We start from the raw sequence: 50,869 nt of genomic DNA, 5'->3' as shown, positions 1-50,869 counted from the left end.
TATATTTGGAGCGGGTGATGAGAATCGAACTCACGACATCAGCTTGGAAGGCTGAGGTTTTACCACTAAACTACACCCGCAATATGGCGCGCCCGAGAGGAGTCGAACCCCTAACCTTTTGATCCGTAGTCAAACGCTCTATCCAATTGAGCTACGGGCGCTTCTTATGATGTTTACCACCGTTGTTTTGGCGACTTTATTATAATATCATTTCTATTTTCTTATGTCAACACTTTTTAAAAAGTTTTTTTGGTGCGGCCGAGAGGACTTGAACCTCCACGGGGTCGCCCCCACTAGGCCCTCAACCTAGCGCGTCTGCCATTCCGCCACGACCGCTAAATACATAAAATGAATAAGATGCGGGTGAAGGGACTTGAACCCCCACGTCGTAAAGACACTAGATCCTAAGTCTAGCGCGTCTGCCAATTCCGCCACACCCGCAAGAAATGAAAATGAGCCATGAAGGACTCGAACCTTCGACCCTCTGATTAAAAGTCAGATGCTCTACCAACTGAGCTAATGGCTCTTTATGGCTGGGCTAGCTGGATTCGAACCAACGCATGACGGAATCAAAATCCGTTGCCTTACCGCTTGGCGATAGCCCAATAATTTAAAATGGCGGTCCCGACGGGAATCGAACCCGCGATCTCCTGCGTGACAGGCAGGCATGTTAACCGCTACACCACGGGACCATCCAAAATTATGTATAAAACAGTCAAATGGTGGAGGATGACGGGATCGAACCGCCGACCCCCTGCTTGTAAGGCAGGTGCTCTCCCAGCTGAGCTAATCCTCCACAGAATATGTAAATAAAAATCAATGGTGACCCGTACGGGATTCGAACCCGTGTTACCGCCGTGAAAGGGCGGTGTCTTAACCGCTTGACCAACGGGCCATTATAAAATGGCGGAGAAGGAGGGATTTGAACCCTCGCGCCGCTTACACGACCTACACCCTTAGCAGGGGCGCCTCTTCAGCCACTTGAGTACTTCTCCATATGGCTCCACAGGTAGGACTCGAACCTACGACCGATCGGTTAACAGCCGATAGCTCTACCACTGAGCTACTGTGGAATAATATTTATCAGACTTCTTACATTGTAATCGACATTATATGTAATGTCAATAAGTTTTTGTAATTTCTTTGCCGTTTATTTGAGACGGCTTTATTAATTTATCATAATCTATCTATTTTAGTCAAGCATCTTCTACACTTTTTTTAATTTACCTTTACACTTTCCACAAACATATTTAACCGTGTTCACTTTTCTTTTTCGAACATATTTTTGCTCACACTGCATACATACATATATGTGCTCTTTTTTCTTTCCATCACTTTCTTTTTTCAATGCCTGACAAAACCGGGGGGCGCCTACTTCTTTCATTAGGCTTTTAAAGTCTTGATCTCCATGCTTATACCCTTTCCCCTCAATATGCAAATGATAGTGACAGAGCTCATGTTTAATGATTGCTACTATTTCTTGTGTGCCATATTGTTCAAAGTATTTGTAGTTTACTTCTATATTAGATGTACGTAATAAATACCTTCCACCTGTTGTACGTAAACGAGAATTAAAAGTGGCTTCATGACGAAATGGTTTGTGAAACAGCTTCAATGAAATTTCTTCTACAAGTATTTGTAAATCCTTATCATTCATCTTATATACTCCTCTACTGTATGAAATCACCTGACTAGCTCTTTGGGCATACACTTCATTACATACTCACTATTTACCTTATCATAAATGAAAAGGAGTGATTGTCCTTATGCCAATGTGGCTACAAAAACAAATGAGGCGCGCTTATTCTGAAAAAGACCGTGCACAAATAAAATTGCTCAATCAATGTTGGTTTTTTTATCAAAAAAATAACTCCGCTTCTTAAATCACTTCTTTTTACAAATAAAATTGCCTTTTCAGAAAATCTGAAAAGGCAATTTTATTATTGATGAGGCGGAATCATCGTCAGTGCGACTCTTCCTTTTTTCATATCTACGTCTTCTACCCACACATTCACCAAATCTCCTACTGAAACGACATCGAGGGGGTGCTTAACGTACCGATTTGTTAATTTAGAAATATGGACTAGACCGTCTTGCTTAACTCCTATATCGATGAACGCTCCGAAGTCTACGACGTTTCGCACCGTGCCTTCAAGCTGAATACCTTTGGCAAGATCCTCTAGTTTCAAAATATCCTGACGGAGCAAAGGTTTTGGCAGTTCATCACGAGGATCTCTTTCCGGTCTTACAAGCGCTTCTATAATGTCTTTTAAAGTAAGCTCCCCTATCCTTAGTTCTTCTGATATTTCGGGTAAAGAAATATGTTTTAATGCTTCTTTTACTTTCTCCGTTCCAAGCTCAGTCTCTTTCACTTCAGCTTTCTTTAAAAGCTTTTTAACGTCTCCATATGTTTCAGGATGGATACCCGTTCTGTCTAAAGGTTCTTCACCTTCTATAATACGTAAAAAACCAATACACTGCTCATACGTTTTAGCGCCTAGACGCGGAATTTTCTTCAACTGTTTTCGGTTAGAGAATTTTCCGTTTTCATCCCGATATTTTACAATGTTTTGAGCAACTGTCTTATTTAGACCAGCAACGTATTGTAGAAGCGAAGCAGAAGCCGTGTTTGCATTTACTCCTACCTGATTTACTACTGTCTCCACAATAAAAGTCAGTGAATCATTTAATTGCTTTTGAGACACATCATGCTGATACTGCCCTACTCCTACCGACTTAGGATCGATTTTCACAAGTTCAGCCAGCGGATCTTGCAGCCTTCTGGCAATCGATACAGCGCTTCGCTCTTCTACTTGAAAATCAGGAAATTCCTCTCTAGCCACATCAGAAGCCGAATATACGCTTGCTCCCGCTTCATTCACAATCAAATAATAAACTGGGTTTTCAATCTCTTTAAGAACACCCGCTACAAATTGCTCCGTTTCGCGAGATGCCGTTCCGTTTCCAATGGCTACTACTTCAATAGGGTATTCAGCGAACATTTTCTTTAATTTATTTTGCGCTTCAGCTGCTTTTCTCACAGGAGGATGTGGATAAATAACATCAATTTTTAATACCTTGCCTGTTTCATCTACTACAGCTAATTTGCAGCCTGTTCGAAAAGCTGGATCTACTCCTAATACCACTTTCCCTTTCAATGGAGGTTGGAGAAGAAGTTTCCGTAAGTTTTCAGAAAAGATGTGAATAGCTCTTTCTTCCGCTTTTTCTGATAGCTCTTTACGGATTTCGCGTTCAATAGATGGTTCTATTAAGCGTTTATAAGCATCTTCTATAGCTGAGATGATATAACTTTCAGCTGAAGAATCCCTTTTTTTGATTACTTGTTTATGTAAATATGAAAGAATACGATCTGTAGGCGCATCAATACTCACTTTTAAAATACCGTCTTTTTCTCCTCTATTCATGGCTAAGATACGATGAGGAACGATTCGCTTTACCGCTTCTGTATATTCATAGTACATTTCATAGATATTTTTTTCATCTTTTTCCGGATCTTTGACTGAAGTAACAATTATGCCATCTTTTACAGTAGTCGTACGAATCCATTGACGGTAAGATGCTTCGTCAGAAATTTGTTCCGCTACAATGTCTAGGGCTCCCTGAATAGCTTCTTCAGAAGATTGAACTCCCGCTTCTTCATTTATGTATGTTTTCGCTTCGTTCTTCACGTCAGAACGTGGAAGACTTAGTAGCCACTGTGCTAATGGTTCAAGACCTTTTTCTTTTGCTACAGTTGCTTTTGTACGTCGTTTTTGCTTAAAAGGGCGGTATAAATCTTCTACTTGTTGCAATTTCTTCGCTTGATGAATTTGAGCAGCCAGTTCCTCAGTTAATTTCCCTTGCTCTTCAATTAATCGAAGAACTTCCTCTTTACGCTCTTCTAAATTCATTAAGTAATTCCAGGAATCTAAAATATTCCGGATTTGGACTTCATCCAAAGCACCAGTTTGTTCTTTTCTATATCGAGCAATAAAGGGAACTGTATTACCGTCTTCTACTAAAGCAATTACGTTTTGTACTTGCTTTTGTGAAATCTCCACCTCTTTACTTACACGTTGAACAATTTGATTATCTAATTTCGTTGCAACAGACACAGCTTATCCTCCTAGCTAAATGAAACTTTGTCTTTATTGTAACAAAACTCACATGCAATAACACATGTGAGCTAAAAAGAAAGGCTATGCAGTTGGAAGATGACCAGCGATATACGTAATATCGTCATTATGAGATCGAATTGCTGCCTGTAGCCGTGTCGACAATTGATCTACATTCATCGAGTTAGCAAAAACAGATTTAATCTCTTTTAATTCTAAGCCATCTGTATGAATCAAAAATTTAGAACCGGAGTCATATGGGAAGGTTTGTGTGCGGAACTTTTGAATTTTCCCTGATAAAAAACCTTGAATTGGCAGAGGGTACGTTAATTTCCCCTCCGGAGAATACAGATAAAAGCGGATATTACCTACATTTGTATAATGAAATTCGTTATGTTTTTTATCAATTTTCAAAATAGCTACTGCCGCACCTCTTGTATGTCGAGTAGCTTTGTTACACTTAGAAATGATCTCATCCACATCTAGATGATGATGAGCTTTCGCTACATCCGTAACAGCTACAGAAGCGGCTCTAGCTTGTTCACCGCTTCCTAATCCATCTGCCACTGCACATAGAAAATAGTCATCCGTTTCTTTGACATAGTAACTATCTCCACAACATACGTTCCCTTGCTTTGGCTCTTGGTATATATGAGTTTGAATCAACTTTGTATTAGGGTCTACTGTCATCACGACATATACTCCGAATCGTTAGAATCTGAGCGAGCTGCAGTCCTTAGCTTATCAAGAGCTCTTCTTTGCAGTCGAGATACATGCATTTGAGAAATCCCTAACTTCTCACCGGCATCTTTTTGACTCAGATTTTCAATAAATGTATAGCGAATCACTTCTTTTTCTCTATCGCTTAATACATGAAGAATCTTTTCTAACACTAAGCGCTGATCAGTTTTCTCATAACCCGACTCTTGTTCACCTACTAAATCAAGGATTGTAACAGTACTTCCATCAGAGTCTGCTTCAATGGAATGATCAACAGACAATGCTTGATAACTTTGCCCCATCTCCATCGTTTCTAAAATTTCTTCCTCTGTCACTCCGATATGATCAGCAATTTCTTTCACTTGAGGAGATCGCTGTAAACGGGTTGTTAGCTCTTCGACAGCTGCTTTAATTTTAGGACCTAATTCTTTGATGCGGCGCGGTACGTGAACACTCCACGTTTTATCGCGTAAAAATCGCTTAATCTCTCCAATGATTGTAGGAACAGCAAACGATTCAAAGCTTCTTCCAAATGAAGCATCATACCTTCTAATAGCTCCTAACAGTCCTAGCATCCCTACCTGCACAATATCTTCATGTAAGCTTCTGCCTTTTGAATAGCGACGTGCAATAGATTCAACAAGGTTCTTGTAATGTACTACTAGATCACTTTGTGCTTCTTCATCCTGCGTTTTTTGAAAGCGCTCAATTCGTTCCTGAACCTGTTCTTTAGTTAATTTCATAGGTTGAGACTGTGTTTTCATCACTCTCCACCTGCTCTCTTTGCACATACTTAGTCATCATTAGCGTTACACCTTTTGAATTGACCATTTTCACTTCGTCCATTAGTGTTTCAATTAAATATAAACCAAGTCCACCTTCAGGAAGAAATTCAACTTCTCTTGATGTTTCATAAGGTCCTATATGTTCCTTAAGCTCTTCAAAATTAAAGCTTTCACCTTTATCGACCACCATGATTTCTAAACGGTCATCAAATAAACCAAAACCTACTCTCACTTCACCATTTTCTTCATTCTTGTAAGCATGCTGTACGGCATTTGTACATGCCTCACTCACAGCAATTTTCATATCTTCAATTTCATCATAAGAAAAACCCATCCGGTTCGCTACACCAGACAGCGTCAGTCGAATAATCGCTACGTAGTCTGGCTTAGCAGGAATCTTCATCTCAACAAAGTCATAAGGCTGTTTCATTTTACGCCACCTTCTACTTGTGAATTCACGTTTAAAATGTCTGTGAGGCCCGTAATATCAAATAAGCGCTTGATGCGCTCTGATACACCAACAAATTTCAAAGAGCCGTTATTTTTCTTATTGGCTTTTAACAATGCAATAAATACACCTAGTCCTGTACTATCCATGTATGATACATCGGTTAAATCGACTATAATTTCTGGTTCGGTATGTTCAGTAATTTCCATGAACTTTTCTTTTAGCTTAGGTGCTGTATATGCGTCAATCTCTCCAGCCAGCTTAATACGATATGCTTGACCGTCCTTTTGTATATCTATTTTTAAATTCATCGTATTAGTAGACCCCCTCTAATTTTGTGCTATCTTTTCTGTACCCTTATTTAGAATACTTAAACTAAACTCTTCAAAATAATCAATGTAAAGTCATCCCTCAATTGAAAATGCTGTAATTTTTCCAGCTCTTTATATACAGATTCTACAATTTCTTGAGGAGACAAATGCATGTATTTTCGAATTAATTTTATGATGTCCAATCTTTCAATAAATCCTTCTTCAGTTCTGCATTCTGTTACGCCATCTGTTAACAGAACAATCATATCGCCTTTTGAAAGCTGCTGCTCGTACTGAAGATATTTCACATGGCGATCAACTCCTAGCACGAGTCCTTTTGCTTCCAAATCTTCAAATGAATCAGCTTTGGCATCATAATAAAAACCTGGTTCATGCCCTGCAGATGCATAATCAAATAAGTTTGTCTCGGGATTATAGCTTCCGTAGAACATCGTAATAAACATACTTGGATCTACGTTTCGCTCTACAATATTATTCAAGTTCTCTAATACATAACTTGGATTTTTTCTTGAGTCCGGTAAGCTGTCCATTGCATATTTGATCATAGACATACACATTGCAGCTGGAATTCCTTTGCCGATCACATCGGCAATGGCAATACTTAACCCACCGTGCTCTTCTTCTACAAAGTGAAAATAATCTCCGTTCATCTGTTTAGCCGGTACGCTAATCGCACCAATTTCTAAAGTTGAACTAGCCGGAACCTTTGTCCCCAACAGCGTCTGCTGGACGTTAGCGGCAACTTCAATTTCAGAACGAAGTTCCCGCTGCTTATTTTTTAATGTTTGATGCTCGCGAAGAGCAAGACCGTAGCTAATCATTACCTCAAGTAAAAAGTCCAGAGAATGCAGCACTTTTTCTGGAATATCAGAATAAATTTCTTCAATCACTTCTTTATGAATGCTCACAATATCTTCTGGCGATATTTCATTCTCTAAAGATTTTCTACTTAGTTTTTGTCCTTGATACAAAATTTGTTCATTTTGTGTTTGGATATAGTTCCCCAAAATATCTTTGTATAAATCTCTCATCTCTTTATCAAAAGACATTATCTATTTCCTCCTACCGGAGCCACTTAACTGCTTTAATCTCAGTACCTTCTCCGACATTTGTTTCGATGTCAAACTCATCCATCAATCGTTTTACCCCAGGAAGCCCAGCTCCTAGTCCACCCGATGTTGAGTATCCATCTTCCATTACTTTGCGAACGTCGGGGATACCTGGCCCTTCATCTGTTGCTACGACAAGAAGACCGTTTTTTCCTCCACGATTTAATTTCTCAATATAGATTTGACCCTTACCCGCATATAGGTAAATATTACGAGCTAATTCAGAAATGGCGGTTGTAATACGAGCTTGGTCAACTGTTCCAAACCCTAGCTCTTTCGACACATTTCTACCTAATTGGCGTGCCGCTACGATGTCCCATTCTGTTACGATTTTTACGCTGGATTGGAATTCCATATACTAATCCCCCAATTCCGATTGGAGTTTCTCAAGACCTTTTTCTAAATCGAGTGCAGTAAGAACATCATTTAGGCCAATCCCTAACTCAACAAGTGTAATAGCTACTGCAGGCTGGATACCTGTTAATACTACTCTAGCCCCCATCAAATTAGACATGCTAACCACGTCACCTAAAACTTTTGCGATGAATGAATCGATCATATCAATTGAAGTTAAATCGATTACCACTCCTTTTGCTCCAGTTTGATGAATTTTACTTAGCAAATCTTCTTGGAATTGAATAGCCGTTTGATCATCCAGCTCCCATTGAATGGATACCAATAAATAGTCGTACAATTTCAAAATGGGTATTCTCACGTTTATTCCTCCGATTCTATATCAACTATTTTCCGCTCAGTCATTTCTAACGCAAACTCTACGCCTTTTTTTAATGAGTTTTTCGTAATAATTTCATTTAAGTTAATACCTAAGTTCACAATAGTCTGAGCAATTTCCGGACGAATTCCTACTAACAAACACTTGGCTCCAACCAAACGTACGGCTTCAGCAGCTTGAATCATATGATGGGCCACCATCGTATCCACTACTGGTACTCCGGTAATATCTATTAATACGACCTCTGATCGGTGCTTTACGACACCTTGCAGTAAGTTTTCCATAATTTTCTTTGCGCGATCAGTGTCAATTGTCCCTACAAGCGGCATTACGGTAATTTTATCAAATACCGGTATTAATGGAGCAGACAATTCTTGAAGTGCCACTTTTTGTAACATAACTGTATTTTCCCACGAGTTGGAGTATTGTTCTACTATTTTGTTATAAATAGGGCTTAACCACTTGTCAAACCGATAGAATAATTCAGAATGAGTTTGGTCAGCCTTTACATGTTCACTGTTTACATACCCTTCAACCACTACGTGACCCAAGTTACGTACACCCTGTGTCAAATAAGCAAGAGGCCATCCTAAACTCACAACTCGTCCTACTACTTCCTCTAGTTCCTCTGCAAAATTTTCCTGTTCACGGAATGCTTTTGCCAAAAGTAAATTTACAAAATCAGAGCTTACATTTACGTACACTTGCTCAGATACAATGTTTTTAATCCGCTCTGTTTCCACATCATTCATTAACACTAGCCATCGATCAAAAATTTCTGATTTATGATTTTGTATATAATTGAATAAATCTTGATTCATGAGGTCCTCCTTGTGAGTCAATACACTCATTTATATCTATCTATATATATTATCATTTTTAAAACGTTTCTTATTACAATATACGTTTACTGATTATTCCTAGTCAAATTAAAAAAGTTGCTCATAAAGGAGCAACTTAGCATAAATGGAAGTATAATTCTAAAAGTCGATAAGTCCTACACTGATTTGCAAGGCTTCATCCACTCTGTCCATCATTTCATCATCTAAATGGGTAATCTTGTCTGTTAGCCTCTGTTTATCAATAGTACGAATTTGTTCTAGTAAAATAACTGAATCTCGCTCAAATCCATAGCGCTTTGCATCAATTTCAACATGCGTAGGTAACTTTGCCTTTTGAATTTGAGCAGTGATCGCAGCTACAATAACAGTTGGGCTAAAACGATTGCCTATATCATTTTGAATGACAAGTACAGGGCGAACGCCTCCTTGTTCTGAGCCAACAACAGGAGATAGGTCAGCAAAATAAACGTCGCCACGTTTGACTACCAAGTCATTACCCCCCGCTTACTAAACGATCCACAGTATGATCAGCTTCATACTCTGCTAGAAAAGCCTCGGAAGCAATATTTAAGTTTATCTTTGCCATCTCCATATATCCACGTCTCATTGATTCGCGAATATGGCGTTTTTTTCGCTCACGAAGGTACAATTTTGTTGCTTGGTGAATAAAATCACTTCGGTTGCCATTTTCTTGTTTAACCATAAGATCGAGCTCCGATACTAAATTTTTCGGTAATCTTACTAGGATTTCTGTAGTTGCGCTCGCTTCAGACACAAACATACACCTCCAACATCAATACACACACCAATAGTCTCATCTTTCCTTATCATAACATTGATTAGCTTTAATGGAAAGTTAATTCTGTCAATTTCTACACTATTATCGTCAATTGATACCCTCTTTTATGCATGGAAGTTATTATTTTATTGTCTTTTGTTCGCAGACTTTTTATGTTGACTCAGGAAGATGTATATTCAGCGCAAGATATAATTATTAACATCAATATGCTGCGAATCTCTTGTATAAACCCTCGGAACCCTTGCTGCAACCATGCAAGGGATTTCATAATTAATTGTTTCAAGATGCTTCGCTACTTCATCAATTGTAATTTCAGCACCTTTTTGTTTTCCAATAAATGTTACTTTTGTACCCATTTTATACATTTTAGGTAATTTAATCATCAATTGATCCATGCAGATTCTACCAACAATTGGCACTTTAACTCCATCTACTAATACTTCAAAATTGCTTAATTTACGAATCCAGCCGTCTGCGTATCCTACTGGAATAGTAGCAATCCATTCATCTTCTTTAGCTTCATAAGTAGCTCCGTAACTGATATGACTCCCTTTTTTGACTTTTTTAACATGCACAATACGGCTGTGCAGCGAAAAAGCTTGTTTTAACGGAATTGGCAAGACTTCTTTTAATTCCTCAGAAGGACTCAAACCATACATAGCGATACCTAAGCGTACGCCATTAAAGATATCTTTCGGACGACGAAGCAAGGCTGCGCTATTTGCACAGTGAATCATCGGAGGTGTAAAATTATATTCTTTCACAATTCGAACCATTTCTTCAAAGAATGTGTATTGTTCTTCAAAATAAGACGAGTTTAGCTCGTCTGCTGTTGCAAAGTGTGTAAACACTCCATCCAGCACGAATCCCGAATGAGAAGCGATGATCTTCATCGTTTCGTGTAATTCTTCTTTTGTTCTAACTCCCAAGCGACCCATGCCTGTATCTATTTTTAAATGCATATGCAGCTGACTGTTTTCACCTAGAATGGACGCCGCTTCTTCAATCCAAGCTTTGCTATAAGCAGTGACCGTTACATCCCACTCCAATGCAGTTTGAATGTGTAGGGTAGGCACGGCGCCTAATACTAAAATGGATTCCTTTATTCCTTTTTTCCGAAGAGCAATAGCTTCATCCAAAAAAGCTACAGCTAGCATATCAGCACCAGCTTGAAGCGCAATCTCTGCTACTTCTTTATCTCCATGCCCGTACGCATTCGCCTTCACTACGGCCATTAACGTTTTATGCCCCGGTATTAGTTCTCTTACATGATTCACATTTTGAAAAATGGCTTCTACATCAATTTCTGCCCATGTTTCTCTATAAAATGCATCCATTACTACGACACTTCCTTTTTTCAGAACCATTCTAAACGTACTTTCCTCTGTTAGTATAATACATCTATAGCCAAACTTCATCTCGATCTTTATTCAAATTAAGCAAGAACAAGCCTACATATATGCAGGCTTGTAAGCTTCTCTTATTTTCCCATCTGACTTTGCACAGATCTAGCAACTGTACTCAATTCATCTGGTGTTAGCTGATCAGAAGCCAGCATAAAGTCTACTCCATTATATGTCCAAGATAGACTTTTATCCGTTAAAGCTCCCACAGTAAAACCTAAATCAAATGGCTCTCCGGCAGTAACTGTAGATGTCGTTGTTTTTGCTACTTGCGCTTTTTCTTGTACAAGCGTAAACGGCTTTTCTCCTTTGTACATTAAAACGACTCTTTCGCCATTTTCTGTCTCAATTTTCTTTTCTTTGGACAGCTTTGTACCTTTTGGAACATCCTTAGGATAAAGGACGCTAAATGATTTCTGCTGAGCTAATGTCGGAACGTCAATCTTTGCACTTGTCATATTTCTTTTTGTATCAAAAGCCCCTTTATCAAACTTAGAATCGAATTTGACCTTAGAGAAATCAACTTTTATTAACACTTTATTATCCGTATCCATAATTTTAACCGAAACAGGCGCTAAGTCACTTTTGTTCAGCGTAATTTCTTGTTTAGGAAGCATCGTGCTATTTTGATAGTTGGTTTTTGTTTCAAAAATATAATGCTTATCCGTTGATTTAAAGCTTGCCTTTTCATCCTTCACAATATCTTGGACAAGGGATTCATACAAATAAGCTTGACTGCTATTTTGCGGCCAGTCACTTTGAAAACGAAAGCTTTTATTTAAGGCAGGCGTTAAAACAAAAACCCCTTCATCATTACGCAAAATCATTTGGCTTTGATCTTTCTTTGTATTTTTCAAATTCACTCGATAATACATAGGCTTACTATGCCAAATCTCTACATCATATACTTGAGCATCTTTCCCTGTATTTAATGTCATCTTAGCATCTGATTTATAACCCGCCATTTCTTGTACCTTGGCATCCAATGCATCTGTTACATCCTGCTGACTTTTTTCACCGCATGCTGATAAGGCTAAGAGAAAAAAGGCGCAAACAAATAAGCCAATCCATTTTTTATGCATTTCCCCAACTCCTTTATTTCGTATATTCACAGCTAAACGGAGAAGCAAGAACATATCTTGTCTCCCCTATCCACACTATGAATATATGAACAAGAAATAGTGAATATGCAGACTAGCTTGACAAGCGTTCAATAATTACTTGAGCAATTGCATAGTGCGCACTGTGGGAAATAGATACGTGTACGGACGCGTCCAGTGGTTGTTTTGTAACAATGTGGGGCTTTCCTCTTTCATCATTCACGATTTCGATATCTTGGAAGCTGAAATCTTTTCCTATTCCTGTTCCAAGAGCTTTCGAATATGCTTCCTTCACAGCAAATCTTCCTGCTAAAAATTCGACCTTACGTCGGCTTGATAGCTTTTCATAGCGTTCTTTTTCATTTTTTGTTAAAATCCGAGTAACAAAAGCGCTTTGACGCTGCACCATTTTTTCAATCCGCTCTAACTCTGTAATATCAATTCCAGTTCCTATAATCATTTTCATTTAATCCTCTCTTACAGAATAGTATATAAAAATGCCTTTATAAAAGGGAGTGACAAATATGTTCGTACGCACAGAAAATGCAGCTGAATTTAAACGTTTTTACCCTGTTACCTTCACGCTTCTCTGCATCCACATTGCGCTATGGTTACTTGCCGCTCTTCCCTCAAACCTTGCAGAATCTTTTATACATCAGCTTATTGGTGTGAATAGCTTAATTTCTCAAGGAGACTACTGGCGACTTTTCACACCTATCTTTTTGCATCTAAGCTTTTCACACCTTCTTTTTAACTCATTTTCATTGTTCTTGTTAGGGCCAGGTGCTGAGCGTATTCTTTCTTCTTATAAGTTTCTTCTATTCTACCTTACGTGTGGATTTCTTGGAAATATCGTTACATTTCTAACCCAATCTTCTTTCTACAGCCATGTGGGTGCATCCGGTGCCATTTTCGGGCTGCTCGGGTTTTACCTCTACCTTGTAATAAAACAAAAGCATATGCTTTCTCAAAGTAACCAGCAAATCATTGTCGTCTTCTTAATTATTGGATTACTTTCAGGTCTGCTAACGCCAAGAACCAACAACACAGCTCATTTCGTTGGAGGTATTGCTGGATTTCTTCTCGCTTTTCTCGTGTTCAAACAGAAAAACAAGCCACAGATATGAGGCCTGCTTTAAGATTTAATATAAAAAGTGGATGAGTTAATAAATTCCACATCTTCATAAGACTTCAAGTCTCTTACTAACTGAAAGAGCGCTTCATCTTTTTTCTTAGCTTCAATCATGCAATCAATTTGCGGTATCGTTCCATTTACTTCTTTTAAAAAGCTGTAAAACCCATGAACATCGATATAATCTGCATGGGCTCTAAATTCTTTATCACTTTTAGGACTAGATATATGCATTTTTAGAGGAAGCGTTTCCTGTTCCCACGTTCTAGTGATACGGTCCCAATGCTCTTGCCATGGAGTTTCATCGTTGTTTGCCTGATGATGATGAAGATCAAAAATGATTGGGACATTTAGTTTTTCACATAAATACAAGACGTCCTTTATATGAAAGGTTGTATCGTCGTTTTCTAACATAATCATTTGCTGAAGGGATTGAGGTACAAGCCCCCAATTATGAATAAACTGCTCCAATGCTTTTTCTTTATCATTATAAGCCCCTCCGACATGTAAAACACAGCGATTTTGAAGAGGAATATCCATTCCTTTCAGCAACTTTTGATGCATGCGAAGAGTTTGAATAGAATGCTTAAAAACCTCTTTATCCGTTGAGTTTAAAACAACAAAATGATCCGGGTGAAAATCTACTCGCATTGGATGTTCTTTCAAAAATACAGAAATACGCTGAAGAGCATCCTTTAAAGGAGCTATGTAGTTCCATTCTTTTAGCGCCTCATGGTTAGCTAATGGAATTAACTTAGAACTGAATCGAAAAAACTCAATTTCACTCCACGCATTATGTTTTAATAAACGTAAGCAGTTTTCTAAGTTGGATATTGCAATACGTTCGAGCTTGCGAATGGCCGCTTCATGGTCTTTCACACGCTGAAATTGTGCAAAAGTCATTGTTTGAGAAGGAGAACTATTTTCCAAATGAACGCTCATCGCCACATAACCTAACCGAACAATGGTCGACATCAGTGAACACCCCATTTTATTTTACTCATAGTGTGCACCAATAAAATAGCAATTAACACATAAAAAAACGAGCCTGTTAAGGCTCGTTTTTATTTTACGCTTTGCTGCGAGAATCTTTACGATTACTGCTGCTATTACGATTTCTATTATCACTGCCGTTGCTTCCACCGCGACGCTTGTCACCAAAACGCTTTGAGTTTCCACGACGATTTTGCTGTGAGTAGTTTTTAGAGTTAGAACGTGAACGACCTCCGCCATTTCCACGTTTGTTTTTATCACCTTTTGCAATTACTGGTGGTTCAGCAGTTAATTGAATTGGTGATTCGTTTGGTTCTTTTGTAAATAATTTGATCGCTGCTGCCACTAATGAAACTGAATCGTGCTCTTCAAGTAACTCTTCTGCCAACTGTTTGTAGTAAGATAAGTTGCCTTGTGTCACAGATTCTGTTAATTTGTCAGCTGCAATACGCTGTTGACCTTCCATTGCTTCATCAAGCGTTGGAGGAGTAAGACGCTCCATTTTACGTTTTGTTGTACGCTCAATATTGTGTAACTGTCCAGTTTCTCTTGGCGTTACAAATGTCATAGCAGCACCCATTTTACCAGCACGTCCTGTACGTCCGATACGGTGTACATAGCTCTCTGGATCTTGAGGGATATCAAAGTTGTATACATGAGTAACACCAGAAATATCAAGTCCGCGTGCAGCTACGTCCGTTGCAACTAATACATCAATAGAACCTTCTTTAAATTGACGTAGTACAGATAGACGTTTCGATTGCGTCAAGTCACCATGGATACCTTGTGCAGAATAACCACGCATATTTAATGCTTCTGATAACTCATCTACACGGCGCTTTGTACGACCAAAGATGATAGCTAATTCAGGTGATTGCATATCTAAAAGACGAGTAAGGATATCAAATTTACGCTTTTCTTGTACTTCTAAATAATACTGCGTAATGTTTGGCATCGTTACTTCTTTTGCTTGTACTTTTACCACTTTTGGTTCGTTCATGAATTTTTCAGCAATGCGACGGATTGGAGTAGGCATTGTTGCTGAGAATAAAAGTGTTTGGTGGTTCTCAGGTACGTTTGATAAGATTTTTTCAATGTCTTCGATGAATCCCATGTTTAACATTTCATCTGCTTCATCTAAAATAACTGTATGAACATCTTGTAGACGAAGTGTACGACGATTAATATGATCTAGCATACGCCCTGGTGTCCCTACGATGATATGAGGGTGCTTTTTCAATGCACGAATTTGACGACTGATATCTTGACCACCGTAAATTGATAGCACGCGTACGCGCTTTGTTTGACCAATTTTGTAAAGTTCTTCAGATACCTGTACAGCAAGTTCACGAGTAGGAGCAATAATTAACCCTTGAATTGCATCTACGTTTACATCAACTTTTTCAATAAGAGGAATACCAAATGCCGCTGTTTTCCCTGTTCCTGTTTGTGCTTGTCCGATCAAATCGTGACCTTCTAGTGCTAATGGGATAGTTTCTGATTGAATTGGTGTTGCTTCTTCAAAACCCATTTTACTCACAGCTTTATTAAGCTGTTGACTTAATCCTAAATCTTGAAATAATGCCAAGTTTTTCAAACTCCTTTTATATTTAGACTATCTATATTTTACAAAAAAAAGCATTCTCCGAGGAAACGGAAAATGCTCTAAACGACTACTTCAATAAATTCAACGTTTAGAGTATAAGCGCCTCAAGACACTCAGACTACATCATAACACTATGGCTTTCCGTTTGCAATAGAGCTTACTTATACTCTTTTTAATATCACGGTAATTTATGCATCATTTTTGAGATAACTTCCTCAAGCTTCATCCCTCGAGATGCTTTCACTAAAACCACATCTTCTCTTGTTGTAATCGCTGTTAATTTTTTAACAAGCTCATCTTTCTCCTCAAAGTGCATTACCTTATCTTCTGCAAAATTATTTTTTGCTCCTTGTTCAATTTCAACAGATAAGGGGCCGTATGTTAGAACATAATCAATTTTTTCTGCTTGAATAAACTCTCCCACTTCTTTGTGGAACTCTTTTTCCTGATCGCCTAATTCAAGCATATCCCCGAGAACAAGAATTTTTTGCTTATAGCCTTCTAAATCATGCATCAACGTGATAGCAGCTTTAACGGACGTTGGGCTTGCGTTATATGCGTCATTAATGAAGGTCAGGCCATCTGTTCGTTTCACGAGCTCCATACGCATATTGGTTAGTTTTAATTCTTTTAATCCCTTAGCGATTGTTTCATTGTCTAGTCCAAAATAATGACCTACCGCAATAGCAGAAAGCGCATTGTGAACATTATGTTTACCTAATACCGGAATAAAGAATGGATATGTTGTTTCACGTGAAACAGTGAATGTTGTGCCTAACTCTTCAGCTGAAATAGCACTTGGATACAAATCGTTTTGTTCTGAGCTGCCAAATGTCACCGTTTCAAATACTGGATTAACAACGCGCGACGTTAAAAGTGGCTCATCACCATTATAGACAAGCTGACCTGTTGGCGCTAAGCCGCTTGTAATTTCTAATTTTGCCTCCGCAATTCCATCACGGCTTCCTAAGTCTTGAAGGTGCGATTCTCCGATATTTGTAATAATGGCCACATCAGGCTCCGCTAAATTAGAAAGAAACTCAATTTCCCCTCGGCTGCTCATGCCCATTTCTAAAACTGCAATATCATGAGTTTCATCTAAACGCAAAATAGTAAGCGGCATACCAATATGATTATTAAAGTTTCCATCTGTTTTCAGAACGCGGTAAGTTGTATCGAGCACAGCTTTCACCATGTCTTTTGCTGTTGTTTTTCCGTTACTTCCTGTAATGCCCACTACTTTAATATCTAACTCGTGACGATAGGATTTCGCTAATTGCTGAAGAGCTTCTAGCGTATCATCGACTAAAATAACACTAATGTCTGTCGGTGGATTTTCTTCATCTTTGTTCCACAGTGTAGCGAGCGCTCCGTTTTCAATTGCTTTATGAACAAATGCATGCCCGTTAAAACGTTCCCCTTTAATTGGGATATATAAATTACCTTGCTGAATGGTTCTCGTATCAATTGAGACTCCCTCAATTACAGCTGCTTCGTTTCCACTATGAAATATACTTCCTGGAATCATTGTAGCTAACTGTGTAAGCGTACGTTTAATCATTTTTGGTTTGCTCCTCTCGATATAAAGTTAACTATGGATAACATTAATTGAAACTAAACACAGAAACACTATTCATGATGAATAGTGTTGTGTGAGTTACATTGTGTGTTTAATTTGCTGCTTTTCGGTATGACGTTCAATTGCTAGTGATACAAGTTTTTCGATTAAATCTGGATATTCAACACCTGCGTGTTTCCACAATAACGGGAACATACTGAAAGGTGTAAAACCAGGCATTGTATTCACTTCATTAATAATGAATTTACCTTCTGATGTTAAGAAGAAATCTGCACGTACAAGACCAGATCCATCAATTGCTTTAAATGCTTTGATTGCTAGTGCTGACATTTCTTGATGCTGTTCTTCTGTAATTTCAGCTGGAATAATAAGGCCTGTATCGCCGTCTTCATATTTGGCTTTGTAATCGTAAAACGCTTTTTTAGGTAAGATTTCTCCAACTACTGAACAAGCTGCATCATCATTACCTAACACACCAATTTCAACTTCACGACCAATTGCTGCTGCTTCTACAATGATTTTCCGATCGAATAAGAAAGCTTCAACAAATGCTGCTTCTAACTCGTCGCGGTTATCACATTTGCTAATCCCAACGCTTGAACCTAAATTTGCTGGTTTAACAAAGCAAGGGTATCCAAGTGTTTCTACTTTTTCATAAGCAGCTGTTCGATCTGCTTCCCACTCGCGGCGGATAAATGATACGTACTCTACTTGAGGGAGACCTGCCTGTGCAAACAGCTGCTTCATTACAACTTTATCCATACCAGCTGCTGAAGCTAATACGCCGTTTCCAACATAAGGAATATTCAATAATTCTAATAATCCTTGTACCGTACCATCTTCTCCATTTGGACCATGAAGAAGTGGGAAAATAACATCTAGCTGATCATCTGTTTTTGAATCTGTTAATGCAAACATTTCCGTATTCAATGAAACTGGTGAAATAGCAGTTCCATTATCTTGAATTTCTAATTGAGCAACCGTTTCAAGCGGACCAGTCAGCTGTGTGCCGCGAATCCACTTTCCTGTTTCTGTAATGTAAATTGGATGCACTTCATATTTATCGTGATTAATTGCTTTTGAAACTGCTAGAGCTGTTTGTAAAGATACTTTATGTTCAGCGGATTTTCCTCCGTATAAAAGGCCAAGCTTAATTTTCACTGATGTTCCTCCTAACACATATTCATCTTTTCTATTTTATCATGCACGTTTAGATAGTAAACAGAAATATTAACTATTATTACGTATGTCAAAATAGCTAGGCTTGTGAAAGAAATTCCATCGCCTACCTTTATTATTTAGAATCATCTTTCCCAATGGCTCATTTATTCTTGAAAAAACTTTCTTGATTTTAAATCTTTTTTAAAAGTTTATTTGTAAAGTTTATTTATGCTAAAGATAACCATCAACAATCGAAACTATAGTTCTGGTACAAATCAGGAGGTTCAACAAACATGAGTAAAATGGGCAAGAAGATGATTGCTGCATGCAGTGTAGCCATTGGAAGTATTTATGCAACGGGCTATATAAACACTCTATCTGATGCACAAGCTGTTCAAGTCACACCGGCTCATCATCAGAAAAAAACGACAGATCAGACAGACAATCAAACGATTGTCAATGACAGCTGGGGAGAAGATATAGCTTCGTCTAATAAAAACCAGTCATCAGCAAGTACCGAAAGTTCTGCTCCTAAAACAAAATACAAAGATGGTACGTATTCTGGCCAAGGAAGCAACCGTATCGGAACCGTCTACGTATCCGTGACCATTAAAAACGACCGAATTGATACAGTTGAAATTACAGAAGCAGATACTCACTATTCTCAAAGTTACATTGAGGACCTTCCGTCTCAAGTCGTACAAAGACAAAGCTCAGACGTCGACGTCGTGAGCGGAGCAACACTTAGTACAGAAGATTTTCAAAATGCCGTGGATGACGCACTTCAGCAAGCAATGAATGCATAAAGGAGAAACGAACGATGTCCATAAAAACGTATAGCCGCTCTGTATTATGTATGGGAACAACCGTCTCACTTCAAGTAATTGCTCCGCAATCAGAGGAAGCAAATGTCCTTCACCATATTTCAAAGGCATTTACTATTTTTAAAGCCGTTGAAACGACGTGCAGTCGATTTGATGCGAAAAGCGAAGTGATGAAACTAATTAGACATGTCAAAGAACCCGTTTCTGTTAGTCCTCTATTATTTGAAGCCCTTTATTTCGCTGTCTTAGTAGCAAATGAAACGTATGGAATCTTTGACCCAACGGTAGGAAAACAATTAGAAAACCGAGGTTTTAACGAACATTACTTATATGGAAATTCCATACAAACGGACGAAGCAGTCGATTCTGGAAGTTATAAAGATATCGTATTGGATACACATAAAAAAACGGTTCTCTTACAAAAACCGATGATTATAGATCTTGGAGCGGTTGCCAAAGGATTAGCTATTGATTTGGCTGCCCGCTCCCTTCCTTATCAGCATTTTATGATTAATGCCGGAGGAGACATTCTAGTTAAAGGACTCAATCAACACGGAGAGTTATGGAAAGTCGGGATTCAGCACCCTCGGATTCAAACGCAGTCATTACTGACTTTAGGTGTAACAGATACGGCTGTCTGCACATCAGGAAATTATGCTAGAAAAAATAAGACGCAACCATCCATGCATCATTTGGTTAATCCCTTATCTCCATCCACTCGAAGCAGTCTAATGAGTTGTACAGCGATTGCTCCTTCTGCCATGATGGCCGATGCATTATCTACATCAGCTTTTATTTTAGGAGCGGAAAAAGGAGTAAATTTATTGAATGATGCCGACATACGCGGCGTACTCTTCGACTCTAGTTTCACTCCTTTTTTCACATCAGATATGGAGGAATTAATGAATTATGACCACACGTTCTGAACGAAGAAGCGGTGTTAAATATATTAGTACACCAAAAGGTTATATTATTGTAGATGAAAACAAACCAAAAGAAATAAGTCGGTGGGCGCAGCTAGTTAAAACACCTAAAAGATACGTGATGGCTATGCTGCTGCTTTTAACCTTATTAGGTGAATTCAACTCTTCTGCCTTTCAAGGATTAGGACACCTACTGCTTGCCATATGCTCGGCGGCCGCCTTAGATTTAGGATTTTCTTTTGCTTATAAAAAGAAAATTCAGCTCCCTGACGGCGGGATCATTACTGGATTAATTATTGCCTTAGTGCTTAGCACATCTACACCGCCTTCGGTCACATTTTGCACCGTAGCTGTAGCGATTTTATCCAAGCACTTAGTAAAAGTAAAAAAGAAGCCTATTTTTAACCCTGCCGCTTTTGGTCTTCTCTTTTCGCTTATTGTCTTTTCAAGCGGCCAAAGCTGGTGGGGAAGCTTATCTTTACTACCCGTCTGGCTCATTGTATTCGTGTTTGTGACAGGGTACCTTGTGACAAGCAAAGTAAATAAATTCCCTCAAGTATTTGCGTTTTTAGGCGTGTATTTTGCTATTTTTGCGATTATGTCATTAATAGGAGTAGGTGATGTAGCGGATGCTTTAAGAGCTCCTTTTGTCAATTCTGCTTTATTTTTAGCCTTCTTTATGGTGACGGATCCGCCAACTTCTCCTGCGAAGTATAAAGACCAAATTAAATTTGGGCTGCTTGCGGGGGCAATTAGCGCCGTAGATTACTTAGTTTTTGGCGGCCTCGCCTATTTATTAATTGGCCTGTTACTTGCTAATGCATGGAAAGCATGGAAGGCTGCAAACAAAAAAGTGATGAAAAAAGCTGCCTAATGACAGGCAGCTTTTTTCATAGCGGAATTTTCACATAAAATTCCGTACCCACGTTTTTTTGACTAAAAACCTTAATTTCTCCGTTATGGGCTTGTACAATCCATTTGGCAATCGCCAGACCTAATCCTGACCCTCCTTCGGCACGGGCTCGGTTCTTATCACTTCGATAAAAACGATCAAACACATACGGAAGATCTTTCGCTTCAATTCCAATGCCTGTGTCTTTGACAATTAGCGTCATAGAGTGGTGATGTTTCTTTAGACTAATATGAATACTTTCTCCAGGTGGGGTGTACTTAAAAGCGTTGTCTAATAAAATCATACATAGCTGATGAAGTCGTTCTTGATCTCCTCCACACATTAACGATTCAATTTCCCTTGTGAAGTGCAGCTCTTTTAGTTCAAATATAGGCTCAAACTGATTAGCTACTTTATCAACGAGCTCACCCATATTAAAGACCGTTTTGTTTAGCAGCTGTGCACTTGAATCAGATCTAGCCAGTGTTAGTAAGTTGCCAACCAGCTTCGTCATCCGTTTCACTTCGTTTAAGCTTTGATAAATATTTTCGCTTTCTTGCTCAATCGTATGATTTGGTCGTCTAAACAATAGCTCGAGATGCGTTTGCATCACGGAAAGAGGCGTCCTTAACTCATGGGAAGCATCTGCAATAAATTCGACCTGTTTGTTCCAAGACTTTTGGATAGGCACAAGCGCTCGATTGGCTAAAAACAAGCCAGCTACAAGCGAAAGAAGCAGTCCAATAAAAGCTGAAATGATAAGAAGAAAAGCAAGGTGCTCTAAGGTTTGAGTTTCTGGATCTACGTTTAAGACAAGTTGAATTGTTGAAACGTCTTGATCTTTTATATATCCTTCGTTTTTCACATTCATCACTCGATAAGCATGACCGTTTACTTCTTGCGACGTTTGGATTTTTCCTTCTGAGAGTGCAGGCTTAAAGTCGTCAATATCGTTTGTATATAACCCTTTTTTAGGTGTAATTTTGATTAGTTTTTTATCACTGCTCCAAAGTAAAAACGCAACGCGCCGTTCTGTTTCTCTCTCATTGTTTTCTTGGATCTCATGTAAGTTTCTTTTTTTAACCTGCTCGCTCATCTCACTTAGCCGATTGTCCGGGTTTAAAAAAATAAGATGCTGCATGTAAAAATACAAAACTACACTAAAAATGCTCAAAATAACCATCAGCACCATTGTGTTAAATAACACAAGCCTGATTCTCGTCTTTTTAAACATGCTCTTCCCCTTTTAACATAAAGCCTACGCCTCTCACTGTACGTACATAACCGTCACAATTAAAAGGCTGAAGCTTCTTTCTTAAATGGTGAACATAGACATCTACTACACCCACTCCTACGTCAGATGTAAACCCCCATACCCGATTAAAAATTTGATCTCGAATAAGGATTTGTTCTTTATTTCGAATAAAGTATTCCAAAAGCTGAAATTCTTTAATCGTTAACGTTAGGGCACTCCCATTTATTATAACTTCATGATTGGCTTCTCGTATAGAAATGGGACCATATGAAATCATGCCTTCTTCTGCCTGCAAGTCTCTGAGCATCACTCTTAACCTTGCAAAAAGTTCAGCCATGGCAAAAGGCTTAACCAAATAATCATCAGCTCCATAATCAAGTCCTTTCACTCGATCTTCTACACTATCTTTTGCAGTAAGAAAAATAACTTTCGTCAGCACCTTTTGTTTTCTTAGCTTTTTTAGTATGTCAAGCCCTGTCATACCCGGCAGCATAATATCTAAAATCAAGGCATCATAAATATTCTGCTCTGCTAAAAACAAACCTTCATCTCCTTCAGACGCACAATCCACTTCATATCCTTCTTCTTTTAAGCCTTCTACGATACCGTGTAATAATGAAGCATCATCTTCTACCACAAGTACACGCATATCAAATTCCCCCTTTTGTGAGTACCTAAGTAAGCATTATCTTAGCATGTCACTTTTAAAAATATTTTAAAACTAGCGTGTTATCATCTCTTATACTTTATAAAAAAAGTTATGCCTGCAAGCAGGCATAACTTTTAACTAAACGCTATTTATGATCAGGACGTCGGTAAATGAACACCGCTTCTTTTGGCAGTTTACCAAACAAAAAGCTAGCAAACGGTAAAAGACGATGACATCCCCAAATGATGAGGTAACAGCCCGCTAATGTTAGAATATAGCGTGCCAAGATTTCAAAGTGAAACATGTAGTTTCCTTGTATTGGTACTGCTTTTGCCACAAAGTTTAAAACCATTGGATGAATCAAGTAAAATCCAAACGAGTACATGGCAATATTTTTAACAACCGTCACGGACTTCATAGAAAGCTTTTCAGCTAATATCTCTGCAATTCGGAAGAAGAAATAACTTCCCACCACCAAATAAATTGTATTAACAGCCTCATACGTAAAGCCTGAAATTTGAATTGTCTTCATTGTGTATAAGTGATAATTTAACAGTGAAATAGCTATTCCCGATCCGAGCGTCACCAGAAATAATACAATATTTGAACGACTATACTTTTTATCCACTTGTTCGCGATAATAAACACCAATCCAACCGCCGAGTAAAAACGTAGCCATCGTATTTAAAAATAAATTAAATGAAGTGATATGATACTTATTGTTAAGCATTAAATAACCAAGCTGAATGATAATACCAAACAGCCACATGTATTTTTTAAAAATGGTTACTTTTTGTGCTAGCCATACAAAAATCGGCAGCACGAGATACACTTGTACAATTAAAAAGATAAAATGAAGCTGATAGTAAGACTCTCCGCGTAAAATACGTTTCACAATATCAGCTGCATTTAATTCTGTTGCTCCCACATAGTACGAATAAAATTCATAAATAAGTGCCCAAATAACATAGGGAACTAAAATATATGTCACTCTTCGAGCATAATACGTTTTCCATAAAGTCTTTGTTAACGGCTTGTTAATATAACTATAAAAGAAAACTAAACCTGTGATCACAATGAAGATCCCTGCTTCAATTCGAACAATTCGGTTAAGGAAATGATATTTCTGATAAGCTTCGCTTGCAAATGGCAGTACCGTTGCATAAGCTGCTGTTACATGTACGAGCACAACCATCATCATAGCGAATAATCGTAAAAAATAAATGGATTGAATATGCTGCTTTTGTTTTTGCTTCACTTTTTCTCTCCTATATAATGTGAAATATAAATTCTAGATGAATAATAGAACATTCAATTTTTTCTTATCTTTCCCGTTTTACAAATAAAAAAGCTAATAACATAAAATAAATGTTATTAGCTTTACTCGTTTGTATTTTATCTTTCCTCTTGCTATCACGCAACTGAATTTACAAAAACAATAAAGAACTTGAGTATAAAGGCCTAATTAAGTGCCTTTTATTTACGGTGCATTTTAAATTCTAAAAATAACTCATTATAATAAGCAAGCATTCGTTTGCCTAAGTTATTATATACTTCAAGCTTATTGGTTAGTTCTTCATCCGGATAAAAACGTTCATCTTCCGCTACTTCTTTCGGCAAATAATCTAGCGCTTTTTTATTAGGTGTAGAATACCCTACATATTCTGCATTTTGAGCAGCGTGTTTAGGATCTAGCATAAAATTCATGAATTTATGTGCACCTTCTACGTTTTTAGCCGTTTTTGGAATAACCATGTTATCGAACCATAAATTCGAACCTTCTTCTGGAACAACGTAATTCAGCTTATCGTTTTCACTCATAATTTCAGAAGCATCACCTGACCAAACAACGCCAACTGCCGCTTCTTCATTTGCTAGGAGCATCTTAATCTCGTCTCCTACAATGGCTTTGACATTTGGTGTTAATGTATCAAGCTTTCTTTTTGCTTCTTGAAGATGAGCTTTATTCGTATCATTTAATGAATAATTTAAGCTGTTTAGCCCCATTCCCATCACTTCTCTAGCGCCATCTGCAAGTAAAATTTGATTTTTCAGCTTAGGATCCCATAAATCATTCCAACTTTTTATCTTCTTGCCATGAATCATATTAGAGTTATACACAATACCCACAGTTCCCCAAAAATAAGGAATAGAGTACTTATTGCCAGGATCAAAGGATAAGTCTAAAAAACGCGGATTAATGTATTTTAAATTAGGCAGCTTCGAATGATCAATTGGCAATAGTAAATTTTCTTCACGCATCTTGCTAATCGCGTACTCAGAAGGCACAGCAATATCAAATGTTGTACCACCTTGTTCAATTTTGGTCATCATTGCTTCATTCGAATCAAAGGTCTGATAAATGACTTTAATTCCGGTTTCTTTTTCAAACTGATTCACTAAATCAGGATCAATATAATCTCCCCAATTATAGACAGTCAGCGTATCTCCTCCAGAGTATCCTTCGGCATTGTTCAAATGATGAACCACATACATAAGAACGAAAGAAAGGATGACGATGAAGATAAACGGCTTTGCTAATTGCTTCATTTTCCAGTCGCCACCCCTTTCACTTTATTGCTATATCGCTGACTGATAAAGTAATAACCAATCACAATCAGCACGGTAAACATGAAAATAAGAGTAGAAAGAGCATTGATTTTCAGCGAGACCCCTCTTCTTGCTAACGAGTAAATTTCTACTGAAAGCGTGGAAAAACCGTTCCCGGTCACAAAGAAAGTAACGGCAAAGTCATCCAAAGAGTAAGTTAAAGCCATAAAAAAGCCTGCAAAGATACCAGGACGAATAAATGGCAATACCACTTTCGAAAGTACTTCAAAGCGGCTTGCTCCCAAATCACGGGCTGCATCGAGCAGTGTCGGACTCATTTCCTGCAGCTTAGGCAGAACCATGATGACCACAATCGGTACACTGAATGCAATATGTGCTAATAATACCGATATAAATCCGAGCTTTACACCGATAATGGTAAATAGAATTAAAAAAGATGCGCCAATAATAACATCTGGACTCACAATTAACACATTATTAAATGTTAACAGCGTATTTTGAACACGTCTACGCTTCACGTATACGATAGCAAGTGCTCCTATCACGCCAATAATCGTTGAAATAACCGAAGACAATAGAGCAATAATTAAGGTATTCAAGACAATAATGAGCAAACGTGTGTCTTGAAACACTTCTTTGTACCAATCTAACGTAAACCCTTCAAATTCTCGCATGTTTCCTCCGCTGTTAAAAGAGTAATACATTAAATAGAAAATGGGCGCGTATAAAATGAAAAAGACAAAAAATAAATAAAGGTGGCTGAACTTCCACTTTCTCTTCACTTTACACCCCTCTCTTTCCAGTGCCCGTTATGAGCATCATAACGGCCATCGCAATAATTAAAAAGACGGCAATTGTAGCTCCCATGCCCCAATCCTGCGTCACTAAAAAATGTTGTTCAATCGCCGTTCCCAGTGTAATAACGCGGTTTCCAGCAATTAAACGCGTAATCATAAAGAGTGATAGTGCTGGAATAAAAACAGCCTGACAACCTGATTTAACCCCTTCTAGCGTTAGCGGAAATACCACGCGCTTAAATGTCACCCATGAAGATGCTCCCAAGTCTCGAGAAGCGTAGATAAGCGAGGGATTAAGTTCTTCTAAAGAGTTAAAAATCGGCAAAATCATAAAGGGGATAAAAATATACACCGATACAAATACAAAACTAAAGTCAGTAAATAAAATTTGATGAGTGCCAAGTCCCAGAAATTCAGTAAATTTATTAACCGTACCGTACGTGCCAAATATACCTAAAAAAGCATAAGCTTTTAATAATAGGTTAATCCACGTCGGTAAAATAATCAGTAAAAGCCAAAGCTGCTTATGCTTAAGCTTCGTTAGTAAATAAGCTGTGGGATAAGAAAAAACCAAGGAAAATAACGTAATTAAAAAGGCATACCAAAATGAGCTCAGCGTCATCTGTAAATAAACAGGGGTAAAAAATTTCTTATAGTTTTCAAGCGTCAGCTCATTATCAATGCTAAAAAAAGAATAATAGACAACTAATACAATGGGAGCAACTACAAAAAGCAAAATCCATAACACGTACGGGACTAAGTAAATATTTCTTGATTTAGTTTGCATGGTAATCCTCTTCATAACCTTCGAGTCGCTTATCGAATTCTTCTTCCGTTTCATTAAATCGCATAACATGAATAGCTTCAGGTTCGAAATATAAACCAATTTCTTCGCCAACCGTTGCCTTTTTCGTAGAGTGAACGAGCCACTCATTCCCTGCATGGTCATAGCCTAAAATTTCATAATGGACTCCTCTGAACAGCTGTGAATCTACACGAACCTGCAGCTTCCCTTGATCGGAGCTTGTAATGGCTAAATCTTCAGGTCGAATCACAATTTCAACCTGCTCATTTTGGTTTAACCCTTGATCGACACATTCAAATTGCTGGCCGCCAAACTCCACTAAGAAGTCAGCAATCATTTTACCTGGCACAATATTTGATTCACCAATAAAATCAGCAACAAAACGATTGATTGGCTCATCATAAATATCTGTAGGTTCCCCGCTCTGCTGAATTCTTCCTTTATTTAAAACAAAGATTTCATCGGACATCGCAAGCGCTTCTTCTTGATCGTGCGTAACAAAAATGAACGTAATACCTAGACGGCGCTGTAATTCTCTTAACTCGTATTGCATTTCCGTACGCAATTTTAGATCAAGAGCTGAAAGCGGCTCGTCCAGCAAAATAACTTCAGGCTGATTTACAATTGCTCGTGCAATGGCTACGCGCTGTCTTTGGCCGCCCGACATTTCCTTCATTTCTCTGTTTTCATATCCTTCTAAGTTAACAAAACGAAGGGCTTCTTTAACTTTTATTGTAATATCAGCATTTTTCATCTTCTTGATTCGAAGACCAAATGCTACATTTTCAAACACATTCAAATGGGGGAAAAGCGCGTAGTCTTGAAAAACCGTATTAACCTGACGTTTGTTAGCCGGGACATCATTAATTCTTTTCCCATTAAAATAAATCGTTCCGCTTGAGGCTTCCGTAAAGCCTGCAATTAATCGTAAAATCGTTGTCTTTCCACATCCCGATGGACCTAAGAGGGTATAAAACTTCCCTTTTTCAATTTCAAAGCTTACATGATCCAATACAACTGAATCATTATCATATTGCTTGGTCACATTTTCAAATTGAATAATTGTATTCGTAGATGTCATTTCACTTCACCTCTTTTGTTCTATAAATAAGACTCTGTCGCCACAATAATTAACTCTGTTATTCCGTCATGAGCATTTAAAATCTGATGTTCTTCAGAAGCTTGAAAATAAATGGTTTCTCCTTGTTTGGCTTCATATATTCTGCCTCCAAGCTTCACCTTCACACACCCGCGCAAAATATAGCCAAACGTTTCTGAAAGAGAAGGCTCAAATCTCTTAAATGCACCTTTTTCATGAAGAATAAGACGAATTGGCTCCATTTCTTTTTCATTTGACTCATGCACAAGCCACTGAATATGGTAACCTTTTTCATCTTCGCAATAACTCGTGTAGTCTTCCTCTCTGTATACAACCTTTTGAACATGCGTATCAATTTCAAAGAATTCTTTCGGTTCGCATCCTAGCACTTCCAAAATACTAAAAAATGTTTCTAAAGACGGCGAACTTAAATCGCGCTCTAGCTGTGAAATATAGCCTTTGCTTAAATCAGTACGTTCTCCTAGCTCTTCTTGTGTTAAACCTTTTTTTAATCGTAAATTTTTAATTTTCTTTCCTATTTCCATACTCTCGATCCTCAACTGTATTTAAAATTAGCAAACAGCATGAATGATTGTTCATGCTGTTCCAAGCTCAAGTTTTGTTTTACTTAACTTAAAGTTTACTTTTAACCTTAAAATATTATACATGAATTATTTTTTAGTACAACCTTAAACACTTAAAAAATAAAAACTCCTTTTATTTAAAAGGAGTTTTTATTTTCATTTATACAACTTATGCGTTTCGTACTGTTTCCCGGATAATGTATCAAACTCAACTTCATGGTAATCTTGAAGGTCTTTTGCAGCTTTTTTAGATAGCGCTGCCGGATCATCCACTAGCTTTCCTTTTGAATCTATATACATATTTGAACGAAAAGCCGGCACTTCTGTTTTCATTTGATTCAACTGATCGTAGAACAGATTACTTTTGTAACCAAGAGATTGAGCAAGCGTCGGAGCAATATAAATAGGACTCATCGTACCGAGATTTTTATCTATTTTCGTATCGTAATTAGATAAAAATAAGAGCGGTGTCTCATAAAATTTTTGAGATGTTTGCTGCGTTTTCTCGTTTCCAAAACCCGTTTCTTTGTAAGCTTGAAGGTTTTGTCCAAGTGCTGGCAAATGATCTCCCCAAAATACTACAATGGTCGGCTCGTCCAGCTTTTGAATTTCATCGTTCAATCGTTTTAAAGCAGCATCTGAACGTTTAATTCCTTCAGCATAAATTTCAATTTCCTTTTGCATTTCCGGTGATAACCCTTTACCGGTTACTTTAATGGTTTCCTGACCATTATACTTATCCGCTGAATAAGGAAGATGATTTGCAATCGTTACAGCATGCACAAATGCAGGCTTTTTCGACTGACGAAGCGTATCGAGCACTTCATCAACTACCGCTTCATCGGAAACGAATTCTTTGTTATCTTTTTGCGTATGCTTCATTTGATCAATAAACTTCACTTGATCAAATCCCAAATTTGGGTACACATTTTGCCTCATATAAAGCATACCGCTGTTTGGATGCATAGCTGTTGTAGCATAGCCTTGTTTTTCTAAATAAGAGACAAAAGATGGATATTCTTTTTTACTCAATACATGCTGATAAGGAAGGCCTCCAGGGTTAAAGAAAGACAAAGAGTAGCTCGTCAGCGCTTCAAACTCCACATTAGCTGTCTCTCCGCCAAATGAAGGACTTAAAGACCACCCGGAAGGATATTTCTTTTGAAGTTCTCTTGTATTTTTCATTGGATCTTCAGAGAATGTCACGTTAAGCTTTGTTGGATCCCAAAACGTTTCGTTCATCACAAACACGACGTTTGGTTTGACTTCAGCCTTGCTTTCTTGTGTTTTCTCTTCCTTTGACTGAATGCGCTTTGCTACTTTCGCCATAGCTTCTTCTGAGTAGTCATCTGGCTCTTGGAGTACATCTGTTTTAATATTTGAAATCATGCCAATAACAGGTCCATTATAGTAATAATTATTTTGCTGATTCCACGGCATCAGCGCAGCATATTGATCATAATATTTTTGAGCAAACGAGTGTTCAAAGAATAAAAATGATTTCATTAAAAAGATGAGCGGCAGAATCATAATAATTCGAAGAAACCATCGAATTTTAATTTTCGGCAAGAAAAACCAAAGAGCGATCAGTACGATAATAGATCCAATAACTCCTATTACAATGGGAATTGAAATCGAATCTTTAATCATTGGAATAACTTCTTTTAACTGACTGGCCTGAATAAAATCGTTCGGGAACAACGGTTCATTTCGAAAGATTTTTTTATAATAGTTTACAAGAGCTAAAATAAAATACAGAACAAAGGTAATTCCAGCTCCTAAATAAGCTTCCCCTACTAGCATAATGATCGCTAGTGTTAACAGCGAAAGTAAAAATACCGTAAAAAGATAGCGTTCGGGATATACTTGCATCCACTCTATTGTTTTGCCTGGATTATGTATATCAATATGATAGATAACAAAAACCATAGCAGAAACGGCTGCTACGGCAATTGAAAACACAATTGCCGTAAAAATGGCATACCACTGCGAACCTTGTATTCTCTCTATCTGATTAAATTGAAGTAGCAAATAGAAAGTGAGCGCCCATAAGATAAATGAGCATCCCCCTATTAATACTACGAACCCAGCTGTATGGATTTGGGCCCAGTCAAACAATATTTTTGTGTCATTTGATACATTAAACATAACAACACTGTATAAAAAAACGCTAAGCAGACCATACGCTGCCAGCATTGGCAAAGAACGATACAAATGTTTAAACATAACCTTAAGCCTCCTATTTACAATATCTTAACACTTTTAATATAATTTTAACATTCCTATCTCTCTCGCTTTCACGCCTAATTTTCCCATAATCATACCACTAACATTTCCCGAGAAATTCCACACAAAAAAAGCCCGCTTTTCTTATGAAAAGACGGGCCTCTTAGCCGTTTTATACGTATGTAAAAATTGCTGTTATGAACGCTCTTTCACTGCTTCTGCTTTTAGCAAATCACGAATTTCTGTTAAGATCTCTTCTTCTTTTGACAGAACAGCCACTTCTTCCTCTACTTTCTCTTCTTCTTTTCTCTTAAAACGATTAAAGAAACGAATAAATAAGAAAATCGAGAATGCGACAATTAAGAAATCAACAATTGTTTGAATAAAAGATCCATATAATACCGTAGCTTTTCCAACTGTGAAGGATAAATCTTTAAAGTCTATCCCTGCTAACAACAAACCAATCAGCGGCATAATAATATCATTTACAAGAGACGTGACAATTTTTCCAAATGCCGCTCCAATAATAACCCCGACAGCTAAATCTAATACGTTTCCACGTAAAGCAAACTCTTTAAATTCTTTAAGCATCTGTTTCTTTCACCTCCTGCCCTTCATTTCAAACTTTCATGATAATACATCCTAAATTAAACAGACAAGGTGCATTTTCATTTTTTTCTTTTTTATGAGATATATACCAGACCTTTAGTTGTATTTCTGCCCAGATTTTCACTTTATATTCGCTTATAAATAAAATGCACTTTCAGTTTTCATTCAGGAAAGATTCATATTCAGTCCATTTTCCTTTTATACACTAATAGCATGTAATTCATTAAATATGTAAACGAACAATAGAGGAGATGGCTAGAACGTGAGAAAAATTATACTGCAAGCAGCTGCTTTATGCCTCGCAGCTATTATCAGCATTTCTTATACAGCAAGTGCGGCGAATGCAAGTGAAAACGCAGCAAGTGGAGATTTAATTATTAATAAAAAAACAAATCAACTTGCTTATTTTCATAATGGAAAGTTAGAAAAGACGTATTCAGTAGCTACGGGAAAAACATGGAGCGATACGCCGGTAGGCTTTTTCAAGATTGTTAACAAAATTAAAAATCGCCCTTACTATACAGGGCATATTGCAGGAGGCGCTTCTAATAATCCTCTTGGCTCTCGCTGGCTAGGGCTTAATGCAAACGGCACAACCGGCGACACATACGCTATTCACGGCAATAACTCAGAAGATAGCATCGGCAAATATGTAAGCCACGGCTGCGTACGAATGCATAATGCGGATGTGGAAGAATTATTCAATAAAGTGGCAGTAGGAACATCTGTAACTATTACGTATTCATCCAAAACCTTTGAAGAGCTGGCAAAAGTATACGGCTACGGACAGCTATGAAAAAATAAAAGCTTATCCAAGAAATCTGGATAAGCTTTTATCCTTCTCTATTCCCATACATGAGCTCCGTACTGTGTGAATATAGCTCAATAATATTCCCAAACGGATCTTCACAATAAACCAAGTAATAAGGTTTTCCAGGTCTTGTATTCCATACTTGGCTTCGCTTTTTACCACCTGATTGTTCGATTTTATCCGCTAACTTTTCCACGTCCTCGGCTATTAAACACATGTGAAAATAACTTTGATACTGCTCATCGCTGTCTTTTAATACAAGAGGCCTTTGCGGCTTATTAAATTCAAACAGTTCAATGCCTACCTGGTTGTCAGCTGTCATGTGAGCATTTTTCATTTTTTTGATATGAGACCCCAGTAAATCTTGAGTCATATTTTCAGCTTTTTCTTCCTCCGCATTAAACGTATAAGGACCGGAAATCAGCTTAAAACCTAAAACTTTTCCATACCACTGCACGGCTTCTTCTACATCAGGTACAGCTAATCCAACGTGCGTAATAGCTACCATTTTATCACCCTCCTATACACAAACATTCCCTTTCTGCTAAAAGAAAAACAGCCCATTTAAAATGGACTGTTTACACGCACTAAATTCATTTACGATTTTAAAGCATTATATTGAGCAATGATTTCTTTTGTTAAATCATTACTTGCCTCTAACCCACTAATCTCTTTTAATACATACTCAATATCATACTCATGAATATTCGCTTGAAGCTTCATAGCCTCTTTATCTTCTTGCGGGTCAAATAAAAGCGCAGCGGCGATAGCCTTTGCTAAGTAGGTATAAGAAAGGCCCGCTTTTTTTGCTTCTAGCGCTGGACGAATCAAACGATCTTGAGGTCCAAGCTTGCGAATTGGCGCTCTTCCTACCCTTTTAACTGAATCATTTAAATGAGGATTTTTAAAGCGCTCAATGATTTTAGTAATATAGGCTTCATGTTCCTCTCTATCTAAGTCATATCTTTTAATTAGATAGTTTCCTGTTTCTTGTAGCGTTTGCTGTACTTGTTCATAAATATCTGAATCTCTTAACGTTTGATCAATTGTTTCTTTTCCTTTTAAATAACCAAAATATGCAATTACCGCGTGTCCCGTATTCACTGTAAATAACTTTCTTTCAATAAAAGGAGCAAGGTCAGGCACAATCGTCATTCCTTCTACAAACGGAATATCTTCAGGTGCCTCTACTACCCATTCATAATAGGATTCTACTAAAACATCAAGCGAACCTTGGTCATGTTGAATAGGCACGATACGATCTACAGCTGAATTGAAGAAAAAGACCTTATTTATCATATGAGCTTTTGTCTCTTCATCCAGTGCGTCAAAAATATAGCCTTTTAATAAATCTGTTGCAGAGATTTGATTTTCACATGCAATAATATATACATTTTCGTCGCTTGCTTTTACACGTTCAGCCAAACCTTTAGCAATTAAAGGAGCAATTCGCGGCAGAACGTTCGGTCCGATGGCCGTCGTAATGTACGTTGCTTCTTTAATCGCTTTAATGACCGCTTGTTCTTGTGTCAGATTATTTAAACCAGATACGTTTTGAACAGCTAATGTCTCGGGATGCTCTGCGGCTGTTATTACGTTATACCCTTTATCTGCGTTTAACTGATTAATAACCTTTTCAGCAATATCTACGAATGTGACGTGATAGTTGCTTTGAGAAAACAATGCCCCAATGAATCCTCGACCAATATTGCCTGCTCCAAAATGAACTGCTTGCTTCACAAAAATCATTCCTTTATCAAATTATTTCGAAGGTACTCATGAAACGTATCCTCTAGCTTTTTGCGAATTATCTCTTCGTTCGAAGACGAAAAAATCATCATTGCTTCATGATCTTCAATTAAACTGGTACTAATTAAACTTAAAATTTCTTGCTGTGCTTCACTTAACTCTTCAGGTGCGAGCATTAATAGAAGGTTACGCGCCTGCATGTTTGTTCCGTCCATACCTTTAACTGTGCAAGGCTGTTCTAAATGTGAAACTTGAAAAATCAGCTCTTTCACGTGATGTTCACGGCAATGGAACAGTGCCATACTCGTTTGCGGAATGCCTAAACCGCCTTTGTTTTCTCGTTCCTTAAGCTGATGAATAACGCAGCTGGCATTGGTTATTAAACGTTCTTTTTCAGCAGCGCGTACTACGTGCGAAATCACTTGATCGTGACTCACTTCATCCGAAAATCGATACATCCTAAGGTTTTGAAGAATTGATTCGATACTTCCATGCACATCTTTAATTTGCTTCATCGTTTCCTCAAAAGACGGTTTTTCTGTAGAAGCGGTCTTATTTTTATATTGGAACGAACGGTAGTCCTTATCTTTGGTTAACTTTTGAATGTTTTTCTGTAAAAAATTCTGGACGGATTGAATATCCTCTTCCGTTAAGAGTGGATTGACTAAAATGTAATCGACATTTAAAAAAGGCAGCCTTACTGTTGAAATCACTACGTCATACCCTTCAAGCGCGGCTTCTTTGATTTCTTTTACCGATTTAATGACAACTGAATTAATCTCCGGAATCTCTTTACGAATACGGCTAGCTAACATTTTCGAGGTGCCAATTCCAGTTGGACAGACAATCAGCGCCTGAATTTCCATGACTTCTTCTTTTAGCACTAGCGTTGAACCAAAATGCAAAACAAGATATGCTACTTCATCATCTGGAAAAACTAAATCCGGTAGCTCTTGATCGATACTGTTTCTCACAGCCATAAATAAAACAGGGTACTTTTTCTTAATCTCTTCTGTTAATGGATTAAAAAGCTCCATTTTTTGCTTAAGACGAAAAATGGCCGGTTCCATATGAGCAAGCAGCCCTTGGTAAAGGGAAAAATCACCAGTTAAGTCGGTGTTAAGCTGAACAGAAACGTGAGCAATCATATTCTTAATAATCTGCCCAACCACTACGCTGTCGTAATATACGTCTCTAGTAGTTTGGAACTTTGCTGCACGCAGCCGCACTGCTAAGAAATGAATATCTTTTTCTGTAAAAGAAAGAGAAAATATCCGTTCAATTTCGCGGCAAATATCCTTCATTAAAAACATTTCACTCGCCAGTTCTTCCATTTGGCCGCCGTCGTCTTCTAGATACATTTGCTTTTTCGTTCGCTGTATCATAATGCAAATATGAACAATGAGCCCTATATAATCGCTGTCAGCCAGCTTAGAATGATGCTGATTAATCGCTTGATGTATAATTCTGTCTACTTCTGCCAAATAATCCGGATAAAAATAGTGCAAAATCGTTTCATCCGTATGCTGCTGATTTTCTGCTAAAAACAAGCACTCAATTAACTCTTCATTAAAGTGAACAAGAAAATAATTAGCTAATGCTTTTCGTTTATTGGCTTCAGTAGCTTGAACCTCTACTCCCACCCCTCTCTTTCGATGAAGGAGAACGTCAAATGTGGTTAACCACTCTGTTAATTCATCTAAATAAGCAGTTAGTGTAGTGATACTTACTTCTAAGTCTTTAGCCAGCGTTTGTAATTTAAATGAATCCCCTTCTTCTAGAAGAAGAATTAAAAGAATTAATTTTCTTTCCTGTGGAGACTGATCCGTCGTTTTAATCTTCATCAGCTCTTGAATAAGGCGAAAAATTTGTTCATTTTTACCTTCAATCATTAGTCCTTCATCTTGTGTACGAATCAGCTTCAAATCAAATTTTTCAAGTATTGATTCAATTGCCTTCAAATCTCGGTGAACAGTTCTTACACTTACATTCAAAAAAGTAGCAAGTGTAAGGGCTGTATGTTTTCCTGCCGTTTTAATAATTAACTCAATGATTGATTTTTCTCTTGAAGTAATAAACAAGAACATCAACTCTTTTCTTATTTATAAACAAAGGATAAAAAGGCATCTTCATGCCTTTCTATCCCGTTAGTTACGTTGAATAATAGTCATTAATTCTTTAGCTGATTTGGCATGAACCATCTTTTCAATATTGTCCATATCAGAACATGTAATCGCGATACCAGATAAAATTTCTAAATGGGTGCCGTCTTTTCCGGCAATTCCAAAAATCAAACGAACTTTCTCACCATCAAAATCAACGCCTTCTGGCACTTGAATCACTGTAAAACCGGATCTTAAAACGTTCTTTTTCGCTTCTTCCGTACCGTGCGGAATCGCCACGTCATTTCCCATATAAGTAGAAGTCATATTGTCGCGCTCAATCATCGCTTCAACGTAGTTTTCTTCTACATATCCGCCTTTTACTAACACACTTCCTGCAAATCGAATTGCTTCTTCCTTAGAAGAAAAGTGCTGATTCAAGAAAACGTTTTCTTCTTTTAATAAACCATCATTACTATCTGTATTATTTTCTGCAGATACTTTTTTTTCTTCTTCCGCTTTAGAAGTAGTATGATCATTTTTTAGTTGATCAATTAGTTTGTCATATTCCGGACTAGATAGAAAATTATCAACCGAGATATGATACGCATCTGGAACTTTATTTTGAGCTCTTGGCGTCAGCTCTTTCTGTGTAATAACGATTTGAGCCTCACTTGGAATATTGCTGATGGCTGTATTCGTTACCGAAATATTTAAATTTGCTTGTTTAACTTTCTTGCGAAGAAGAGAGGCGCCCATCGCACTCGATCCCATACCTGCGTCACAGGCAAAAACAATTTTCTGAACGCTTGCTGGTACTTCTCCTTGCTGTTTTGTAAAGCTTCCTGCTACAGAGCTCTTCTTGCCTTTCATCTCTTGCATTTTGCGAGCTGCTTCATCCAAATCTTCTGTTTGCTTGCCCGTTTTTAAAATTAACGAACCTACAATAAACGATACGATGGCTGCAACGAGAACACCGGAGATATTTGCAACATAGCTGCCTGCATTACCTGGTGTAGCAGCTAAAATAGCCAAAATACTTCCTGGTGAAGCAACCGCTTGTAAGCCTCCGCCTAAAAGAACAAATGTAAATACGCCGCTCATTCCGCCTAAAATAGCCGCAATGATTAGAAGCGGACGCATTAAAACGTAAGGGAAGTAAATTTCGTGAATTCCGCCAATAAAATGAATGATGGCCGCTCCCGGCGCTGACTGTTTTGCTGTTCCTTTTCCAAAGAAGCAATACGCTAACAGAATTCCTAACCCCGGACCAGGGTTTGTTTCTAATAACAATAGAATGGACTGTCCATTTGTTCGAATTTGTTCTGCTCCGATCGGAGATAAGATACCGTGATTAATAGCATTGTTTAAGAATAAAATTTTAGCTGGTTCAATTAGAATACTTGTAAGTGGAAGAAGGCCATGTGCAACCATCCAATCTACACCCACTACAAGCGCGCCTGTAAATCCGTCCACGGCTGGACTAACTCCTAAAAAGGCTAGAATTGCTAGAATTCCTCCAAGAATACCTGCTGAGAAATTATTAATTAACATCTCAAATCCTGTTTTGACTTTACCTTCAATAAACTGATCAAACTTCTTGATGATATAACCGCCAAGCGGCCCCATAATCATAGCGCCTAGAAACATCGGAATATCAGACCCAACGATGACGCCCATGGTGGCGATAGCACCTACAACGCCTCCTCGCTGATCGTGGACAAGCTTTCCTCCTGTGTAGCCGATTAGCAACGGAAGCAAATACTTGACCATTGGATCCACTAGTTTGGCAAGGTTTTCATTTGGAAAAAAGCCTGTTGGAATAAATAAAGCAGTAATAAGTCCCCATGCAATAAATGCTCCGATATTTGGCATAACCATTGAACTTAGAAAGTTCCCAAACTTTTGTACAGCTACTTTTATATTAGATTGAGCCATTTGCTCTCTTCCTTTCTCTACGTGATGATACTTTAATCGTAAGAGATTAAACGCTTTCATTCAATAAATAGGAAAACTAACTTTGTCGTACCACAGACAGACAAAGCTTTTAATTACATAAAAAAGCAGCTGAACTTTAAAAGTTCAGCTGCTTTCTAACTTAATATTTATCTAATTCACTTACAGGAGATTGAATAATAACCGGATTTTTCTCTGGATTTAACCATTTTAAAATAGAGACAACTTGTTCTTTAGAAGTAGCCGTACATCCTGCGGTATAATTTGTTCCTACATGGAAGAAGATTGCACTTCCCTTTCCTGGCGTTCTAGATTCGTTATAATTAATGACAAACCCATAGTCGTAAGCCGGGATGTCCATGTTCTCAGCGCTCGTCCAGCGGCCATTAGCCGGCTTTTGCTGCCACGTATTATATAGAGAGCTTTTTGAATCGTCTACCCACACATCATTTGCTGTAATCTTTCGATATGGAAGCTTAGTTCCAGGGTTTGCATAGCGTCCGAATGCTGTGCCAATTGTATATTTCCCTGTCGGAGATTCCATATCTCCTTCTTTTTTCGATAAAGCGAATCCTTTTTGTCCAAGTACACCGTTCGCAGTTAAAACTTGCTTCCATTTCCCATCAACTTTTTCAAACGTTTGAATTTTAGCAGACTTCGTATCGTAGTTATCTGCTGTAACCAAGATGACTTGCTGAGCGTTACCTAACGTTTTAAAAGAATCCACTACGAGCTTTGGAGACGCTGTAGCTGAAGCCTGTACATAGTCACTGCTTACATAGCCTGTGCGGCCGTTATAGTTAATCTTGTACCAGCTTCCGCTTTTGCTCACCACAGACAGCTTCTGGCCTTTTGTCACACTTCCTATGGATGCATAATTGGTGCCCGCTCCGCTTCTTACGTTCAGCATGCTTGCCGTTACTGTGTACGTTGTGCTTTCTGCTGGTAGAGTTGTTGTTCCTGATGCTTGTACATAATCGCTGCTTACGTAGCCCATGCGGCCGTTATAGTTAATTTTGTACCAGCTTCCGCTTTTGCTCACCACAGACAGCTTCTGGCCTTTTGTCACGCTTCCTATGGATGCATAATTGGTGCCTGCTCCGCTTCTTACATTCAGCATGCTTGCCGTTACTGTGTACGTTGTGCTTTCTGCTGGTGGAGTTGTTGTTCCTGATGCTTGTACATAATCGCTGCTTACGTAGCCCATGCGGCCGTTATAGTTAATTTTGTACCAGCTTCCGCTTTTGCTCATCACAGATAGCGCTTGACCTTTCACTACGCTGCCGATAATCCCGTAAGTCGTTCCCGCTCCGCTTCTCACATTTAGCTTGCTTGCCGTCACTTTATATGTAACCGTCGCTGCATATGCCTTTTCTTGATTTCCCCCGATTGAGCCAAAGCCAGGCGTTACAGCCGTTGCAAGTGTAGCTGTTAACGCCATCCCCACCATTAATTTTTTCAACTGCTTTCCCTCCATTTATCTCTTATAAAATTCTACTATTTTCTATTCTTAATTCATTATCTTACCATATTCCAAAAGAAGGGAAAGGGTCAATAGATGCTTTTCACACGGCCTATAAAAAAAGACAGACCTCTTTGATAGGTCTGCCTCTTTCACTATTATCCTAAATCAACGTTGTGATATACTTGCTGCACATCTTCTAGGTCCTCTAATGCATCAATCATTTTTTCAAACTGAGCTTGTGCATCTTCAGGAAGAGTTACATCATTTTGAGCAAGCATCGTTTGCTCAGCTACTGTAAATTCCGTAATACCAGCATCGTTGAACGCTTTTTGTACCGCATGGAATTGATCCGGATCAGCATAAACAATTACAGAATCTTCTTCCTCTAAAATGTCACGCACGTCTACATCTGCTTCCATTAACAGTTCTAGCGTCTCTTCTTCATCCTTACCTTCTACACCAATAACAGCTGTTGGATCAAACATGTACGCTACTGATCCGCTTACTCCCATATTACCGCCGTTTTTACCAAAGGCAGCACGCACGTCTGAAGCTGTTCTGTTTACGTTATTCGTAAGAGCATCTACGATAACCATTGAGCCATTTGGTCCAAAACCTTCGTAACGAAGATTATCGTAATTTTCTTCTGATCCGCCTTTTGCTTTTTCAATCGCACGGTCAATAATTGCTTTTGGCACATTGTATGTTTTCGCGCGTTCTAATACAACTTTTAACGCTTGGTTTGATTCTGGATCTGGCTCGCCTTGTTTCGCAGCCACATAAATCTCACGGCCAAACTTGGCATATATACGACTTGTATTAGCATCTTTTGACGCTTTCTTTTCTTTAATATTGTTCCACTTACGGCCCATATTGTTTCACTCTCTTTCAAAATTGAATCTAATAAAATAAATAGGCAATGATATATCCGTCTTTATTATACATCAATTCCCTCTTATCTTTCGAGTTTAATACCTAAAAAAGACAAGCAATCTTTTGGTATATTTCATTAACTAAATAAATGAGAAAACCATTTGATAACCGGCTGAATGATTTTTGTATATACATTTTTAAGCGGTTTGTATATACATCTCATCCAAATCCACCGTAAAGGATAGTAGATCATATGAATTACGATCCGCTTAACTCCTTTCCAGAAACAGAGGAATATACGCTGACAAAATGAAACCACAGGAATAACAATTTCATTGTAAAATGGCAGCACAACATATTTCCAGAAAAGATAACAAGGATAACAAACTAGATACAACACAGGGTATAAAACATACTTCCATATAAATCTAGTTATAGGCAAAAAACATCGTTTCCAAACGAAGAGAATAAAAGGATAGATGAGGACACTCCATAGCCAAGAAATAGGATAAACGAACAAGAAACGTATAATGTATCTCCAAATGAAATCAATGACAGGTTGAATAATTCTTGTTCCTATCCATATGAGGGGCTTAGCGATAAAATATATCCATAGCTTACACAAAATTTGAAATACAAAATAAAAGGGAAAATACAAGACAAAAAAGATGCCTCGCAACACGTACTTTATACTTTGAGCCAATCCACTAATGCTTTCCACCTCCTTTTTAATAGCTGAGGTTCGTTCCTTTACCTATTTCATTATATAAAATAAATGGAGCAAGCAAATATATTTTTTAGCTCAATGAAACTTCTAGCATAAACGGTGTTTGTTCTCTTTCTCAGACATACAAAAACACCCTTCTATAATAGAAGGGTGTCTAGAACCTTATTATTCTACAGTAACTGATTTAGCTAAGTTACGTGGTTTATCTACATCGCAATCGCGGTGCAGTGCAGCGTAGTAAGAGATTAATTGTAAAGGAATAACCGCTGCTAGTGGTGAAAGTGTTTCATGAACTTTCGGAATCACGTAGCGATCTTCTTCTGTTTCTAATCCCTTCATTGAAATGATACAAGGATTAGCTCCACGTGCTACTACTTCTTTTACGTTACCACGGATGCTTAAGTTTACATGCTCTTGTGTTGCTAATGCAATAATTGGCGTATTGTTTTCAATTAAAGCGATTGTTCCGTGCTTAAGCTCTCCTCCAGCAAATCCTTCTGCTTGGATGTAAGAGATTTCTTTTAGTTTTAACGCACCTTCTAAGCCTACATAATAATCAACAGAACGTCCAATAAAGAATGCGTTGCGAGTTGTTGCTAAGAATTGAAGAGCAATGCTTTCCATTTCTTCTTTGTCGTCGCAAAGTACTTCCATTGTGTTTGCTACGATTGCTAACTCTTGAACTAAATCAAATTCTAATTCAATGCCGCGTGTTTTTGCTGTTACAGCCGCTAGAATTGATAGCACTGCTAATTGAGCTGTATAAGCTTTTGTTGATGCTACAGCAATTTCCGGACCTGCATGAAGTAATAACGTATAATCAGATTCACGAGATAATGTTGATCCCGGAACGTTTGTGATTGTTAACGCTTTGTAACCTAGTTCTTTAATTTGAACTAATACTGCACGGCTGTCAGCTGTTTCTCCACTTTGAGAAATAAAGATAAACAATGGCTTTTCAGATAAAAGCGGCATGTTGTAAGAGAATTCACTTGCTACGTGCACTTCTACTGGAACCTTCGCCCACGTTTCAATGAATTGTTTACCTACTAGGCCTGCATGATAGCTTGTTCCACATGCTACGATATAGATGCGGTCTGCTTCATCCATTGCTTCTAAAATGTCTGCATCAATGTGCAGTTCATTGTTCTCATTTTGATACTCTTGAATGATTTTACGAACAACTAAAGGCTGCTCGTCAATTTCTTTTAACATATAGTGAGGGTACGTACCTTTTTCAATATCACTTGCATCAAGCTCTGCTGTATAAGGGGCTCTTTCTACCACTTCACCATCAAGCGTTTTAATTGTTACGCCTTCTTTTGTAACAATTACTGTTTCTTTATCCATTAATTCTACGTACTGATCTGTTACTTGAAGCATTGCCATAGCATCACTCGCTACAACGTTAAATCCTTCACCAACACCTACAAGAAGCGGGCTTTTGTTTTTAGCTACATAGATTGTATTTTTATCTTCGTTATCAACAAGAGCTAGTGCATAAGAACCATGAAGCAAGCTTACTGTCTTACGGAACGCTTCTTCTACATCTAAGCCTTCTGCTGCGATTTTTTCAATTAACTGAACGATTACTTCTGTATCCGTTTCGCTTTTGAACGTTACATCTTGTAAATATTCACGTTTCAAAATAGCATAGTTTTCAATTACACCGTTATGCACAAGTGTGAAGCGTCCAGATGTACTTTGATGCGGGTGAGCATTTTCTTGGCTTGGTACACCATGAGTTGCCCAACGCGTATGACCGATACCTGCTGGTGCTACAACACTGTTATCTACTGCCTGACGCAATTCTGCAATACGGCCTTTTTCTTTGAATACGTGTACGCCTTCATTGTTAACAACTGCAATACCCGCTGAGTCATAGCCACGATATTCTAACTTTTCAAGACCACGTAATAAAATTTCTTTCGAATCTTCTGTTCCAATATATCCTACAATTCCGCACATAGATAAAATCCTCCTTCATGTATGAAAAGAGAGTCTCTTTTCATCATCAATGATTATCATCTCAATGCTTTTGTCCAATAAGTCACCTCATTGTTTTTCACATCAAGTTTTCGGCCGTGATAATCAACAACCGGGAGGCATCCGCCGATACTTCGATAAACCTCCTCCTCGTCAACTAAGTCGTTTCCGTCCCTTTACTTAGTTCAGGCGCTTTGTATTCACTTTTAAACTAGATTGTTCACTCCTTTACATAAATTAAGAGACGAACAGATTTAATATTACAATAAGAAGTGAGAAAACGTCAATTATCTTCTTTACTATCTGTAAAAACAGCCTTTAGCATTAGATAATTTCCAAGAATTTTTCTCAACAATATAAAAATATGCATAAGCAGCTTGAAACGTCACCGCTTATGCATATAATTAATGAATTACTCTAAGCCCATTTCTTCTTTTACTACTTCTACGATACGCGTTACATAAGTTTCACATTCTTCTTGTGTTTGTGCTTCAACCATCACACGTACTAACGGCTCTGTTCCTGAAGGGCGTACAAGTACTCGGCCATTACCGTTCATTTCTTTTTCCACTTCTTCAATAACTACTTTTACCTTCTCGTTATCTGTAACATGATGCTTATCTGTTACTTTTACATTTACAAGAAGCTGAGGATATTTCTTCATTTCAGCTGCTAATTCTGATAAAGGCTTTTTCGTTGCTTGCATAATGTTTACAAGCTGAATAGCTGAAAGCATACCGTCACCTGTTGTGTTGTAATCTAAGAAAATAATATGACCTGACTGTTCTCCACCTAGGTTATATTGATTAGCTTTCATTTCTTCTACTACATAACGGTCTCCTACACCAGTTTGTGCACTTTCAATCCCACTAGCTTCTAGTGCTTTATAGAAGCCTAAGTTACTCATAACGGTAGAAACAAGCGTGTTTTTCTTTAAACGTCCTTGTTCATATAAGTATTTTGCACAAATGAACATAATTTGATCACCGTCTACAATCTCGCCTTTTTCGTCGATTGCGATTAAACGATCTCCGTCTCCATCAAATGCTAATCCAACATCCGCTCCTTTTTCTTTTAAGAAGGCACTTAATGCTTCCGGATGTGTAGATCCTACACCGTCATTGATGTTTAATCCGTTTGGAGATGCCCCCATTGTAGAGATATCTGCATCTAGATCTGCAAATAAATGTGCTGCTAACGATGACGTTGCCCCGTGCGCACAGTCTAATGCCACATGAATACCTGAGAAGTCTTCATCAACCGTTTGTTTTAAGTATTGAAGATATTTTTGTCCACCTTCGAAATAGTCATTTACCTGACCTAAGTCTCCCCCAACAGGTCTTGGTAATTGATCTGTTTCACTATCCATTAACGCTTCAATTTCATTCTCTTGGGCATCTGAAAGTTTAAATCCATCTGGACCAAAGAATTTAATTCCGTTATCTTGAACTGGGTTATGCGAAGCAGAAATCATGACTCCTGCTTGTGCGCCAAGTGCTTTTGTTAAATACGCTACCCCTGGAGTTGAAATAACACCTAGTCGCATAACTTCTGCTCCAATTGAAAGCAATCCTGCAACAAGCGCTCCTTCTAACATATGACCAGAAACGCGTGTATCGCGTCCGATTAATACTTTTGGTCGCTCTGAATCTTTTGTTAGAACGTAACCACCTAAGCGTCCAATTTTAAAAGCAAGCTCAGGAGTTAATTCACTATTGGCAACTCCTCGTACTCCGTCTGTTCCAAAATACTTACCCATTAATTTTCTCTCCTTCATGTCAAAACATTTAGTTTCCTGATGTATTATCTGTCTGTCCATCTACGGGTGTAGAATTTTCATCACTTTGATTATTACTACTGTCGTCACCAGTTTCTGTACTATCTGTTGGTGTATCTGTATTGTCTTCAGGTGTATCAGTCTCTTCGCTTGGTTTATCAGCTGAATCACCTGAATCACCTGAATTTCCCGTCCCAGGATTTGTTCCTGATCCAGTTCCCGTGTCTGGCTTTGTTTCTTTATCGCTCGTGCTTCCACTTGTTTCTTTATCTGTTTGCTCATCATTTGTCCCTGATTGTTTTTTCGCTGTTACACGAACTTTTGCCTGTTTAGTCGATAGAGTTGATGTAACGGAGTCGGGACTATTTATTATAATAGGAACCGTGTGCTCCCCGGCAGATAAATTCTCTACATTCGCTGACAAGCTAATGCCGCTTTTCGTCAACTTATCTAAATCAGATTTTGGTCCTTTTACATCCGCATCTACTGAAGTAGGAGAAAGCAGTTCATACGTGTACTTTGAGGATTGACCAGTTAAAGAAACCGGTAAATTCTTAAATGACTTAGTCTCAGCTACACTTGCATCCGTTTCTTCTGCGTCTTTCTCATCACCTTGTTTGTCTACTTCGACATGAACGGTAATTTGTTTAGGACTTACACTATCTATTCCGTCTGGAACAGGGACATTCACCTTAATATCTTTAGATTTCGTAATACCGGTAACATCGACTGGAATATTATCAATTTTATCGATTTTTTCTAAAGAATCAGATGGACCGATAATTTTTACTGTATCTGTTTTAGGCTCTAGCTTCGTAATGTTGACACCGTCGCCTGGCGTGCCTTCTTGAATCACATCGACCGGCACTTTTTTACTAATATTTCTCACTGGGATTGTTACATTGACCGTTTCTGGTTGAACTGTTACGTTCAATTTATTTAAATTCTTGTCTAGTGCGACAACAGTTGCTTGTTTCGTCACTGTTTTTGAAGCATTATCTAAATCAATAATAGCTTTTACATAAGCAACTTGAGCCAATTGACTTGATGCGCCCGTTACCGTGACGGCTCTTGGACTAACGGTTGCTTCCCCTGCTTCATATCCATTCTTGACCTTGTTTTTATCATAGCTTGCCTCTACTGAAAACTGTTTTGAATCGCGTTCTTCAATTGTTACATTTACAATATCAGGCTTAACCACTACGTTTAAATTATCAGAGATATTTCGATACTGAACCTTGACTCTATGCTGCCCTAAGCTTAAATTATCAAGGTCAATATAAGCTTGATAATCTTTTTGTAGCTTTGTTTGAGCCAAAATATTTTTAGGACCTTCCAGTGTCATAATAACCGTATCCGGAACACCTCTTACAATTCTGTTCTTCTCATTATAGGATACTTGAACCGGAACATCTGTTAATGTTTCTACTCCAGTGTTGGCAGAACTGCTTCGGTTCAGAATCTTATTTGATGAACTGGCACCATCATCTAAATTAACAGATAAATATAACATGAAGGCTAACAGCAACGCGATAATTTTCATAACCCACGATCGATTCATCAATTTATCCATTCTTCTTCAACCTCCATTGCCAACGAGTGGAAGAAGTTGCTTTAGAAGTTGTGACTAATTCTTTTTCTAGCATTTCTCTCAATGTATCAATTGTCAATTCACGATACAATTCACCATTTTTGGTAACGGAAATGCCTCCAGTTTCTTCAGATACAATGACAGTCACACTATCTGTTACTTCACTTATTCCTACAGCAGCACGATGGCGAGTACCTAATTCTTTTGAAATAAAAGGACTTTCAGATAAAGGTAAGTAACATGCTGCAGCGGCTACTTGATCCCGCTGTAAAATAACCGCTCCATCATGAAGTGGTGTATTTGGTATAAATAAGTTGATTAATAATTCAGAAGAAATATTAGAGTTGAGCGGTATACCTGTTTCAATATAATCACCCATACCCGTCTCTCTTTCGATTGAGATCAATGCACCTATGCGTCTTTTAGCCATATAATGCGTTGCTTTTATAATCGCCTCAATCGTAACGGTACGTTCATCTTCTTCAGGCAAATTACTGCGTGAAAACAAACGTCCTCTCCCAAGTTGTTCAAGCGCTCGGCGCAGCTCTGGCTGGAAGATAATAATGATAGCTAAAAACCCATACGTTAACGCTTGGTCCATTAACCATTGCAGCGTATTTAGTCCAAGGAAGTTACTTATAAAGCGAACAACTAAAATCACCGTGATCCCTTTTAAAAGCTGTACTGCTTTTGTACCTCTTATGACCATAATTAATTTATATATGACGAACCATACCAGGAGAACATCAACAATTTTTCCTAAATATGAGAGGATTGGCAGGTCTCCAATAGGCATCTTCTCACTTCCTCTATATATGTAATAAAGATAACATAACCGTTTTATTATACCATAAAACAAAATTACACTGTAAATTACATCTTATTTTTAAATCCTTGTTCCTATATAATGTAGCCTTCTTTTTATATAAATAAAACCGTCCACTGTTCCTCTCTAACAAGATAAGCGGACGGTTTTATGTTTCAACTATTAAAAGTCAACAGCTTGTTTGGCATGAGTTTTGACGTTATACCATACCCAGTCAAAAATCTTGTCTAACTCTTCAATATTGCCTGTCACTTCTCCTGCAGAAGCTAGATACTTATCACCATGTATAACAGTAACGTTTCCATCTACTTTTCCTTCAATTTTAATATCGCCATTTCTCACAGTAATATCACCTTTGACGGTCTCACCTTTTGGTACAACGACTGTTTTATCGTGAATGACCAAGTTCGGCTGCTTTGAAACAGAAAAGTCTTCATCCGTTTCCCAAGCTGAAAACACGGTGCCGGACATTAACAGCACAAATACAGCAGCTGCACTAAGAATCGGGTGGTTTGTAAACCATCTATTCATTCGAATTCGATTCTTCTCACGTGGTAACCCAGCCATAACACCTGCTGTAAAGTTCATAGGTAATTCTATATGAGAAGTGCTTTGCACAAATGCAATGGTTCTTTTTAACTGATGCATATGCTGCTGACAACCTTTACATTGATGCAAATGCTCTTTTAATAACAGTTCATTTTCTTTTGTAATATCTCCATCTAAATGCTCATGAATGAGATTTACATACATTTTTGGACATTTCATTCTTAGTTCACTCCTTACAAGTGGCGAAGTCGATTTCTTAAAGCTTCACGTCCTCTGTGAATTCTAGTCTTTACCGTACCAAGAGGCAGGTCTAAAATATCGCTGATTTCTTTTAAAGACAGCTCATCTATATATTTTAGGACAATGACAGTTCGATATTTCTCAGGTAGCTTTAATATTTCCGACTGAATGAATTCTTGCAATTCTACTTGCTCTAGTTCTTCCTCTGGTAAGGCCTGATCGGCAGCTATTTGAGAGTACATATTTAACCCGTCGGTCCCGGCTACTTCTGCATCTAAATAATAGTCTGGCTTTTTTTTACGAATTCGATCAATACAAAGATTTGTAGCAATTCGATATAACCAGGTGGAAAACTTTTTACTCGTGTCATAGCTATGAATATTTACATAGGCTCGAATAAACGCTTCTTGGGCAGCGTCTTGCGCTTCTTCCCGGTTTCCTAACATTCGATAACATAGGTGAAAAAGTTTATCCTTGTGATATTCTACTATGTCAGCAAACGCATCCTGGTCACCTTTTTTTACTTTTTTTATTTTTCTTTTTAATAATAAATCCATGTAACGGTTACCTCCGCCCATTGCGGGATAGTATATATACGTGTACTTTATCATAAAGTTTCACTTATGCTTAATTATTTTAACAAAAATTTGTCAAATACGTTTAAAAAGATCATACGTAGGTTATGTAATTAGTATAGATGAAAATAAGAGGAGTGGAAAGCTTGACTCATACAAAAGAGAACCTTTTGAATCGAATTGAAGAATGCAGAAATAACATGGTCACTCTTGCAGCAGAAAACCCTTTATCATCACTAACAGTAGTGAGAGTCAGTTCAGAGCTAGATGGTTTATTAAATGAATATGAAAAGTTTTTCTCTATATAAAGAAGCTCTCGAATCCGAACTAAGAGCTTCTTTTTTTTTATGTTGATATATATTTCATGTACCTTTTGGTAGGTACTAATGTTTTATACTAATTTCTCTCCTAAAAGTGAGCCCATTAATGCAACAGCTACTGTAGCGGTTTTATTCCGTTCATCTAAAATAGGATTCACTTCCACAAACTCAGCAGAAGTGATTAGCTGAGATTCTGCTAACATCTCCATAGCTAAATGACTTTCTCTGTAGCTTATTCCACCGATGACCGGCGTTCCTACTCCAGGTGCATCATGTGGATCCAATCCATCTAAATCGAGTGATAGATGAACGCCATCTGTTTTTTCACGCAAATATAAAATTGTTTCTTCCATTACTTTTGTCATACCCATTCGATCTATCTCATGCATCGTATACACTTTAATCCCTTTTTCCTTTATTAACTCTTTTTCTCCTTCATCTAAAGAACGTGCTCCGATAATCACAATATTTTCAGGCTTGACTTTAGGTGTATAACCGCCAATTCGAGTCAATGCGTCGTCTCCTATACCTATACTTGCCGCCAATGGCATACCGTGAATATTTCCTGAAGGAGACGTATCTGCTGTATTCAAATCTCCGTGTGCATCATACCAAATCACGCCCAAGTTTTTATAATGACGACTTACTCCTGCTAGTGTTCCGATAGCGATGCTGTGATCTCCCCCTAGCACTAAAGGAAACCTTTTATTTGTAATAACATCACTTACGGTCTGAGCAAGCCTCTCGCTAGCATCTGCTACAGCTTTTAAATTCTTTAAGTTTGTATTTTCATCACTATGTACTCGTTCAGCTAAGGCAATTTCAATATTCCCTTTATCTTCTACACTATATCCAATATTCTCGATGCGTTCAATAACCCCTGCATATCGTATCGCACTTGGCCCCATATCGACCCCTCGGCGAGTTTGACCTAAATCCATTGGTACTCCAATAATTGAAAGCTTATTCATAATATGTCCCCCCATCACAAATGTTGCTACTCTCCTATTGTAACGGCTAAATGAGCGATGGCTCAACTCGACACTTTTTTGAATATATATACAATTCTAATTTGTAAAAACTACACAAAAAAACCTTTAAGCAAATTGCTTAAAGGTTGTACGTTTATATGTATGGTGGAGCCTAGCGGGATCGAACCGCTGACCTCCTGCGTGCAAGGCAGGCGCTCTCCCAGCTGAGCTAAGGCCCCAATATCTTTTTTTATATAGAA

49 protein-coding genes and 12 tRNA genes are annotated in these 50,869 nt (G+C 38.0%); 7 read left to right on the top strand and 54 right to left on the bottom strand.

The window, feature by feature from the left end:
- Positions 1 to 6: 6 nt before the first annotated feature.
- The 12 genes from OK414_RS01040 to OK414_RS00985 all read right to left on the bottom strand — a co-directional run bounded on the left by OK414_RS01040 (position 7) and on the right by OK414_RS00985 (position 1,657).
- Positions 7 to 80: transfer RNA gene (locus tag OK414_RS01040), tRNA-Gly, on the bottom strand.
- Between the two features lie 4 nt (positions 81 to 84).
- A tRNA-Arg gene (locus tag OK414_RS01035) sits at positions 85 to 161 on the bottom strand.
- Between the two features lie 89 nt (positions 162 to 250).
- Positions 251 to 336, bottom strand: a tRNA-Leu gene (locus tag OK414_RS01030).
- 22 nt (positions 337 to 358) lie between these two features.
- A tRNA-Leu gene (locus OK414_RS01025) sits at positions 359 to 441 on the bottom strand.
- A 12-nt stretch (positions 442 to 453) separates the two neighbouring features.
- Positions 454 to 526, bottom strand: a tRNA-Lys gene (locus OK414_RS01020).
- Between the two features lie 4 nt (positions 527 to 530).
- Positions 531 to 605, bottom strand: a tRNA-Gln gene (locus tag OK414_RS01015).
- Between the two features lie 11 nt (positions 606 to 616).
- Positions 617 to 692: transfer RNA gene (locus OK414_RS01010), tRNA-Asp, on the bottom strand.
- A gap of 28 nt (positions 693 to 720) precedes the next feature.
- A tRNA-Val gene (locus OK414_RS01005) sits at positions 721 to 796 on the bottom strand.
- Between the two features lie 24 nt (positions 797 to 820).
- Positions 821 to 895 (bottom strand) — tRNA-Glu (locus tag OK414_RS01000).
- 9 nt (positions 896 to 904) lie between these two features.
- Positions 905 to 995 (bottom strand) — tRNA-Ser (locus OK414_RS00995).
- Between the two features lie 3 nt (positions 996 to 998).
- Positions 999 to 1,073 (bottom strand) — tRNA-Asn (locus OK414_RS00990).
- Positions 1,074 to 1,207: 134 nt separating this feature from the next.
- Positions 1,208 to 1,657, bottom strand: a complete 450-nt coding sequence (locus OK414_RS00985) for a SprT family protein (protein WP_034654852.1) — start codon at positions 1,655 to 1,657, stop codon at positions 1,208 to 1,210.
- A gap of 109 nt (positions 1,658 to 1,766) precedes the next feature.
- Between OK414_RS00985 and cmpA the strand changes: the two genes are divergently transcribed.
- On the top strand, positions 1,767 to 1,883 hold the full coding sequence (cmpA, locus tag OK414_RS00980; protein ID WP_013055014.1) for a cortex morphogenetic protein CmpA: 117 nt from the start codon (positions 1,767 to 1,769) through the stop codon (positions 1,881 to 1,883).
- Between the two features lie 57 nt (positions 1,884 to 1,940).
- On the opposite strand, the gene OK414_RS00975 is transcribed toward cmpA, so the two are convergent.
- The 14 genes from OK414_RS00975 to acpS all read right to left on the bottom strand — a co-directional run bounded on the left by OK414_RS00975 (position 1,941) and on the right by acpS (position 12,846).
- Positions 1,941 to 4,115: a Tex family protein gene (locus OK414_RS00975; protein ID WP_095380470.1), complete on the bottom strand. Its 2,175-nt coding sequence runs from the start codon at positions 4,113 to 4,115 to the stop codon at positions 1,941 to 1,943.
- An 84-nt stretch (positions 4,116 to 4,199) separates the two neighbouring features.
- The gene (locus OK414_RS00970) at positions 4,200 to 4,805 is read right to left on the bottom strand and encodes a PP2C family serine/threonine-protein phosphatase (RefSeq protein ID WP_013081423.1); all 606 of its coding nucleotides are present in this window, start codon (positions 4,803 to 4,805) and stop codon (positions 4,200 to 4,202) included.
- Positions 4,805 to 5,599 carry an RNA polymerase sigma factor SigB gene (gene sigB / locus OK414_RS00965; protein ID WP_013055011.1) on the bottom strand — a complete coding sequence of 265 codons (795 nt, stop codon included), beginning with the start codon at positions 5,597 to 5,599 and terminating at the stop codon, positions 4,805 to 4,807. Before sigB ends, OK414_RS00970 begins: the two co-directional genes overlap by 1 nt.
- Positions 5,565 to 6,050, bottom strand: coding sequence for an anti-sigma B factor RsbW (gene rsbW / locus OK414_RS00960; protein ID WP_016762758.1), 486 nt, complete (start codon positions 6,048 to 6,050; stop codon positions 5,565 to 5,567). Before rsbW ends, sigB begins: the two co-directional genes overlap by 35 nt.
- Positions 6,047 to 6,379 carry an anti-sigma factor antagonist gene (locus OK414_RS00955; RefSeq protein ID WP_013055009.1) on the bottom strand — a complete coding sequence of 111 codons (333 nt, stop codon included), beginning with the start codon at positions 6,377 to 6,379 and terminating at the stop codon, positions 6,047 to 6,049. Before OK414_RS00955 ends, rsbW begins: the two co-directional genes overlap by 4 nt.
- 59 nt (positions 6,380 to 6,438) lie before the next feature.
- Positions 6,439 to 7,449 carry a PP2C family protein-serine/threonine phosphatase gene (locus OK414_RS00950; protein WP_013055008.1) on the bottom strand — a complete coding sequence of 337 codons (1,011 nt, stop codon included), beginning with the start codon at positions 7,447 to 7,449 and terminating at the stop codon, positions 6,439 to 6,441.
- 13 nt (positions 7,450 to 7,462) lie between these two features.
- On the bottom strand, positions 7,463 to 7,864 hold the full coding sequence (locus OK414_RS00945; RefSeq protein WP_013055007.1) for an anti-sigma regulatory factor: 402 nt from the start codon (positions 7,862 to 7,864) through the stop codon (positions 7,463 to 7,465).
- 3 nt (positions 7,865 to 7,867) lie between these two features.
- On the bottom strand, positions 7,868 to 8,224 hold the full coding sequence (locus tag OK414_RS00940) for an STAS domain-containing protein (RefSeq protein WP_013055006.1): 357 nt from the start codon (positions 8,222 to 8,224) through the stop codon (positions 7,868 to 7,870).
- A gap of 2 nt (positions 8,225 to 8,226) precedes the next feature.
- Positions 8,227 to 9,063, bottom strand: coding sequence for an RsbT co-antagonist protein RsbRA (locus tag OK414_RS00935; protein WP_034654854.1), 837 nt, complete (start codon positions 9,061 to 9,063; stop codon positions 8,227 to 8,229).
- Between the two features lie 159 nt (positions 9,064 to 9,222).
- Positions 9,223 to 9,573, bottom strand: a complete 351-nt coding sequence (ndoA, locus tag OK414_RS00930; RefSeq protein WP_013055004.1) for a type II toxin-antitoxin system endoribonuclease NdoA — start codon at positions 9,571 to 9,573, stop codon at positions 9,223 to 9,225.
- A 4-nt stretch (positions 9,574 to 9,577) separates the two neighbouring features.
- Entirely contained in the window at positions 9,578 to 9,859 is a 282-nt protein-coding gene (locus OK414_RS00925; protein WP_013055003.1) for a CopG family ribbon-helix-helix protein, read from the bottom strand.
- Positions 9,860 to 10,059: 200 nt separating this feature from the next.
- Positions 10,060 to 11,220: an alanine racemase gene (gene alr / locus OK414_RS00920; protein WP_412761895.1), complete on the bottom strand. Its 1,161-nt coding sequence runs from the start codon at positions 11,218 to 11,220 to the stop codon at positions 10,060 to 10,062.
- 143 nt (positions 11,221 to 11,363) lie between these two features.
- A complete protein-coding gene (locus tag OK414_RS00915; protein WP_016762756.1) occupies positions 11,364 to 12,422 on the bottom strand; it encodes a LolA family protein in 1,059 nt (352 codons plus the stop codon).
- 58 nt (positions 12,423 to 12,480) lie between these two features.
- Positions 12,481 to 12,846 carry a holo-ACP synthase gene (gene acpS, locus OK414_RS00910; RefSeq protein WP_025753519.1) on the bottom strand — a complete coding sequence of 122 codons (366 nt, stop codon included), beginning with the start codon at positions 12,844 to 12,846 and terminating at the stop codon, positions 12,481 to 12,483.
- A 64-nt stretch (positions 12,847 to 12,910) separates the two neighbouring features.
- Between acpS and OK414_RS00905 the strand changes: the two genes are divergently transcribed.
- Positions 12,911 to 13,513 carry a rhomboid family intramembrane serine protease gene (locus OK414_RS00905; protein ID WP_263046178.1) on the top strand — a complete coding sequence of 201 codons (603 nt, stop codon included), beginning with the start codon at positions 12,911 to 12,913 and terminating at the stop codon, positions 13,511 to 13,513.
- Between the two features lie 8 nt (positions 13,514 to 13,521).
- Here the strand turns inward: OK414_RS00905 and uvsE are convergent, their stop codons facing one another.
- From uvsE to OK414_RS00885, 4 genes are all read right to left on the bottom strand, one after another.
- Positions 13,522 to 14,493 carry a UV DNA damage repair endonuclease UvsE gene (gene uvsE, locus OK414_RS00900; RefSeq protein ID WP_034654859.1) on the bottom strand — a complete coding sequence of 324 codons (972 nt, stop codon included), beginning with the start codon at positions 14,491 to 14,493 and terminating at the stop codon, positions 13,522 to 13,524.
- 94 nt (positions 14,494 to 14,587) lie between these two features.
- Positions 14,588 to 16,099 carry a DEAD/DEAH box helicase gene (locus tag OK414_RS00895; RefSeq protein ID WP_016762753.1) on the bottom strand — a complete coding sequence of 504 codons (1,512 nt, stop codon included), beginning with the start codon at positions 16,097 to 16,099 and terminating at the stop codon, positions 14,588 to 14,590.
- A 196-nt stretch (positions 16,100 to 16,295) separates the two neighbouring features.
- Entirely contained in the window at positions 16,296 to 17,678 is a 1,383-nt protein-coding gene (locus OK414_RS00890; protein ID WP_034654861.1) for a UDP-N-acetylmuramoyl-tripeptide--D-alanyl-D-alanine ligase, read from the bottom strand.
- 96 nt (positions 17,679 to 17,774) lie between these two features.
- Positions 17,775 to 18,857, bottom strand: a complete 1,083-nt coding sequence (locus OK414_RS00885) for a D-alanine--D-alanine ligase (RefSeq protein ID WP_034654863.1) — start codon at positions 18,855 to 18,857, stop codon at positions 17,775 to 17,777.
- Between the two features lie 293 nt (positions 18,858 to 19,150).
- Here OK414_RS00885 and OK414_RS00880 point away from each other — a divergent pair, with 293 nt between their 5' ends.
- The 3 genes from OK414_RS00880 to OK414_RS00870 are packed head-to-tail and all read left to right on the top strand — an operon-like array spanning position 19,151 to position 21,478.
- Complete coding sequence (locus OK414_RS00880) at positions 19,151 to 19,663, top strand: FMN-binding protein (protein ID WP_016762750.1); 513 nt, start codon at positions 19,151 to 19,153, stop codon at positions 19,661 to 19,663.
- A 14-nt stretch (positions 19,664 to 19,677) separates the two neighbouring features.
- Positions 19,678 to 20,607 carry an FAD:protein FMN transferase gene (locus OK414_RS00875; RefSeq protein ID WP_095380469.1) on the top strand — a complete coding sequence of 310 codons (930 nt, stop codon included), beginning with the start codon at positions 19,678 to 19,680 and terminating at the stop codon, positions 20,605 to 20,607.
- Positions 20,591 to 21,478 (top strand): RnfABCDGE type electron transport complex subunit D, encoded by an 888-nt coding sequence (locus OK414_RS00870; protein WP_034654866.1) that lies wholly within the window; start codon positions 20,591 to 20,593, stop codon positions 21,476 to 21,478. Before OK414_RS00875 ends, OK414_RS00870 begins: the two co-directional genes overlap by 17 nt.
- Positions 21,479 to 21,494: 16 nt before the next feature.
- Here the strand turns inward: OK414_RS00870 and OK414_RS00865 are convergent, their stop codons facing one another.
- From OK414_RS00865 to mscL, 10 genes are all read right to left on the bottom strand, one after another.
- Positions 21,495 to 22,730 (bottom strand): sensor histidine kinase, encoded by a 1,236-nt coding sequence (locus tag OK414_RS00865; protein ID WP_095380468.1) that lies wholly within the window; start codon positions 22,728 to 22,730, stop codon positions 21,495 to 21,497.
- The gene (locus tag OK414_RS00860; RefSeq protein WP_034654870.1) at positions 22,723 to 23,400 is read right to left on the bottom strand and encodes a response regulator transcription factor; all 678 of its coding nucleotides are present in this window, start codon (positions 23,398 to 23,400) and stop codon (positions 22,723 to 22,725) included. The genes OK414_RS00865 and OK414_RS00860 overlap by 8 nt, the downstream gene beginning before the upstream one ends.
- Positions 23,401 to 23,545: 145 nt before the next feature.
- Complete coding sequence (locus tag OK414_RS00855; RefSeq protein WP_034654871.1) at positions 23,546 to 24,658, bottom strand: acyltransferase; 1,113 nt, start codon at positions 24,656 to 24,658, stop codon at positions 23,546 to 23,548.
- A gap of 218 nt (positions 24,659 to 24,876) precedes the next feature.
- Positions 24,877 to 25,950 (bottom strand): ABC transporter substrate-binding protein, encoded by a 1,074-nt coding sequence (locus OK414_RS00850; protein ID WP_047932827.1) that lies wholly within the window; start codon positions 25,948 to 25,950, stop codon positions 24,877 to 24,879.
- Positions 25,947 to 26,753 carry an ABC transporter permease gene (locus tag OK414_RS00845; RefSeq protein ID WP_013054988.1) on the bottom strand — a complete coding sequence of 269 codons (807 nt, stop codon included), beginning with the start codon at positions 26,751 to 26,753 and terminating at the stop codon, positions 25,947 to 25,949. Before OK414_RS00845 ends, OK414_RS00850 begins: the two co-directional genes overlap by 4 nt.
- 1 nt (position 26,754) lies before the next feature.
- Complete coding sequence (locus OK414_RS00840; RefSeq protein ID WP_013054987.1) at positions 26,755 to 27,555, bottom strand: ABC transporter permease; 801 nt, start codon at positions 27,553 to 27,555, stop codon at positions 26,755 to 26,757.
- The gene (locus OK414_RS00835) at positions 27,545 to 28,654 is read right to left on the bottom strand and encodes an ABC transporter ATP-binding protein (protein WP_034654876.1); all 1,110 of its coding nucleotides are present in this window, start codon (positions 28,652 to 28,654) and stop codon (positions 27,545 to 27,547) included. Before OK414_RS00835 ends, OK414_RS00840 begins: the two co-directional genes overlap by 11 nt.
- Before the next feature lie 20 nt (positions 28,655 to 28,674).
- The gene (locus tag OK414_RS00830) at positions 28,675 to 29,217 is read right to left on the bottom strand and encodes a helix-turn-helix domain-containing protein (RefSeq protein WP_013054985.1); all 543 of its coding nucleotides are present in this window, start codon (positions 29,215 to 29,217) and stop codon (positions 28,675 to 28,677) included.
- Between the two features lie 195 nt (positions 29,218 to 29,412).
- The gene (locus tag OK414_RS00825) at positions 29,413 to 31,482 is read right to left on the bottom strand and encodes an LTA synthase family protein (RefSeq protein ID WP_034654879.1); all 2,070 of its coding nucleotides are present in this window, start codon (positions 31,480 to 31,482) and stop codon (positions 29,413 to 29,415) included.
- 195 nt (positions 31,483 to 31,677) lie between these two features.
- Complete coding sequence (gene mscL, locus OK414_RS00820) at positions 31,678 to 32,073, bottom strand: large conductance mechanosensitive channel protein MscL (protein WP_013081402.1); 396 nt, start codon at positions 32,071 to 32,073, stop codon at positions 31,678 to 31,680.
- A 280-nt stretch (positions 32,074 to 32,353) separates the two neighbouring features.
- Between mscL and OK414_RS00815 the strand changes: the two genes are divergently transcribed.
- Entirely contained in the window at positions 32,354 to 32,887 is a 534-nt protein-coding gene (locus OK414_RS00815) for a L,D-transpeptidase (RefSeq protein WP_034654880.1), read from the top strand.
- 37 nt (positions 32,888 to 32,924) lie between these two features.
- Here OK414_RS00815 and OK414_RS00810 read toward each other — a convergent pair whose 3' ends face one another.
- The 12 genes from OK414_RS00810 to sigW form a co-directional block, all read right to left on the bottom strand.
- Positions 32,925 to 33,410, bottom strand: coding sequence for a VOC family protein (locus OK414_RS00810; protein WP_034654882.1), 486 nt, complete (start codon positions 33,408 to 33,410; stop codon positions 32,925 to 32,927).
- A gap of 89 nt (positions 33,411 to 33,499) precedes the next feature.
- Complete coding sequence (locus OK414_RS00805; protein ID WP_034654884.1) at positions 33,500 to 34,642, bottom strand: mannitol-1-phosphate 5-dehydrogenase; 1,143 nt, start codon at positions 34,640 to 34,642, stop codon at positions 33,500 to 33,502.
- A 5-nt stretch (positions 34,643 to 34,647) separates the two neighbouring features.
- Positions 34,648 to 36,738, bottom strand: coding sequence for a BglG family transcription antiterminator (locus OK414_RS00800; protein WP_034654886.1), 2,091 nt, complete (start codon positions 36,736 to 36,738; stop codon positions 34,648 to 34,650).
- A gap of 60 nt (positions 36,739 to 36,798) precedes the next feature.
- Entirely contained in the window at positions 36,799 to 38,691 is a 1,893-nt protein-coding gene (locus OK414_RS00795; protein WP_034654888.1) for a PTS mannitol transporter subunit IICBA, read from the bottom strand.
- Positions 38,692 to 38,851: 160 nt separating this feature from the next.
- Positions 38,852 to 40,171, bottom strand: a complete 1,320-nt coding sequence (locus tag OK414_RS00790; protein ID WP_230586595.1) for an SH3 domain-containing protein — start codon at positions 40,169 to 40,171, stop codon at positions 38,852 to 38,854.
- 158 nt (positions 40,172 to 40,329) lie between these two features.
- On the bottom strand, positions 40,330 to 41,046 hold the full coding sequence (locus OK414_RS00785) for a YebC/PmpR family DNA-binding transcriptional regulator (RefSeq protein WP_013054976.1): 717 nt from the start codon (positions 41,044 to 41,046) through the stop codon (positions 40,330 to 40,332).
- Between the two features lie 893 nt (positions 41,047 to 41,939).
- Entirely contained in the window at positions 41,940 to 43,742 is a 1,803-nt protein-coding gene (gene glmS, locus OK414_RS00780) for a glutamine--fructose-6-phosphate transaminase (isomerizing) (protein WP_016762733.1), read from the bottom strand.
- A gap of 430 nt (positions 43,743 to 44,172) precedes the next feature.
- Positions 44,173 to 45,519, bottom strand: coding sequence for a phosphoglucosamine mutase (gene glmM, locus OK414_RS00775; RefSeq protein WP_025753441.1), 1,347 nt, complete (start codon positions 45,517 to 45,519; stop codon positions 44,173 to 44,175).
- Between the two features lie 28 nt (positions 45,520 to 45,547).
- Positions 45,548 to 47,110 (bottom strand): YbbR-like domain-containing protein, encoded by a 1,563-nt coding sequence (locus OK414_RS00770; RefSeq protein WP_034654893.1) that lies wholly within the window; start codon positions 47,108 to 47,110, stop codon positions 45,548 to 45,550.
- Positions 47,103 to 47,924 carry a diadenylate cyclase CdaA gene (gene cdaA, locus OK414_RS00765; RefSeq protein WP_013054971.1) on the bottom strand — a complete coding sequence of 274 codons (822 nt, stop codon included), beginning with the start codon at positions 47,922 to 47,924 and terminating at the stop codon, positions 47,103 to 47,105. The genes OK414_RS00770 and cdaA overlap by 8 nt, the downstream gene beginning before the upstream one ends.
- A gap of 192 nt (positions 47,925 to 48,116) precedes the next feature.
- Complete coding sequence (locus tag OK414_RS00760; RefSeq protein WP_013081391.1) at positions 48,117 to 48,722, bottom strand: anti-sigma factor family protein; 606 nt, start codon at positions 48,720 to 48,722, stop codon at positions 48,117 to 48,119.
- A gap of 14 nt (positions 48,723 to 48,736) precedes the next feature.
- A complete protein-coding gene (gene sigW, locus OK414_RS00755) occupies positions 48,737 to 49,300 on the bottom strand; it encodes an RNA polymerase sigma factor SigW (protein ID WP_013054969.1) in 564 nt (187 codons plus the stop codon).
- A 164-nt stretch (positions 49,301 to 49,464) separates the two neighbouring features.
- Here sigW and OK414_RS00750 point away from each other — a divergent pair, with 164 nt between their 5' ends.
- Positions 49,465 to 49,626 (top strand): aspartyl-phosphate phosphatase Spo0E family protein, encoded by a 162-nt coding sequence (locus tag OK414_RS00750; protein ID WP_013081390.1) that lies wholly within the window; start codon positions 49,465 to 49,467, stop codon positions 49,624 to 49,626.
- Positions 49,627 to 49,709: 83 nt separating this feature from the next.
- On the opposite strand, the gene rocF is transcribed toward OK414_RS00750, so the two are convergent.
- Together rocF and OK414_RS00740 are read right to left on the bottom strand one after the other, a co-directional pair.
- Positions 49,710 to 50,609 carry an arginase gene (rocF, locus tag OK414_RS00745; protein WP_034654894.1) on the bottom strand — a complete coding sequence of 300 codons (900 nt, stop codon included), beginning with the start codon at positions 50,607 to 50,609 and terminating at the stop codon, positions 49,710 to 49,712.
- Positions 50,610 to 50,772: 163 nt separating this feature from the next.
- Positions 50,773 to 50,848, bottom strand: a tRNA-Ala gene (locus tag OK414_RS00740).
- Positions 50,849 to 50,869: the final 21 nt, after the last annotated feature.

The organism is Priestia sp. JV24 (assembly GCF_025910025.1).
GTDB lineage: Bacteria > Bacillota > Bacilli > Bacillales > Bacillaceae_H > Priestia > Priestia megaterium.
Note: the sequence above shows the minus strand (reverse complement) of the source record. Positions and strands in the feature narration are given on the sequence as shown.

Bases quoted from the DNA above. Each gene is read 5' to 3' on its own strand.
- OK414_RS00985 (WP_034654852.1), bottom strand. From the start codon at position 1,657: ATGAATGATAAGGATTTACAAATACTTGTAGAAGAAATTTCATTGAAG.
- cmpA (WP_013055014.1), top strand. From the start codon at position 1,767: ATGCCAATGTGGCTACAAAAACAAATGAGGCGCGCTTATTCTGAAAAA.
- OK414_RS00970 (WP_013081423.1), bottom strand. From the start codon at position 4,805: ATGACAGTAGACCCTAATACAAAGTTGATTCAAACTCATATATACCAA.
- sigB (WP_013055011.1), bottom strand. From the start codon at position 5,599: ATGAAAACACAGTCTCAACCTATGAAATTAACTAAAGAACAGGTTCAG.
- rsbW (WP_016762758.1), bottom strand. From the start codon at position 6,050: ATGAAACAGCCTTATGACTTTGTTGAGATGAAGATTCCTGCTAAGCCA.
- OK414_RS00955 (WP_013055009.1), bottom strand. From the start codon at position 6,379: ATGAATTTAAAAATAGATATACAAAAGGACGGTCAAGCATATCGTATT.
- OK414_RS00950 (WP_013055008.1), bottom strand. From the start codon at position 7,449: ATGTCTTTTGATAAAGAGATGAGAGATTTATACAAAGATATTTTGGGG.
- OK414_RS00945 (WP_013055007.1), bottom strand. From the start codon at position 7,864: ATGGAATTCCAATCCAGCGTAAAAATCGTAACAGAATGGGACATCGTA.
- OK414_RS00935 (WP_034654854.1), bottom strand. From the start codon at position 9,063: ATGAATCAAGATTTATTCAATTATATACAAAATCATAAATCAGAAATT.
- alr (WP_412761895.1), bottom strand. From the start codon at position 11,220: ATGGATGCATTTTATAGAGAAACATGGGCAGAAATTGATGTAGAAGCC.
- OK414_RS00915 (WP_016762756.1), bottom strand. From the start codon at position 12,422: ATGTTCTTGCTTCTCCGTTTAGCTGTGAATATACGAAATAAAGGAGTT.
- acpS (WP_025753519.1), bottom strand. From the start codon at position 12,846: ATGATTATAGGAACTGGAATTGATATTACAGAGTTAGAGCGGATTGAA.
- OK414_RS00905 (WP_263046178.1), top strand. From the start codon at position 12,911: ATGTTCGTACGCACAGAAAATGCAGCTGAATTTAAACGTTTTTACCCT.
- uvsE (WP_034654859.1), bottom strand. From the start codon at position 14,493: ATGTCGACCATTGTTCGGTTAGGTTATGTGGCGATGAGCGTTCATTTG.
- OK414_RS00890 (WP_034654861.1), bottom strand. From the start codon at position 17,678: ATGATTAAACGTACGCTTACACAGTTAGCTACAATGATTCCAGGAAGT.
- OK414_RS00880 (WP_016762750.1), top strand. From the start codon at position 19,151: ATGAGTAAAATGGGCAAGAAGATGATTGCTGCATGCAGTGTAGCCATT.
- OK414_RS00875 (WP_095380469.1), top strand. From the start codon at position 19,678: ATGTCCATAAAAACGTATAGCCGCTCTGTATTATGTATGGGAACAACC.
- OK414_RS00870 (WP_034654866.1), top strand. From the start codon at position 20,591: ATGACCACACGTTCTGAACGAAGAAGCGGTGTTAAATATATTAGTACA.
- OK414_RS00865 (WP_095380468.1), bottom strand. From the start codon at position 22,730: ATGTTTAAAAAGACGAGAATCAGGCTTGTGTTATTTAACACAATGGTG.
- OK414_RS00860 (WP_034654870.1), bottom strand. From the start codon at position 23,400: ATGCGTGTACTTGTGGTAGAAGATGATGCTTCATTATTACACGGTATC.
- OK414_RS00850 (WP_047932827.1), bottom strand. From the start codon at position 25,950: ATGAAGCAATTAGCAAAGCCGTTTATCTTCATCGTCATCCTTTCTTTC.
- OK414_RS00840 (WP_013054987.1), bottom strand. From the start codon at position 27,555: ATGCAAACTAAATCAAGAAATATTTACTTAGTCCCGTACGTGTTATGG.
- OK414_RS00835 (WP_034654876.1), bottom strand. From the start codon at position 28,654: ATGACATCTACGAATACAATTATTCAATTTGAAAATGTGACCAAGCAA.
- OK414_RS00830 (WP_013054985.1), bottom strand. From the start codon at position 29,217: ATGGAAATAGGAAAGAAAATTAAAAATTTACGATTAAAAAAAGGTTTA.
- OK414_RS00825 (WP_034654879.1), bottom strand. From the start codon at position 31,482: ATGTTTAAACATTTGTATCGTTCTTTGCCAATGCTGGCAGCGTATGGT.
- mscL (WP_013081402.1), bottom strand. From the start codon at position 32,073: ATGCTTAAAGAATTTAAAGAGTTTGCTTTACGTGGAAACGTATTAGAT.
- OK414_RS00810 (WP_034654882.1), bottom strand. From the start codon at position 33,410: ATGGTAGCTATTACGCACGTTGGATTAGCTGTACCTGATGTAGAAGAA.
- OK414_RS00800 (WP_034654886.1), bottom strand. From the start codon at position 36,738: ATGTTCTTGTTTATTACTTCAAGAGAAAAATCAATCATTGAGTTAATT.
- OK414_RS00795 (WP_034654888.1), bottom strand. From the start codon at position 38,691: ATGGCTCAATCTAATATAAAAGTAGCTGTACAAAAGTTTGGGAACTTT.
- OK414_RS00785 (WP_013054976.1), bottom strand. From the start codon at position 41,046: ATGGGCCGTAAGTGGAACAATATTAAAGAAAAGAAAGCGTCAAAAGAT.
- glmS (WP_016762733.1), bottom strand. From the start codon at position 43,742: ATGTGCGGAATTGTAGGATATATTGGAACAGAAGATTCGAAAGAAATT.
- glmM (WP_025753441.1), bottom strand. From the start codon at position 45,519: ATGGGTAAGTATTTTGGAACAGACGGAGTACGAGGAGTTGCCAATAGT.
- OK414_RS00770 (WP_034654893.1), bottom strand. From the start codon at position 47,110: ATGGATAAATTGATGAATCGATCGTGGGTTATGAAAATTATCGCGTTG.
- cdaA (WP_013054971.1), bottom strand. From the start codon at position 47,924: ATGCCTATTGGAGACCTGCCAATCCTCTCATATTTAGGAAAAATTGTT.
- OK414_RS00760 (WP_013081391.1), bottom strand. From the start codon at position 48,722: ATGAAATGTCCAAAAATGTATGTAAATCTCATTCATGAGCATTTAGAT.
- sigW (WP_013054969.1), bottom strand. From the start codon at position 49,300: ATGGATTTATTATTAAAAAGAAAAATAAAAAAAGTAAAAAAAGGTGAC.
- rocF (WP_034654894.1), bottom strand. From the start codon at position 50,609: ATGAATAAGCTTTCAATTATTGGAGTACCAATGGATTTAGGTCAAACT.